Source organism: Mesorhizobium sp. Root552 (genome assembly GCF_001427285.1).
Classification (GTDB): domain Bacteria; phylum Pseudomonadota; class Alphaproteobacteria; order Rhizobiales; family Rhizobiaceae; genus Mesorhizobium.
Genome location: NZ_LMFV01000023.1, coordinates 1 through 57234, shown reverse-complemented (window position 1 = coordinate 57234; position 57234 = coordinate 1). Strand labels below are relative to the sequence as shown.

Sequence of the window (57234 nt, the reverse complement as noted above, 5' to 3'; positions counted from 1 at the left end):
GCTTCCTCATGCGGCTCGTCACGCGCCAGAAGATGGGCAAAGACCAGGCCGGAAGCAGGCGTCGCCTTGAAACCGCCATAGCACCAGCCGGCATTGAGGTAGAGCCCATCCACCGGCGTCTTGTCGATGATCGGCGTGCCATCCATCGACATGTCCATGATGCCGCCCCACTGGCGCAGCAGCCGGACGCGCCCGATCATCGGCATGATCGCCATGCCGCCTTCGCAGACGTCTTCCATCACCGGCATGTTGCCGCGTTGGGCATAGGAATTGTAGCCGTCGAGGTCACCGCCGAAAACGAGACCGCCCTTGTCGGACTGGCTGACGTAGAAGTGGCCGGCGCCGAAGGTGACGACGCCCGGGATCAGCGGCTTGATGGCCTCGGACACGAACGCCTGCAGGACATGGCTTTCGATCGGCAGGCGCAGTCCAGCCATTGCAGCGACGCGCGAGGAACTGCCAGCAACCGCCATGCCGACCTTGCCGGCGCCGATGGTGCCGCGGGTGGTCTCCACGCCGGTGATGCGCCCATTGGTGCGCTGGAAGCCAGTCACTTCGCAATTCTGGATAATGTCCACGCCGAACTCATCGGCGGCGCGGGCATAGCCCCAAACCACGGCATCATGACGAGCGGTGCCGCCGCGACGCTGCATCAAACCGCCCTGGATGGGGAAGCGCGCATTGTCGTAGTTCAGGAAGGGCAAGATCTGGCGGATCTGGTTGGCGTCGAGAAGCTCGGCGTCGATGCCGTTGATGCGCATCGCGTTGCCGCGCCGCGCGAAGGCGTCGCGCTGGGCATCCGAATGATAGAGGTTGATGATGCCGCGCTGGCTGACCATCGTATTGTAGTTGAGGTCCTGCTCCATGCGTTCCCAGAGCTTCATCGAAAGCTCGTAGAAGCTGGTGTTGCCCGGCAGCATATAGTTGGAGCGGATGATGGTGGTGTTGCGGCCGGCGTTGCCGGAACCGATCCAGCCCTTTTCCAGCACCGCGACATTGCGGATGCCGTACTCCTTGGCAAGGAAGTATGCGGTCGCGAGGCCGTGGCCGCCACCGCCGATGATCACTACGTCATAGTGGCTCTTGGGTGCCGGATCGCGCCAGGCGCGGCCCCAGTTCTTGTGGCTCGACAAAGCCGCCCGCGCCAAAGAAAAGATCGAATACTTCATGACATCCATATTCCGCTGCGCGGGATTCATGTTTGGGTCAATGGAACACCGCGGCACCGGAGCGCCGCGGTGTTTGATATGATGCCGATCAACAATCGAGCGTGTTGTCGACTTCCCACTGGGTGAAGTGAGTGGCGTACGAATTCCACTCCAGCATCTTCAGCTTGATGAAGCCATTGGACAGGTCATCGCCAAGTGCTGCCTTCAATTCCTTGTCCTTGTCGAACATGCGGATGGCATCGAGCAGGTTCAGCGGCAGCTTCGGACCCGACTTCACCGTGTGGCCGTCCTGGTACATGTTGATGTCGCTGCGCTTGCCCGGATCAGCCTTGCTGCGCAGTCCGCTGAGACCGGCTGCAACGATGACAGCCTGCATCAGGTACGGATTGGCTGCGCCGTCGGGCAGGCGGAGTTCGAAGCGGCCGGGGCCGGGAACACGAACCATGTGGGTGCGGTTGTTGCCGGTCCAGGTCACCGTGTTCGGCGCCCAGGTTGCACCCGAGGTCGTACGCGGAGCGTTGATGCGCTTGTAGGAATTGACCGTCGGGTTGGTGATGGCGGCCATGCCGGAAGCGTGCTTCATGATGCCGCCGAGGAAGTGCATGCCGCGCTCGGACAGGCCGTCCTTGGCGTTCTTGTCGGCAAACACGTTCTTCTTGCCCGACAGATCCCATGCGGAGATGTGCGCATGGCAGCCATTGCCGGTCAGACCCGGGAACGGCTTCGGCATGAAGGTCGCCCGCAAGCCGTGCTTTTCGGCAATCGTCTTGATCATGAACTTGAAGAACGAATACTTGTCGGCGGTGGCCAGGACGTCATCGTAAGCCCAGTTCATTTCGAACTGGCCGTTGGCGTCCTCGTGGTCGTTCTGGTAAGGCTCCCAACCGAGTTCGAGCATCGCGTCGGCAGCTTCGGCAATGATGTCGTAACGGCGCATCACGGCCTGCTGGTCGTAGCAAGGCTTGTTCGAACGGTCGAGCTCGTCGGCGATCAGCTTGCCATCCGGCGTCGTCAGGAAGAATTCCGGCTCGACACCGGTCTTGACGCGGATGCCTTCCTTGGCAGCTTCGGCAACGAGGCGCTTCAGCGTGTTGCGCGGAGCCTGGTCAACGCTCTTGCCTTCCATGACGCAGTCGGAAGCGAGCCAGGCGACTTCCGGCTTCCACGGAAGCTGGATGACCGAAGACGGATCCGGAACGGCCAGCATGTCAGGATGGGCTGGCGTCAAATCCATCCAGGTGGCGAAGCCGGCAAAGCCAGCTCCGTCCTTCTGCATGTCACCGATCGCGCGGGCCGGAACGAGCTTCGCCCGCTGCATGCCGAAGATATCGGTGAAGGTTACCATGAAGTACTTGATATTACGGGCCTTGGCATAGTCGGTAAGGTCGCTCACAGCGGATCCCTCCAGTTTCGCCTCGAATGTTCCCATTGCAGTTCCCCTGTTCTGTAGCTTTCGGAGGTATGGCTTAGAGACCGCCCTGCCCGGGGATCCAACCGGTGCCGGCAAGCGGGACGCGCGCCATGGCGGCGGCCTCGATCGTCAGCGCACACAAGTCTTCCGGCTCAAGGTTATGAACGTGGTTCTTGCCGCAGGCACGCGCGATGGTTTGCGCTTCCAGCGTCATGACCTTCAGGTAGTTTGCCAAGCGCCGGCCGGCGGCGATCGGATCGACGCGTTTCATCAGTTCCGCGTCCTGAGTGGTAATGCCAGCCGGGTCCTTGCCTTCATGCCAGTCGTCGTAGCAGCCGGCAGTGGTCCCGAGCTTCTGGTACTCGGCTTCCCAACGCGGGTCGTTGTCGCCGAGCGCGATGAGCGCAGCGGTACCGACAGAGACGACGTCCGCACCGAGTGCAAGCGCCTTGGCGACATCGGCGCCGTTGCGGATACCGCCGGAGACGATGAGTTGGACCTTGCGGTGCATGCCGAGATCCTGCAGCGCCTTCACGGCAGGACGAATGCAAGCGAGCGTCGGCTGGCCGACATGCTCGATGAACACTTCCTGCGTGGCGGCGGTGCCCCCCTGCATGCCGTCCAGAACGACGACGTCCGCGCCCGCCTTAACTGCAAGTGCCGTATCGTAGTAAGGACGCGCGCCGCCAATCTTGACGTAGATCGGCTTTTCCCAGTCGGTGATTTCACGCAGTTCGAGAATCTTGATCTCGAGATCGTCCGGGCCCGTCCAGTCGGGGTGACGGCAAGCCGAGCGCTGGTCGATGCCCTTTGGCAGCGTGCGCATTTCGGCAACGCGATCGGAAATCTTCTGGCCGAGCAGCATGCCGCCACCGCCTGGCTTCGCACCCTGGCCGACAACCACTTCAATGGCGTCGGCGCGACGCAGGTCACGTGGGTTCATGCCGTAGCGGGAAGGCAGGTACTGGTAGACCAGGGTCTGCGAATGGCCGCGCTCTTCCTCGGTCATGCCGCCGTCGCCGGTGGTGGTCGAAGTGCCGGCAATGGTCGCGCCGCGGCCGAGGGCCTCCTTGGCCGGACCGGACAGCGAGCCGAAGCTCATGCCGGCAACGGTGATCGGGATCTTCAGCTCAATCGGCTTCTTGGCGAAGCGAGTGCCGAGCGTAACCTTGGTTTCGCATTTTTCGCGATAGCCCTCGAGCGGGTAGCGCGAAATCGAAGCTCCGAGGAACAGGAGGTCGTCGAAATGCGGAACCTTGCGCTTGGCGCCCGAGCCGCGGATGTCGTAGATGCCGGTTGCCGCCGCACGGCGGATTTCCGACATGCTGTATTGATCGAAAGTCGCCGATCCACGCGGTGTAGTCGGAGGATTGTGATAGGACATGTTCTACCTCAGTACGCGTCGGCGTTGTCGATATTGAAGTTGTAGAGGGTGCGCGCGGAACCGTAGCGCTTGAACTCCTCCGGCTTGACATCGGTGATGCCCGCTTTGGCCAGCAGATCCTTGAGGATCTCGATGTGCTCGGGGCGCATTTCCTTCTCGATGCAGTCGGCGCCAAGGCTCTTCACCTTGCCGCGAACGAACAGGCGGGCCTCATAGATGGAGTCGCCGAAGGCGTCGCCGGCGTCGCCGAGAACAACGAGGTTGCCCGACTGGGCCATGAAGGCCGACATGTGGCCGATGTTGCCGCGCACCACGATGTTGATGCCCTTCATCGAGATGCCGCAACGCGAGGAGGCGTTGCCTTCGATGACGAGCAGGCCGCCACGGCCGGTCGCACCGGCGTACTGGCTGGCATCGCCCTTCACGACGATGGTGCCGGACATCATGTTTTCGCCGACGCCCGGGCCCGCCGAACCATGCACGGTGATCGTGCTCTTCTGGTTCATGCCGCCGCAGTAGTAGCCGACGCTGCCCTTCACATCGATGGAGATCGGGTGCTCTGCGCCGGCAGCCACGGCATGGCTGCCCTTGGGATTGATAACTTCCCAGCTGGTCGCGTTGGTGCCGTCCTGGATCGAATGAAGAGCCTGGTTGAACTCACGCAAGGTGATCTTGCTGAGGTCGAACACCTTCGGTTCGTAGTTAACTTTGCTCGCTGGAGCTGTGGCCAGATTGGTCGCGTGCATGCTCTCAGTGCTCCCAGAAATAAACGGTTGAGGGTTCCGGCTCCCAGACCCGGGCATTTTCGATGCCGGGCAGGTTGGCCAGCGCGCGGTATTCCGAGCCGAAAGCAACGTACTGGTCGGTTTCGGCCATGACGGCGGGCTTGCAGGCAATCGGGTCGCGAACGACGCCGAAGCCATTCTTGGTGCCAACGACGAAAGTGAAGAAGCCGTCGAGGTCGTTGAGGCTCGATTCCAGCGCCTCGCCGAGGTTCTGCCCATGGGCAATCTTGGAGGAGAGATAGGCAGCCGCGACTTCGGTGTCGTTCTCGGTCTCGAAGCGCATGCCGTCGCGGATCATCTCACGACGCAGGTTGTTGTGGTTCGACAGCGAGCCATTGTGCACCAGGCACTGGTCGGGACCGGTCGAGAAGGGGTGCGCACCCAAGGTGGTGACAGCCGACTCGGTCGCCATGCGGGTGTGGCCGATGCCGTGGCTGCCGCTCATCTTGGTAACGTCGAAGCGCTTCACCACTTCCGCGGGAAGTCCAACTTCCTTATAGATTTCAATGGCTTCACCGGAACCCATGACGCGGGCGTTCGGGCGCAGTTCGGCGATAGCGGCGCGCGCCTCTTCGAGCTTCGCAACCGGCACGTCGAAAACAGCGTGGGTCGACTTGACGATCGACGACACCTTGGTGCCGATCTTCTTGCTGAGCTCGGCATCGAGACCCTGGAAATCAGCTTCCGGGTTCGGCGACTGGATGGTGATCTTGCCGTGGCCCTTGGCGCCATTGCCGTAGATGGCAATGCCGGCGCTGTCCGGGCCGCGATCGGTCATAGTTACGAGCATTTCGGACAGCAGGGCGCCCAACTGGGGCTCCAATTTCTTGTCCTTCAAAAAAAGTCCCACAATTCCACACATCGCCGTTACCTCAGCCAGTTTGATGTCTGAAAAAGAAGCTAACAGGTTCCAATAGCAAATTCAACTGTCATGAATTTTTTATTCCCGTAAGAAAAATCGGGGCGTACTACCGGAGAAATTGCTGCATCGCCTTTGCACACCCAAACGGGCACGAAATGGCGCGGCATTGCTAAGCCTTTGCAGAATCAGCAGTGAATCGGAATTCGGCTCACAAAAAGCGAAGGCCCCGGACTGAAAAGTCCGGGGCCTGAACAGTGAAACTTCCGATGCCCGCGTTTACGCTACCTTATCTGGTAGGGGTTTTCCGGCGAAGAAAGCCGTGAGGTTTTCAAACGCCTTCATGCCCATGGCGACGCGCGTTTCCTCGGTGGCGCTGCCCAGATGCGGCAACAGCACGACATTTTCCATTTTTACCAGCGCGGCCGGCACTTCTGGCTCGTTGGCGAACACGTCAAGGCCGGCGCCGGCGATGCCACCGCTCTCCAATGCCGCCACCAGCGCGTCCTGGTCGACCACGTCGCCACGCGCCGTATTGATAAGGAACGCGCCCTTCTTCATTGCGGCAAGCCGGGCGGCATTGATCAGATGGCGGTTCTCGGCACCGCCAGGGCAATGCAGGGACACGAAATCGGATTGCGCCAACACTTCTTCTATGGAGTCGAGTTGCCTTGCGCCCATGGCGCGGGTCTCCTCGTCATCGACCTTGGAACGATTGTAGAAGACGATATCCATGTCGAAGCCGAAATGGGCGCGCTTGGCGGCTGCCTTGCCGATGCGGCCCATGCCGATGATGCCAAGCGTCTTGCCGGTCACCTTGGTGCCGATCATGTGGGTCGGGCACCAGCCATGCCATTCGCCGGCGCGCAACTGGCGCTCGCCCTCGCCTGCCCGCCGCGCAACCGCAAGCAACAGGCTGAGCGCAATGTCGGCGGTGCAGTCGGTCAACACGCCAGGAGTATTGGTGACGGCGATCTTGTGGTCGCGCGCAGCATCGATGTCGATATGGCTGAAGCCGACGCCATAGTTGGCGATGAGCTTGGTGCGGATATCGGCGTCCGGGAAGACCGACCTCGGCAGCTTGTCGCTGACGGTCGGCAGGATCGCGTCGAAATTCAAAAACGCAGCCTTGAGCTGCGTTGCGGTGAGCGGAACGTCGCCCCGGTTGAAGGTCGCATCGAAATTCTCGGCCAGCAATTGCTCGACCGCTGCCGGCCAGCGACGGGTAACGATTACACGAGGCTTCATATCCACTCTCTGCTTGTATGGGATCGGGGCCGGCTTGCGCCGGCCCCTTTGCACCTTGGTCGGGTCAGGCGGCCTTCTGGTGCTGTTCGAGGACGCTTGCAACTGTCGGTCCGAATGCGGCTGGCGTCGGCACGATGGTCACGCCGGCGTCGCGCAGGATTTCCACCTTCTCCTGGGCCGACTCGCCGAAGGCCGAGATGATGGCGCCCGCATGGCCCATGCGCTTGCCTTTCGGCGCGGATAGGCCGGCGATGTACGCGATCAGCGGCTTGCGCATATTGTGCCTGGCCCATTCGGCCGCCTCTGCCTCCTGCGGTCCGCCGATCTCGCCGATCATGACGACAGCGTCGGTATCCGGATCCTGTTCGAACAGCTTTAGGATATCGAGGAATGACGAACCGTTAATGGGGTCGCCACCGATGCCGACACTGGTCGAAACGCCAATGCCGAGTTCCTTCATCTGCGAAGCAGCTTCATAGCCCAGAGTTCCGGACCGGCCAACAATGCCGACACGTCCCGGCAGATAAATATGGCCGGGCATGATGCCCATCATGGCCTGGCCGGGCGTGATCATGCCGGCGCAATTGGGGCCGATCAGCCGCATGCGGTCTTCATAACGGAAGCGGCGCATGTAGCGCTTCACCCGCATCATGTCCTGCGAAGGGATGCCGTCGGTGATGCAGACGCAAAACTTGATGCCCGCATCAGCCGCTTCCATGATCGAATCCGCGGCGAAGGGCGGCGGGACGAACACGATGCTGGCCTCGGCCCCGGTCTCACGCACCGCGCCCTTGACGGTGTTGAACACCGGAATGCCGTTGTGATCCATGCCGCCTTTGCCCGGCGTAATGCCACCCACGACATTGGTGCCGTAGCGCTTCATGTCGGCTGCGTGGAAGCTGCCGATCTTGCCGGTCAGGCCCTGAACGACGACGCGCGTCCTGTGATTGAGAAGAATGCTCATTTCGTCCTCCCTTCAGTGCTTTTTCGACTTGGAAAAGCTCTTCATCGCTTCGACGGCCTTTTCGGCAGCCTCCGCGAGCGTTTCGGCAACGATGACCTTTTCGCCGGACTCGGCAAGGATCTTGCGGCCTTCCTCGACGTTGGTGCCGGCCAGACGAACCACCAGAGGCACGTTGACGCCAACCTCGCGCATGGCCTTGACCACGCCTTCTGCCACCCAGTCGCAACGATTGATGCCGGCAAAGATGTTGACCAGTATCGTCTCGATGTTCTTGTCGGCGAGAACGGCGCGGAATGCCTTGGCCACGCGCTCAGGCGAAGCACCGCCGCCGATGTCGAGGAAGTTCGCCGGCTCACCGCCTGCGATCTTGATCATGTCCATGGTCGCCATGGCGAGGCCGGCGCCGTTGATGATGCAGCCGATATTGCCGTCAAGGCCGACATAGGAGAGGCCACGGTCGCTGGCGAAGGTTTCGCGCGGGTCTTCCTGCGACTTGTCCCGCAGCTCCGAAATCTCGGGGCGGCGGAACAGCGCGTTTTCGTCGAACGACATCTTGGCGTCGAGCGCGATCAGGTTGCCGTCACGCGTCACCACCAGCGGATTGATCTCCAGCATCGAGGCGTCGTAGTCGCGGAAGACGCGATAGCAGCCGAGCAGCGTGTCCACGGCCTTGCCGATCAGGCTGTTTTCCAGGCCGAGACCGAAGGCGATCTCGCGGGCCTGGAACTGCTGCATGCCGGCACCCGGATCGACGGTGGCGCGGATGATGGAGTCGGGCTGCTTTTCGGCGATCTCCTCGATCTCCATGCCGCCGGAAGCCGAGGCCACGATCATCACGCGCTCGGATTTGCGGTCGAGCACCATGCCAAGATAGATTTCCTGGCGGATATCAACCGTTTCCTCGATGTAGAGGCGCGAGACGAGCTTGCCCTTGGGACCGGTCTGCTTGGTTGCGAGCTTGCGACCAAGCATGGCTTCCGCCGCTTCCGAAACCTCGGTGTCCGAGGCGCAAACGCGGATGCCGCCGGCCTTGCCGCGCGCACCGGAATGGATCTGCGCCTTCACCACCCACTTGCCACCGCCGATCTCGCTGGCGCGATAGGCAGCCTGTTCGGGGCTGTAGGCTAGGCCGCCACGCGGGATATGCACCGAGTAGCGCGAAAGAAGTTCCTTGGCCTGGTATTCATGAATATCCATGTCAGTTCCTCCTGAAGCATCTTGCAGCGAGGTGCATTCGCCTCGCGTCGCCAAATGCGGCAAATCAAATAGTTAGACCGTGATCGCCCGGAAACCGGGTCCCGCTTTCCGGGATCAAGGCCTAGTTTGCGGGCACCTTGCGGGCGCGCGCCGACTGCTCGATAGCGTCATGCGTGACCAGCACGTTGCGGGCCATGCGCTCGGACGCGGCGTCGATCATCTTGCCGTCGAGAGCTGCAGCGCCCTTGCCCTGCTCCTCCGCTTCCTTCAGCACTTCGATGATGCGGCGTGCGCGGGTGACTTCCTTTTCCGGTGGCGAGAACACCGAATTGGCAAGATCGACCTGCGAGGGGTGGATCGCCCACTTGCCTTCGATGCCCAAAGCCGCGGCGCGCTTGGCCCCTGCGATGTAGCCTTCCGGATCGGAGAAATCGCCGAACGGTCCGTCGATGGCGCGCAAGCCGTAGGCACGGCAGGCAACCGTCATGCGCGAGATAGCGAAATGCCACTGGTCGCCCGGATAATCGGGATTGAGGCCGCCGATGTTGACGGTGCGCGCTTTGCAGCTCGCGGAATAGTCGGCGACGCCGAAATGCAGCGCTTCAAGGCGTCCGCCGAAGGCAGCGATTGCCTCGACATTGGCCATGCCAAGCGCCGTCTCGATCAGCGCTTCGAGGCCGACCCTGGTCTTGAAGCCCTTGGCCGTCTCGATCTGGCTGACCATGGCCTCGACCATATAGAGGTCGGACGGTACGCCGACCTTCGGCACCAGGATGGTGTCGAGGCGGTCGCCGGCCTGCTCCATCACGTCGACGACATCGCGGTACATGTAGTGCGTGTCGAGGCCGTTGATGCGAACCGAGATGGTCTTGCCGCGGGCGCGCCAGTCAATCTCGTTCAGCGCCTGAATGATGTTGGCGCGGGCGCGTTCCTTGTCCGGCGGCGCGACCGCATCCTCGATGTCGAGGAAGATGTAGTCGGCAGCGCCGTCGGCGGCCTTGCGGATCATTTCCGGATTGGAACCCGGCACCGCGAGTTCGCTGCGCTGGAGGCGCAGCTTGCGAAGATGGTGGATGGTGTAGCTCATCTTTTCCTACCTCTCCGATCAGGCTGCTTTGGCAACGGTCTTCTGGGCCGCCAGGCGGTAGTGCTCGAGCGCAGCACCGACACCGGAGCCGGGGGTTACCTTGACGCCGCAATCGCGCAGCGACATCTCGACCACGGACAGCGCGCCGCAAACCATCGGCTCGTTGATCCAGCCGAGATGGCCGATGCGGAACACCTTGCCGGCAACCTTGCTCAGGCCGACGCCGAGCGAGACATTGTAGGCCTCATAGGCGCGCTTGACGATCTCGTTGCTGTCGATACCTTCGGGTGCCAGAACGGCGCTGACGGTGTCCGAATTCCACTTCGGTTCCTTGGCGCAGAGGCGCAGGCCCCAGGCGGAAACCGCCTTGCGCACGCCTTCAGCCAGCCGGTTGTGACGTTCGAAGATGTTGTCCAGGCCTTCTTCCTCAATGAGGTCGAGAGCGGCGCGCAGGCCGCGTAGCAGCTGCACCGCCGGCGTGTAGGGGAAGTAGCCGGTGTCGTTGGCGCGGATCATGTCCTCGAACGAGAAGTAGCAGCGGTTCGAGCGGTTGTTCTTGGTCGTGTCCTTGGCGACGTCGAGCGCCTTCTGGCTGACCGAGAGGAAGCCGAGGCCCGGCGGCAGCATGAAGCCCTTCTGCGAACCGGAAACGGCGAGGTCCACGCCCCAATCGGTCTGGCGGAAATCGATCGAGCCGACCGAAGAAACGCCGTCGACGAACAGCAGTGCCGGGTGCTTGGCCGCATCGAGGCCCGCGCGGACGGCAGCGATGTCGCTGGTCACGCCGGTTGCGGTTTCATTGTGGGTACAGAACACGGCCTTGATGCGGTGCTCCTTGTCGGCCGCAAGACGCTCGGCATAGATCTCGACCGGAACGCCCGTGCCCCATTCGACATCGATCACATCGACATCGAGGCCCATGCGCTGGGCCATGTCGACCCAGAGGTGCGAGAACTGGCCGAAGCGGGACATGAGAACGCGGTCGCCGGGGGCCAAGGTGTTGGTGATCGCCGATTCCCAGGCGCCGGTGCCGGAAGACGGGAAGATGAAGACGCGGCCGCTGTCGTTGCGGAACACCTTGGCGATGTCGCGGAAAAGTCCGCGCGTGAACGTCGGATAGTCCGAGGCGCGCATGTCTTCCATCGGCATGTTCATTGCCTGCCGGACAACTTCGGGGACGTTCGTCGGTCCTGGAACGAAAAGCTGATTGTAACCGGCCATGTAAATTTCCTCCGAGGATTGTCGGGTGCGTGGACCCTTTGTGTAGCTCTGGGGAAATGATCCTTTTCAGCCCCTCTTCTCACAACACCTGTCCAGATAGATTCATGACGCTACGGGCATTGGTTGCGGCCTACTCAATCAGATGCACCGGCGCACATTCGGATAGGTTTTGCCCTACCCGTTGGCGATTCCGCCGACATGCTTCACAAACGAAAAGAGCGCCGGACCGGTCCGGCGCTCTCGCATCTAAAAATGATCCTATCGTCGGCCGCCGCGCTACTTTCGCGCGACCGCCTGGCCGTTCGGCAGATTGGCTCCACCCCGGTTGCGCAAGGCGTCGCGCGCCTTGATGACCAGGCTTTCCAAGCCGTTGGGCAGGAACAGGATGGCGAGGATGAGGATCAGGCCGTAGAGCAGCGGACGGACCTGATCGACGCCGATGGAACGCAGGATGACCTCGTCGACGATGGTAAGCGCCACCACGCCGAGGATCGGCCCATACCAGCGGCTGGTGCCGCCGACGATGGTCCAGATCAGCACGTAGACCATGGTGTTGACGTCGAACTGGTTCGGATTGACCGTGCTGAGGTAGTGCGCATAAAGCGCACCCGCCAGACCGGCAAAGAACGAGGCGATGACGAAAGCCAGCATGCGGTAGCGGAAGGCATCGACGCCGACCGATTCCGACAGCTTGTCCTGCCAGTGGATGGCGTGGAAGGTCAGTCCGATGCGCGACTTCTCAACCCGGTAGAGCACCCACAGCGACACCAGCACGACGACCAGCACGAGGTAGTAGTAGTTGGCCGGGTCGTAGAAATCGATGTGGATGAAGCCGAGGTCGATCTCCGGGAAACCCGGAATGCGCTGGATGCCCTTCGGTCCGCCGAACGGGTCGGTGAAGCGCTTCCAGATCAGGCGAAGGATTTCGCCGGCGGCAAACGAGCCGATCAGGAAGTAGAAGCCCTTCATGCGAAACAGCGGAAAGCTCAGCACCGTCGCGATCACGCCGGCGGTGATGGCGCCTGCAATCATCGCCAGCGGCACCGGAAAGCCGAAGCTCTTGGCAAACAGCGCGCTGCCGTAAGCGCCTGCGCCCATCATGACGACGTGCGCCAGCGACCACTCGCCGGTCAGCGTCTGCAAGCGGTAGCTGACGACGACCAAGACGTTGATGGTCAGCAGCACCAAGAGTTCCTGCTGCGAGAAACTGACCAGGTGAGGCACCGCGATCAGCACGACCGCGAGGATGAGAATGCCGATCAGGCCGGCTCCGCCGATTGAGGTTTTCTCAGGCACGTTCGCGCACTCCAAACAGGCCCTGGGGCTTGACGACAAGGACAGCCAGCATCAGCAGCAGGCCGACAATGTTGGCGATCACGCCATCGTAGAAGGTGGTCACGAAGGTATGGACGAAGGCATAGAGCACAGCCGCCACCACTGCGCCTTCGAGACTGCCGATGCCGCCCACGATGATGATGATGAAGGCGGTAACGATGACGCTGTGGCCCATATAGGGTGACGGCGCCACCAGCGGAGCCGTCATTGCGCCGGCCACGCCGGCAAGGGCCGCGCCGATGAACATCGCATAGCGCGCCGTCTGGTTGATGGAGATGCCCTGCAAGGCAGCAGCTTCGCGATCCTGCGCGCAGGCTCTCAGCGCCCAGCCGAACTTGCTTTTGCGCAGGAAGAAGTAGAGCGCGGTCAAAAGCCCAATGGTCGCGATGATCACATAGAGCCGTTCATAGGTCAGGAATGCGCCACCGACGGTGATGCGCCCTTGCGAGACAGGCGGTACGTTCTGGTTGCGCAGGCCGAAGCCGAGCACCGCAAGCGTCTGCAGGATCAGCAGGAAGCCGATCGAGGCGATCAGACCGCCCAGCGGATTCGTTCGCAGCGGTCGAAACAGCGTCAGCTCCATGAGGATGCCGAGGCATCCGACAAAGACAAGCCCCAGCGCCACCGCCACGAAGAACGGAAGCCCCGACCATACATAGAAGAACACGATCGCGTAGGCGCCAGCCATATAGAGCTCGCCATGCGCGAAATTGATCACACCCATGACGCCGAAGATAAGCACCAGTCCGACGGCGATCAGCGCCATGTAACTGGCAGCATAGGATGCATTGAAAACGGTCTGCAGGAGGAAATCCGGCATCGGTCACCCCGTTTGGTGGCGTCAAGTTTCAGGTGGTGGAGCTGCCGGGCCAGCCTTGGCCCGGCAGCGCGCAGATCAGGTGCGCTGGTTCCACATCTGGCCGAGATCGGTCATATGCTTGACCAGCAACTGGCCGTTCTTGTCCCACCATTCAGGGATCGAACGGAACTCGGCGATCGTCGCCTTGCCGTCGCGGATGACCACCACCGGCCAGTCGCCGACAAGTGCGTTGTCGATGCCGAACAGGTCCTTGCCCCACCAGCGGGCGTCGCCAAAGGCGTGCTTGCCCTTGCCGCCTTCCTTCATCGCAACCAGCACGTCCGCTGGCTCGACGCTCCCGGCGCGCTGGGCCGCATCCGCCCAAAGATCGAGGATCGAGGAGTATTCCCACGACACCGCAGACCATTCCGTCGCGCCATAGCGTTTCACATATTCGGCAAAGAACTCGTTCGGCTTCTTGAAGTTGATGCGCGGATCGTTGAGCGCCTTGTCGTCGAAGTCCGGGAACTGGAAGATGACGCCTTCCATGAACTCCTTCGAGGTGCGCTCCACGATGCGCTGGTAGAAGTCCAGCGTGCACGAGATGATCTTGCCCTTGTAACCCTGCTGGAAAGCCTGTTCGCACAGCGGCTGCACATAGTCGGCATAGCAGGTATCGAGGCACAGGATATCGGGATTGTTGGCCAGAAGCTGCGTCATCACCGGGGCGAAGTCGGTGGTGGCCGGATCGAAGAACAGCGGCGGGCTGGCCATCGTGATGCCGGCTGCTTCGAACGCCGCGAGATAGGTGGCGACAGACGGCTTGCCCAGCGCATCGTCCTGCGCGCAGACAACGGCGGTCTTGAGGTCCGGATGGTTGGCCGCCAGCCAGTCTACGCCCGTCACGTTGTAGATCGGATGCACTTCGCATGGCGCGATCAAGGTGGTCGTGTCAGGCGTCAGGTCGCTTGGCAGCAGCGTCGAGACCATCATGCCCTGGCGCGCGGCGATTTCCTCCACGCCCGGCCAAGAGTTGCCACCCAGCATCATGATGAACTTGACGTCGTTTTCGCGGATGAGCTGGGTTGCACCGGTGCGCGCCTTGCCGGCATCGTCCTCGTCGTCATAGGACGCGAGCTCGACCTTGTAGGGCTTGCCGCCGATCTCGATGCCGCCGGCCTCATTAACCCAGTCAGCCCAGATCTTGCAGCCGTCGAGGCCCGGCTTGCCCCAGGCCGCGACAGGGCCGGTCAAGGGAGCCAGGAAGCCGATCTTGACGACGTTTTCCTGCGCAAAGCTCGCCTTCGGCATGCCGACCAAGGGCAGCAGCGCGGCACTTGCCGCACCGGTCAAAAGGGATCGTCTGGTAAGCGAGATACTTGATGCTGACTTCATTGCAGTTCCTCCGCTTTGCGAATGGCCAACGGTGCCCCGCCCGACCAGTTCCCATGTCGATCCTGTCTGTTTCGAAGCGCGCCGGATCGACTGTAGCGCACCCGTTTCCCTCATTTTTCTACGATCGTCTGACGCGACCCGTTTCTTGTGGCGTCGCATCGCCATTGTTCGTTCCGGGCCTCTTTTCGCGGGCGGCGAGCATGATAACCGCCGCCATCAACTTCCTCGGATCGCTCAGCGTCACCGGACGCTCCCGTTGCCAGCGTGCAAGGCGCACTCTTGCTTCTTCGCGGTCAATGAGTTCCAGCGCGTCGCCGACGCAAACTTCCTCACGAACATCGGCGAGCAATTCGCGTCCCTTGACGCGCCAGCGCTCTTCATAGGCAGGCCGATGCAGCCGCTCCATGCGCAAATGAAACATCGACGAGCGAGCGGTTCGCGGCGCCGTCATCTTTTCGACCCAGCTCTCGCACGCAGCCCAGGCCTGTTTCGCAGCGGCTCTCGTCTGGCCGGCACTTTGATCGCTGTCCAGGGCCGCCACCGCCGCCGCCTGGTTGCTCAGGCTTGCAGCCAGCCTCGGATCGTTGGCGGTAAATTCGGCACGGGCCAAGCGAAGCGAGGTAGCAAAGACGTTGCCCGCCTCGTCGATGCGGCCATAGGCCAGAGCGGTCAGCGCATCTTCATTAAGCCGTTCCCATTCGAGATCGGCTTCGCCCCAACCTGCGGATACGAGATCGTTGAAGGTCCAGTTCTCATGCACCAAGATACGCCCTCCTCACATGATCGTTGGTCTGAAGGTCGGAAGCCTTGCCTTCCACGGCAACCGTCCCGATTTCCAGGACGTAAGCATAGGAAGCCAATTTCAGGGCAAGGCCGGCATTCTGTTCCACCAGCACAACCGGCACGCCGCGCTCGGCGATGTCGGAGACGATCCTCGCCATTTCCTGCACCATAACCGGCGACAGGCCCATGGACGGTTCGTCCAGCAAAAGGAGCTTGGGACCGGACATCAGCGCACGGCCGATGGCGACCATCTGCTGCTCGCCGCCGGACAGCGTGCGCGCCCACTGGGTGCGACGCTCCTTCAGGCGCGGGAAGCGCTGGAAAATGTCCTCGATGTCGCTCTCGATCTTTGCCTTGTCGGTGCGCAGGAACGCGCCGATGCGCAGGTTTTCCTCCACCGTCAGGTCGGGGAATATGCGCCGCCCTTCCGGAACATGGGCGATGCCGCGCGCAACGATCTTTTCCGCCGGCAGATTGTCGATACGCTGGCCGTCGAAATGGATTTCGCCCTTGGACGGCTTGGTCAGACCCGAGATCGAGCGCAGGGTCGTGCTCTTGCCGGCGCCATTGGCGCCGATAATGGTGACGATGCCGCCCGAGGGCACCTGCAGGCTGACGCCCTTAAGGGCAGCGACCTTGTTGTAGTGAACGTGCAGGTTGCGGACTTCAAGCAGCATCGTCTGTACGCCCCAGATAAGCTTCGATGACGCGCGGATCGTTGGCGATTTCCTGCGGCGAACCTTCCATGAGGAACTGGCCGAAGTTCATCACCGTGATGCGTTCGCAAAGGCCCATCACCGCTTGCATGTCGTGCTCGACCAGCATGATGGTGATGTCGCGCTCGTCGCGGATGCGCCGCACATGGTCCATCATGCGCCGCGTTTCTTCCGGGTTCATGCCGGTAAACGGCTCATCGAGCAGGATCAGCGCCGGATCGGCAGCCAACGCCACGGCCATGCCGAGCGCCCTTTGGTGTCCATGCGGCAGGCTGGAAGCCGGCTCGTCCGCAAGCTGGCCAAGGTCGAACAATTCCAGCGCTGCGAGCGCCTTCTTGTCGGCCTCCCGCTCGATCGGCGCATCGCCGCCCGTAATGCGCGAAATGAAACCTGATCCGGCGGAGCGGTGGCACCCGACCCTGACATTGTCGATGACGCTGAACTCCTGGAACAGCGTCGTGCCCTGGAAGGTACGGATCAGCCCGCGCTGGGCCAATTTGCTGGTCTTCAAGCCCGAGACGTCCCGACCTTCGTAGAAGATCTTGCCGCTCGACGGCTTGTAGTAGCCGCTGACCAGGCTGAACGTCGTCGTCTTGCCGGCGCCGTTGGGGCCGATGAGACCGTGGATGCTGTTGCGCCTGACGGAGAAGGAAAGATCGTTGACGGCTGTCAGCCCGCCGAACTTCCTCGTGACGTTGCGCAGTTCGAGAATCGGTGCGTCGGACAGTGTATGCCTCCCAATTGGCTACTGTCTTGAAAAGCAAGCTGGCGCGGGTATTCCCGTTCACCAGCCCACGGCTTTTATTCCGCTGCGGCGGTCGTCTCTGCTGCGCCGAGATAGGATTCCAGCGAATCGTCGAGCGCGTCCTTCCACGGCGTGTGGTGCGGCGGCGCCATCGTACCGGTGATGACCGACCGGTAGGAATGGTTGCGGAACTCCATGATGCCCTTCTTCTTGTGCTTCTTCCACTCGAAAAAGGCTTCGTTGGCTCCGTCCACGTCGAAGCTCGGATAGTCGGTCTCGGCAATCAGTTCCTTCACGTAGTCGCCTTGGTAGCGGATCGCGTCGTAGCTGTCCTTGCCGGCATCCTCGCCGGCGACACGGGCCTCGACGTCGGCGACCAGCGCCTTCTTGTCTGCCGGGACCTTGATCCGGCCAAGGATCACGTCACGCGCCCACCACGCCTGGGCGTCGAACATGTTGAAGGTAAACCACTGGTCCTGCATGCCGATGTAGAACAGGTTCGGATTGTGGACGTAGGCCACGCCCTTGTAGAGATCGGCGGTCGCAAGGCGATTGGCCGTGCGCAGGCGCAGGTCATCGGGCAGGAACGGGAAGTGGTGCTTGTAGCCGGTGCACAGGATGATCGCATCGATGCGCTTGGTCGAGCCGTCCTTGAACGTGGCGGTGTTGATCTCGACCTTTTCGAGCAGCGGCTTTTCTTCCCAGTTTGCCGGCCAGTCGAAGCCCATCGGCGCGGTGCGGTAGCTGTTGGTGACGGACTTCGCACCGTACTTCCAGCACTGCGAACCGATATCCTCGGCCGAATAGCTGGTGCCGATGAGCAGGATGTCCTTGCCGATGAACTCACGTGCATCGCGGAAGTCGTGGGCGTGGAGGATGCGGCCGTTGAACCGGTCGAAGCCGGGGAATTCAGGAACGTTCGGGGTCGAGAAATGGCCCGAGGCGACGATGACGTGGTCGAATTCCTCGGAATAGCAATGGTCTTTCGGCAGATCCTGCACGGTGACGGTGAACTTGCGGGTATTCTTGTCCCAGGTCACCATGCGCACGGCGGTCTCGAAACGGATCCAGTCGCGGACACCGGCCTTGTTCACGCGGCCTTCGATGTAGTCAAAGAGGACTGCCCGCGGCGGATAGGAAGCGATCTGCTTGCCGAAATGCTCCTCGAAGGAATAGTCGGCGAATTCAAGGCCCTCCTTCGGTCCGTTCGACCAAAGGTACCGGTACATCGAGCCGTGAACCGGCTCGCCATACTGGTCTAGACCGGTACGCCAGGTGTAATTCCACAAGCCACCCCAGTTCGCCTGCTTCTCAAAGCATACGATTTCCGGGATTTTTGCGCCTTTAGCTGCGGCTGACTGGAATGCTCTCAGTTGAGCGAGGCCGGATGGTCCGGCGCCGATGACTGCGATCCTTTTATCCATACGGTAGCCCTCTAGAAGATTTTTTGTTATTGGTTCTTTTGGTTCAACGAATGGTGCCTTTGATTGTACCAATCTGTCAACCGATTTCCTGCGGTGAAGAAAATTTTACTGCAGGAAGATGAAATGTTGTAGGTTTTGGTGATACTTACCGACATGCAGAATTCCAGCTTCGCCCATCAACTCGCGGTCTCAAGCGCCCTGCCTCGGCTGTCTGTCGGCATGCCGAACGCGGTGAACATCGGGTTTCTGGCCCCGCTTAGCGGTCAGGTCGAGTCATGGGGCCTGCCCGGACTGCGCGGTTGCCGGATCTGGGAAGACTGGCTGAACAAGAATGGCGGGCTGTTGATCAACGGACGGCGCTATCCGATCAAGATCGTCGAATTCGACTGCGGCTACGACCCGGGAAAAGCCAGGCAAGGCGCACGCCATCTGGTCGAGCAGCATGACGTCAAGCTGTTGATGATGCTGGGCGGGGATACGATTGCGCAGATACGTGACTATCTGACCCGCCGCAAACTGCTGACTTCGACCTTGCTGCCGAGCGACCTGTCGCCGGATACGCCCTATCTGATCGCGCCAAGCGAACTGCATCCGATCTACAACGTGACCGGCGTGGAATGGCTTGCCCAGACCAGGCCGCAGCTTGGGAGCGTTGCGATCTGCAGCCAGGTCGATGAGCTCGGCCTGCCCTCGCTCGCGACCTATCGCGCGGCATTCAAGGCCGCGAACATCGATATTACCAAGGAAATTCAGTATGATCCCGGCACCACCACGGCTGCCGGGATCGTCCAGCCGATGCTGGACTCGGGCGCCGATATCCTGTGCTGGTGCACCAGCTATACGCCTATGGTTCACGCCATGACGGAGTATGCGCACGCCAAGGGCTTCAAGGGCCAGATCATATCCTGCACGCTGGACTACTACGATCAGCTGGTTGCCAGGACATCCGTCGAATTCATGGAAGGTTTCGTGTTCCAGTTCCCGGACTTCGACGATGAAAAGCTGACGGAAAAGACGTTTTTCTTCAATCGCCCCAAAGGCTTCTTCGACGAGTACAACACCCGCTTCCCCGGCACCTGGACCGCGGTGAGCTGGGAATATGTAGCCATTCTCGACATCTGGCATGCAGCCGTCGAAAAATGCAACAGCGTCAACTCTTTATCCGTTTTGGCGGCGATGAAGCAGCTTGGCCACGTCACCCACGCTTTCGGTCCGGCCCACTGGTGGGGCGAAAGCATGTTCGGGATCGACAACGCGCTGGTCGGCGACTGGCCCGTGGTCACGCTGAAGAACGGCAAGGCGAAAATTGCCACCTTCGGCTCGATCCCCCGCTGGCTGAAACGCCACGGCGATCTTCTCAAAAAGGAAATGTCTAACCTGGGCCAGCTTTGGGAACAACGCCTGCGCTCGAGCGGCAATGGAGCCGCCCTTAAGACGCGCACGCCGGAATCAGTCCTGCTGCAAAAGTAATTTCTGCTCCTCGATCAGGTGCAGCTTGATGAACTCGACGGCGCGCTCGACGTCGCGCGAGGCGATGGCGTTGAACAGCGTGTTGTAGCGCTGTTGATATTCAAGGATGCGCTTCGGCGTCAGGTGCCGGCGAAGCAGCGCGGTACGAAAGCTCAGCCTGCAAGCCTCGATCGTCAGTTCGTAACAGGATGCCAGCAGGGGGTTGCGCGTGCCTTCGGCAATCTTGCGGTAGATTTCCTCTTCGCATTTGACGAAGGCGGCGACATCGGTGTGGACGCCCTCGATCTTCGACATCAACTGTTCCAGTTCACGCACTTCGCGAGGGGTCATGTTGATGACGGCGAGGCGCACCATCTCGGGTTCAAGGATGCCGCGCACCACAAGGTGGTCCAGCGGACTGGTTTCCAGCGCCACCGAATTGTCTTCCCGCCCGTACTCGTCTTCCGAGCGATAAGTCACGAAACTGCCGCTGCCGGGCCGTCTTTTGATGACGTTGCGGGCCTCCAGCACGTCCAGCGCCTCGCGCACGGTGTTTCGGGCCACCCCGATCTCCGAGGCCAGCGCACGTTCCGAGGGAAGGCGCGTATCCGGCGGATATTCCTCGGATTTTATTTTCGCAAACAGCCGATCCAGAACAATCTGCACCGTCGCCCCCACCGAGTGGGTGGTGATGATCTGAGACGTTATCTGGTCGATTTCAGCCTTCATTTCCTAACTCTATACTCGGTCCTGTCCTATCGAAACAGGCACCGGACGACGCGCTTGCGGGGGATCTCAGTCGTTACCGCGCGCCGGATAGGAGATGATCGACAGGTAGCGGATCGGGAACTTCGTCATCTCCTCGGGGCCGTGCGGCGCATCGGCGTCGAAGAACAGGCTGTCGCCCGGTTCCATGTGGAAAAGGTTGCTGCCGTGCCGGTAGGTCACCTCGCCTTCGAGCATGTAGAGGAATTCCATCCCGTCGTGCTGGAAGGTCGGGAATACGTCGGAATCCTCGGTCAGCGTGATGAGGTAGGGTTCCACGACCACGCCGCTGGTATTCGAGCCGATATGGCCAAGCAGGTTGTACTGGTGGCCGGCGCGTGTTCCGCGGCGTTCCACGTCAACGCCTTGGCCCGCTTTGACAAAGACCGCGCTGCGCTCTTCCTCGAAGCGGCGAAACAGCGAGGTCAACGGCACGCCAAGCGCATGCGACAATGCCTGCAATGTGGTCAGCGACGGAGAGGTAATGCCGTTTTCGATCTTGGAAAGCATGCCGAGCGAGATGTTCGTCGCGCTGGCAAGATCGGCTACGGTGATGCCCAGTTTCTTGCGAAACGCCCGCACCTCATGACCAATGGCGACCTCGAGGACCTTTTCCTTGGTGTCCTTTACGGCGTGCGGGTTCTGCGAAAGGGTTGGCGACGGACGGGACGCTGCCTTACGTTGAAGCGAGGATGCGTTGGATACGGATGGAGCGAGCGGCGCGGCCGTCATGTTCCTTGCTCCCGCCATATTATCCTATCTCCCGATCACCGTTGCCTCTTTATCGAGAGTAAACATTTCACCACCTGAATTCAAGCGCCGACGCACCATCAGGCAAATGGCCGCAATCACTCCAATGTGAAGCCGGAAGTGCTTCAATCGAAATCCTGGTTCCTCGAGGTTTCGGCGGCGCGGGTGAAATGAACCATCACCTGCTCCTTCAACTCGCCCTCGATGCCGACCGTGGCCATGGCCTTTTCCATGCAGCGCAGCCAGAGGTCGCGCATGGCGGGGCCAATCGGAACATGCTCATGGATTTCGGTCAGGCGTGAATGACCGTGCTTTTGCACATATCGGCTCGGGCCGCCAAAAAAACCCGACAGGTAGTTGAACTGTTCTTCCCGGGAGTGCGCCACGCCGTGGCCCCTGAGGTGCAACAGGTGAAGCTCGTGGGCGCTCGGGTCCTGCTCGATGACGTCGTAGAATGTCTCGACGAGGTTCCGCACACCTTCTTCTTCGCCCAGTTCCTTATAGAGCGTGCGGGTTTTCACGGTTACATCCATCGTGATGTAACTCCTTTCTGCACTGCGGGAAAAGCGGCATACCATCAGGGACGCCGCCCTTCTTTGTCCTAGCGCAACAAACCCTTCCGGGGTTCGCTTGGCGCGGGATCAGGCCGGTATCAATCCGGACCAAGACCAGCTGACGTCGGTGCACCGTCGTCGTATTTCGACAGCCACTCGACCACCGTCGGTCGATAGCGGACAAGGCCCTTATATTCGGCCAGCTCGTTCGGCAGGTCGCGCAGCACCCGGTGGAAACGGCGTGCCCACTTGGGCGATGTTACCAGTTCGTCCATCTTGAGCAGGTAGCAGCGGATCGGGAACAGAAGCGCGTTGGAACGCGGCAGACGGAAGAACATCTGCACTTCGACGCGCAGGTGGACCTTCTGGCCGACGTTTTCCGGCGTCACGGTCGCCCGGTCGGTTCCCCACTTGTGGAAGTTTTCCGGGCTGGTGTCGAGGCGCGAATTGATGGTCATCGTCCAGTTGTGCCGGCGCGAAGGCTGGCCCTGCTGCAATGCCATCAGGAACTTCAGCGCCCGCGTGAACACGCCCATCTGGTGCGCAAGCGGAACCGGTGCATGCCACTCGAAGAAATTCATGCCGATGTCGAAATCGAGCGACCAGTCAGCCTGGGTCGTGACGATGCCGGCATCCATCCACAAATTGTTGTCGCGCTGGTCAAGCACCGCGAAGTCGCCCTGGCTCTGGCGGGTGATGTATTCGAGCGGACCGTACGGCAGCGTCGAGCTGTCACCGAAGGTGAAGTGATCGTCGATGCCCAGGGGGCGGTTGATCCAGTGCCACTTGTCGCCATCGCGGGTCAGGGTGAACAGGTCGGGATAGCTCTTTGCCTTCTCGGTCATGAGAAGCTCGAGCGTGTCCCAACCGGCCAGCTCCATGTGGGGCAGCGACTGGCAGCGCAGCGGATCTTCCGCCAGCACCAGCGCCCGGTCCTGCATCTCCGAGATATAGTGCTCGTCGACGTCGAACAGATGTTCGAAAACCGTGTCTTTCAAACCGGGCACGTGCGGCTCGATATTCACCGAATACATGTACTTGTCTTCGGGAAACGGAAACGGGAAACGCCGGATCTGTTCCGGACTGTTCTTGAACGAATAATCGTCGCGGAACGTTTCCTGCCTGAAATTGATTCCCATGATCTCCTCCTTCTCCCGCCTAGCGCTCAAGTACCAGCGACTTGCCCTCAAAACGCGATACGCAAGGCATGATCTTGCAACCTGACTGGCGATCCTCCTCGCTCAGCCAATGATCGTTGTGCAGGAACTTGCCATCGTGCGAAATCACATTGGTCTCGCACTGGCCGCACACGCCGCCACGGCACAGATAGGGCGGATCGAGACCGGCAGCCTCGATCGCTTCGAGCAAGCTCTCATGTTCGCCGACCTGGATCTCGACGCCGCTGACGGCCAGCCGCACGTCGAAGGGCCTGCCGGGCTGCGGCGCCGCGAAATGCTCGAAATGAACCCGCTCGGCGGGCCATCCCGCAGCGGCTGCGGTATTCCTCACCCAGGTGATCATGCCTGCCGGGCCGCACACATAAAGATGCGTTCCTAGCGGCTGCGTGGCCAGAACCCGCGCAAGGTCGAGCGTCTCGCCGTGATCGTCGCGATAAAGATGGATGCGGGAGCCGTGGCGCTCCCTCAGGACATCGGCATAGGTCGCGAGAGCGTCGTTGCGAACTGCATAGTGCAATTCGAAATTGCCGGTTCCTGCCGCCAACTGGGATGTCTGGGCAACGAAGGGCGTGATGCCGATGCCGCCCGCAATCATCAAATGCTTCTTCGCCCTGAGATCGAGCGAGAACAGATTGACCGGGTTGGAAATGACCATTCGGTCGCCGAGCTTGACCTTGCGATGCATGAAAAGCGACCCACCGCGCCCGACATCGTCGCGCCGAATGCTGACGCGATAATCCCTGGTGTCGAGCGGCGTGCTCATCAACGAATAGGGATTGAGCCTGGTCTTTTCATCGTCGCGCATCTCGACGACGATATGGGCGCCGCCCGAGAATGTCGGCAAAAGTCCGCCGTCGGCCCGTTCGAAGTGGAATCGCTTCACCAATTCGTTGACCGCAACCACGTTGGTTACGACCGCTTCGATCCTGTTCGATCCTGCCTTCAACGGAATATCTCCTCTGTCGGTGGAATCTCGGTCGGGTCCTCCGCGTTGATGCATACGCCCTGGTAAGCTGCGTAACGGCGCGAATAGTGGTCGCGTACGAGAAGAAGCAGGCCACAATGAGAACATGTGCAAGGCTGGGTGGTCACGTTCTCTGTAATGCCCTTGCAGTGCACGCACTGGACGCGGCGGGCCAGCGATCCCCGATGCTCCGTCTGCACCGCCGTGTATTCGATGCCGGCTTCGTTTGCGATCTGCACGATCTGGCCGATCAGGCCTTCGGTTCCGGCCACATAGAGGCGCAAGCCCATGTGGGATTCCCCGAGAAGCTGGCGCAGTCGCGGCAGCGCGGCGGCGAGAGACGGCCCCAGGTAGAAGCGGGCCGGCGAAAGCGCCTTCAGCGCATCGACGTTCTTTGCGCCATCCGGCCCGGCAACGTACATGATCTCGGCCGAGGCAAAAAAGCCGGGTGGCGCCTTCTTGGCGAAGTCCGTGATCGCGGACGCCCCATCGGCGTCCGCGATCAGGAGGTGGTTCTTTCCGGTCTGAGGCGTCAGAACTCCATAGACCGGGCGACTAAGTATCGTCATGACCGGTACACCGTCCAAAGCCTCAGCCCTTTGCCGTCCGCTTCAACTTCTTCGGATCGTCGAACGGCAGCGGGTGAGCCTTTGCCTTGACCTTGCCAGAGGCGTTGTGAACTTCTAGTTCGGTACCCTGAACCGCGCAATCAACATCGAGGCGTACGATCGCCATCGATTTCTTGACCAGCGGCGAATACATCGCGCAAGTCACCACCCCGACCTTCTTGCCATTGCGGTGAACTTCGGCACCCTCGTCGGCCGGCTTGTCGCTGGCAACTTCGATACCGTAGATCTTGAAACGCTCCTTGCCCTTGAGCCGGTAATGCTCTTCGGCGCCGCGGAAGCCGGTCTTGCCAGGGCTAACGGTGAAGTCGAGGCCCAGTTCCCACAACGTATCGCCAGGGCCTTCCTTTTCGAACGGGAAGCGCTGCGAATTGTCGTAGGGGTAGAACAGGAGGTAGCTTTCGACGCGCAACATGTCGAGCGTGGTGAAGCGGCACGGGATGATCCCGACGTCCTTGCCTTCCTCGACGATGCGATCCCAGATCGTGCCTGCATCCTGGCCACGGCAGAAGATTTCATAGCCGCGCTCGCCGGTGTAGCCGGTGCGCGAGATCATCACCGGGAAGCCGAACAGCTGCGTCTGCATGTGGTGGAAGTAGTTGAGGTCGCGGATGCCGGGCACGTACTTGGCCAGATAGTCGACGGCGGTCGGGCCCTGCAGCGACAGGTCGTGCAGATTGTCGTCGAACTGGACGGAGACGTCGCGACCGATGGAGGCACGGGTCAGTTCCTCATGGCCGGAACCGGAGCCGTGCACGACCATCCAGGAGTTGGTGCTGATGCGATAGATAACGCAGTCGTCGGTGAACTTGCCGGCCTCGTTAAGCATGCAGGCATAGACGGACTTGCCAGGATAGATCTTCTCGACGTCGCGGGTCGTCGCCAGATCGATGACGTGGGCAGCCGCAGGTCCGGTGATGTGGACCTTCTTCAGGCCCGAAACATCCATGATGCCGGCCTTGGTGCGGATCGCGACATATTCTTCGTTCGCATCCTTGTCGTAGCTCCAGGCGGTTCCCATGCCGCTCCAGTCTTCCAATTTGGAACCGAGCGCGCGGTGCCTGTCTGCCAAAGTCGAGAAACGCCAGGAAGCGGTCATGCGGTATTCTCCTCCAATCTGTTTTGCTTCAAAGGGCGCATCCTCTTGGCCCGGTATGAAGCTGTCGCGGATATTTGAACGTAAATTTGCTCGAAGGGCAATATCTAAATGCAAGAAATTTTACTGATAGGCAACAGGTTGAAATAGCAGCGATAGTCAAGGTCGAGCGCAGCGCTTGCAACCGCGGCGGTCATTCTTCCTGCTGATTTGCGCTATCGCGGCTCAAGCCCCGCCGTAGGAAATGGTCGTACATTCCAAATCCCGGGCCAAGTCCCGGGAAGCTTGAATGGCCGGCCAGATGCGAAGCGAGTTAAGCCGCTCCTGACATATCGGCATGGCCAGATGCGCGCCATCTGCGAACGTAGCCCCATCTGCAATCGCTGCGGGCGTGCCTGTGATCGATTCAAGGATCGAGCGGCTGCGCCGAGGCAACAGATCCGTGCAACGGGTCATGGCATTCAACACCAGAACCAGCGGAATTTCAAACCCGTTCAGGAAAATACCCGGCTCCGGTTCGCCCGGCAGCCAACCTTCAAGAGCTTCCAGCGCATCATGAAACGCATTCTGCAGCGTGATCGGTGCGTGGCCTTCGTAAAGTTCGGGTAGGGCATTTTCCATCGACGGACCTCCTTAACCTCAGGCGCGAAACACTGCGACATCGGGTTGGCCCGACGCCGTCCTCAGTGGTTTGCGCTTTTCTCCATAGGCAAGATACTTGCACAAAGGTTAAGTTGCGTCCAGATGAATCGAGCACCCCGACATGGTGCTGTCGGCTACCCCCTTCCCTACCTGTCAAGGCTCGGGAATCTGCTCTGCAAGTGCCCAAAACGCTATCGAACGGTCAGTACCCGCACCACCCGAACGAATGGGAAATCTACCCGTCCGGGCGTTTCCGAGACGACGGAAAAGCGTTCTTCTGACTCACTGGCGATATCGGGTGATGCGCCGACCTGCACCACCCGGCAACCGTGGCAAGAGGAGGCCGGGATCGATGCAGGCCGGCAGTGGGAGCAACGAGCCGATGCATGGACGTCTGTTGGAGGAAAGCAAGCCGCTGAGCTTCCGCGAGGATGTGCGCAGCCTGTTGTTCAGGCTGCTGGTCTCGGTGGTGTCCGAACGCGAACCCGAAATGGCCGGCATCCTGACCGGCAAGGTCAGTCTCGACGAGGTCGCCAGCGAACGCCGCATTGCCGCCCTTCAAGCCACCGGCATCTGGTTCCAGCTTGCGGCCATCGCCAATGAATTGCTGGCCATGCGTTCGCGGCGCGAACTGGAACAGGCCGGCGGCGCCGACGAAGTCATCGGCTCGTTCGCAAACGTCATCGGCGAGATCGCCGCGGCCGGCTATTCGGCCGAGGATGTGCAGTCGGTTCTGGGCACGCTTAGCGTCGGCCCCACCATGACCGCCCATCCGACCGAGGCCAAGCGCGTCACGGTCCTGGAAATCCACCGCCGCATCTACCGCAAGCTCACCGAACTGGAGCAGCAGCGCTGGGCGCCGCGCGAGCGCGACCAGTTGATCGACGACCTCAAGAGCGAGATCGAGCTTTTGTGGATGTCGGGCGAACTCCGACTCGAACGCCCTTCGGTCGAGCGCGAGATCGCCTGGGGCCTGCACTTCTTTCGCGAAGTCATTTTCGAGGCGACGCCGAAGCTCTACGACGCCGTCGAGGAAGGGCTTTCGCGCCACTACGCAGAATACGCGATCAAGGTTCCGTCCTTCATGCGCTATGCGTCATGGATCGGCGGCGACCGGGACGGCAACCCGAACGTCACCGCAAAGCTGACCGCCTACGCGCTGAACGAATGCCAGCAGGCGGTGATCGGGTGGTACATCGGTCAGGTTCGCCGCCTTGTGACCGTGCTCAGCGTCAGCGCCAACGTCATCGACATTCCCGAGAGCTTCACCAAGGCGCTGGGGCGCGCGCTGCACCGCAGCCGCGTCGCATCCGAAATCGTGGCGCGCAATCCGGACGAGCCGCTTCGCCAGTTCGCGGCGTCCATGCTCGACCGGCTCCAGGCGATCCTCGGCGAAGGTTCCGCCAAGCCCTACCCGCGCCCCGAGGCGTTCAAGGCCGATCTCGTCGATCTTGAAACCGTCCTTGGCCAGATCGGCGGCAAGCTGGTCGCGCAGCGCTTCGTGCGCCCGCTGCGCCAGCAGGTTGAGAGCTTCGGCTTTCATACTGTCGCGCTCGACATTCGCCAGAACTCCACCGTCGTCAACAAGGTGCTCGAGGAGATCTTCCAGCAACAGAGCCCGGACGATGCTCCGGCTGCCGACACGCCGCAATGGAGCGCCCGCATCCGCGCCGGCCTTCACAATGGCGAGAAACTCAAGCTGAAGCGCTCCAAGCTCTCCGACGATGCGCGCGAACTGCTCGATCTTTTCGACGTCATCCGTGACGCCTCAGGCGGCGGCAACCGCGGCGCTGTCGGCGCCTTCGTGCTGTCGATGACGCGCTCTTGCGACGATCTGCTGTCGGTCTATCTGCTTGCCCAGTACAGCGGGCTTGCCACGGCAGACGACGGCAGCGGCACAATCGGCCTGCAAGTCGTGCCCCTGTTCGAAACCATCGCCGACCTGCGCGCCGCGCCCGACATCCTCGACAAGCTGCTCGATGTCTCGATCGTGCGCCGCACCGTGCGCGATTTCGGCAATCGGCAGGAAGTCATGCTGGGCTATTCGGACTCCAACAAGGACGGCGGCTTCCTTGCCTCCAACTGGGAGCTCAACAAGGCGCAGCGGCGCATCACGGCGCTTGCCACCAAGCGCAAGATCAAGATCAGCTTCTTCCACGGGCGCGGCGGATCGGTGAGCCGCGGCGGCGCACCGACTGGACGCGCCATCGCAGCCCAGCCGGCCGGCACCGTCGGCGGCATCATGCGGGTGACCGAACAGGGCGAGGTCGTCTCGTCCAAGTTCGCCAACCGCGGCACCGGCCTCTACCAACTCGAAATCCTGGCCGCGAGCGTGTTCGCCCACAGCGTCAAGTCGGGCGACGAAGCCGAACTGAAGGACAATCCGGAGTTCAACGAGGCGCTCGAAGCGCTGACCGGCATGTCGCAGGCTTCCTATTTCGGATTGATCAACGAGCCGGGCTTCATCGACTATTTCAACCAGGCCAGCCCGGTCGAAGAGCTTTCCCTGCTCAAGATCGGCTCGCGCCCGGCGCGCCGCTTCGGCGCCAAGACCATTTCGGATCTGCGCGCCATTCCGTGGGTGTTCGCGTGGAGCCAGAACCGCCACCTTTTGACCGGCTGGTACGGCATCGGCAGCGCGCTGAACGCCTTCGTCAACGTCCGCGGCGAAAACGGCCTCTATTTGCTGCAGCAGATGTTCGAGCGCTCGCGCCTGTTCCGGCTGATTGTCGATGAGGTCGACAAGACGCTCTACCAGGCGGACATGGACATTGGCCGGCTCTATGCCGAACTGGTCGACGACAGCGCCACCAGCGAACGCATCTACCAGAAGATCGCCAACGAATATGCGTTGACCCGGCGCATGATCACCGAAGTCAACGGCGGCCTGAAACTGTCGCAGCGCTTTCCTGCCTTCAAGCGCCACTTCGACCGCATCCGGCCGCAGATGGACTCGATCCATCGCCTCCAGGTCCAGCTTCTTCGCGAAGTCCGCGCCAAGGAGCCTGCGCCGGAAAAGCCGAAGCGGGCAGTCAACGCGCTGCTGCTTTCCATCAACTGCATCTCGTCCGGCCTCGGCTGGACTGGCTGACATCACCCAAAAACGCTGAACACCACGCTCGCGCAAAAAAGCGCCACAAGGGAGGAGCCCGATGAATATTCCCGCAAGACCCGGCACAGGTAATGCCCGCTCGTTCTTCCACACCGGCGTCGCCGCCTCTGACCCGGCCGTCAGCGATTCCATCCAGCGCGAACTGAAGCGCCAGCAGGACGAGATCGAACTGATCGCTTCGGAAAACATCGTCTCCAAGGCGGTGCTGGAAGCGCAAGGCTCCGTGCTCACCAACAAATACGCCGAAGGCTATCCCGGACGCCGCTACTATGGCGGCTGCCAGTTCGTGGACGAGGTCGAGGATCTTGCCCGCAACCGCGCCAAGGAAATCTTCAACTGCACCTTCGCCAACGTCCAGCCCAACTCGGGCAGCCAGGCCAACCAGTCGGTGTTCATGGCGCTGATGCAGCCGGGCGACACCTATCTCGGCCTCAACCTCGCCGCCGGCGGCCATCTCACCCACGGCGCTCCGGTCAACCAGTCGGGCAAGTGGTTCAACGTCGTGTCGTATGGCGTCAAGCCCGACACCCATCGCATCGACATGGACGAGGTGCGCGACCTTGCCCGCAAGCACCAGCCGAAGGTGATCCTGGCCGGCGGCTCGGCCTATCCGCGCATCATCGATTTCAAGGCGTTCCGCGAAATTGCCGATGAAGTGGGAGCCAAGCTGTTCGTCGACATGGCGCATTTTGCCGGTCTCGTTGCCGGCGGCGTGCATCCGAACCCCCTCGACCACGCCCATGTCGTCACCACGACGACCCACAAGACGCTGCGCGGCCCGCGCGGCGGCATGGTCCTTTCCAACGACGAAGACATCGGCAAGAAGATCAATTCCGCCGTGTTCCCCGGCCTGCAGGGCGGACCGCTCATGCACGTCATCGCGGCCAAGGCGGTAGCCTTCGGCGAAGCGCTTACGCCCGAATTCAAGACCTATGCGGCCAATGTCGTCACCAACGCCAAGCGGCTTGCCGAAACGCTCGCCAATGGCGGCGTCGACATCGTCTCCGGCGGCACCGACACGCACCTGATGCTGGTCGACCTGCGCCGCAAGGGATTGACAGGCAAAGGCGTCGAAGCCGCATTGGGCCGCGCGCACATCACCTGCAACAAGAACGGCATCCCGTTCGATCCGGCGAGCCCCACCGTCACGTCCGGCGTGCGGCTCGGCACGCCGGCCTGCACCACCCGCGGCTTCACCGCGGACGACTTCGCCCAGGTCGGCCAGATGACGCTGAAGGTCATCGACGGGCTGGCGAAGAACGGAGAAGACGGAAACGGCGCCGTCGAAGCCGCGGTTATGGAAGAAGCGCGCGGCCTGACCCGCCGATACAAAATCTACGACTGATTTCCGTCGCGGCAAGACTGTCATAGACTGCCGAAACCCGGATTGATATCCACCAGCAGGTGGTTCGGGTTTCATTGGCGGGTCCATGACGCAGACGAGCAGACTGAATGTCCTGATCGCGGAGCGAAACCCGCTCGTCATCGCGGCGGTGCGCGACCTTATCGGCCGCGACGAGCGGTTCAGCTTTGCCGGTTCGGTGCAGAGCGGCGATGCCTTCATCGAGGCCGCCGCGAAGCAGCCGGCCGAGTTCGACGTCGCCATTGTCGGATGGCGGCTGTCGGACATGAACGGCGGCGAAGTGCTGATGGAACTGCGGAACCGCCAACTTTCGCCGCGCGTCATCATCTTTTCCAATGACCACGATGTCGGCATCCTCAAGCAATGCGTGCGGCTTGGCGCACAAGGCTTCTGCTATCAGTTCGAGGACCCGCTCATCCTGTTCCAGACGCTGGTGGCGGTCGCCAACGGGCGCATCTGCATTCCTTACACCGACGTCACCAAGATCGGCGAAACCAGGCTGTCCGGCTTGACCACGCGCGAGCTGGAGCTTCTGGGCGTGCTGGCCGACGGCTGGACGAACCTGCAAATCGCCAGCCGAACGGGCATCTCGGAAAATACGGTCAAATACCACCTGAAGAATCTTTACGACAAACTGGGCGTGCGCAGCCGCGCCATGGCGGTCGCGCTTTACGCCAGCGAGAAGAGATCGGGGTCGTAGAGCATTTCCAATAAAAGCGTGAAGCGGTTTTGCGTCCGGAAATGCGGCCAGACAAAAAGACAGAGCCGTAGCTACTAGAGCACTTCCTTCGAGGCAACGGTCGAATCCGCGTTCAGCCGATAGACGATCGGCACGCCGGTGCCGAGTTCCAGCTTGACGATTTCCTCGCCCGACAAGCCGTCCAGCGCCATGATCAGCGCACGCAACGAGTTGCCGTGCGCCGCAACGAGAACCGTCTCCCCGCGCAGCACATGCGGCTGCATGTCGTGCAGGTAGTAAGGCCATACCCGGGCGCCGGTATCCTTCAGGCTTTCGCCGCCCGGAGGGGGCACATCATAGGAACGGCGCCAGACATGGACCTGTTCGTCGCCCCACTTCTTGCGAGCGTCATCCTTGTTGAGTCCGTTGAGGTCGCCATAGTTGCGCTCGTTGAGCGCCTGGTCGGCAACCGTCTTGAGGTCGCCCTGCCCGGTCGCATCGAGGATATGCTGGCAGGTCTTCTGGGCGCGCATCAGCGCCGACGTGAAGGCGATGTCGAACTTCAGGCCCTTGGCCTTCAGCTTCTGACCGGCTGCCTTTGCCTCGGCGTGACCCTGCTCGGTCAGGTCGACGTCGCGCCAGCCGGTGAACAGGTTTTTCAAGTTCCATTCGCTCTGGCCATGGCGCACGAGCACAAGGGTTCCCGACATCATTTCTTCCTTCGCATCAAAAAAGTCGTTCAATTCAGGCCAAGCACGTCGCGCATGGAGTAAAGCCCGGGCTTCTTGCCGCGCGCCCAAAGCGCTGCCTTGACCGCGCCGCGTGCAAAAATCGCGCGGTCGTCGGCGTGGTGCGCAAGGACGATGCGTTCGCCCTGGCCTGCCAGCACCACGGAATGTTCGCCTACCACCGAGCCGCCGCGCAGCGTTGCAAAGCCGATGGTGCCCGCCTTGCGCGCGCCGGTATGGCCGTCGCGCACGCGCACATCGTTGCCGGCAAGCGCAATCTCGCGCCCTGCCGCGGCGGCTTCCCCCAACAGCAAGGCCGTCCCGGAAGGGGCATCCACCTTGTGCTTGTGGTGCATTTCCAGAATCTCGATGTCGAAATCCTCGGCATCGAGCGCGCGCGCCGCCTGTTCCACCAGCGCGGCAAGCAGGTTGACGCCGAGGCTCATATTGCCGGACTTGACGATGGTGGCATGGCGGGCGGCAGCGGCGATCTTCGCATCGTCTGCCGTCGAGCAACCGGTCGTGCCGATCACATGGGCAATGCGCGCCTGGGCGGCATAGCCGGCGAACTCGACCGATGCCGCCGGCGCCGTGAAATCAAGCACTCCGTCCGCCTTGGCAAAGGCAGGCAGCGGGTCGTCACCGACCGTCACGCCAATTGCACCGAGACCGGCCAGTTCGCCGACATCCTTGCCAAGCGCCGGAGAACCCGCCCGCTCAATCGCGCCGACAATCTGCGCGCCTGCGGTTTCGCGGATGGCACGCACCAGCGCTTGCCCCATGCGGCCGCCGGCGCCCACCACAACAAGCCCCATGTCGCCCATCAGTTTCTCCCAGCCACCTTCTTGGCGCGCCGCTTGACCGGCTGCTTTTCATCCGCCTTGTCGTCGATCAGGCCGAGGCCCTTGCCTCCCTGCAGCCGATGGAAGCGCGCATAGGCGCTGTGCGGGTCCGCCATCAATGATGCGTGCGTGCCTTCCTCGATGACCCGCCCCTGCTCCAGCACCACGATGCGGTCGGCGTTGACGACGGTGGAGAGGCGGTGCGCGATGACGATGGTGGTGCGCCCCTGCATCACTTCGCCCAAGGCCTGCTGGACCCGTGCCTCGGACTCGTTGTCGAGCGCCGAAGTCGCTTCGTCGAGAAGCAGGATCGGCGCCCGCCGCACAATGGCGCGGGCAATGGAAACGCGCTGGCGCTGTCCGCCGGAAAGGTTTGCGCCGTTCTCGCCGATCTGGGTGTCGTAGCCTTCAGGCTGCTGGCGAATGAATTCGTCGGCTGCTGCCCGGTCCGCAGCCTGCTCGACCTCCGCATCGCTCGCATCAGGCCGGCCATAGCGGATATTGTCGCGGATGGAGCCTTCGAACAGATAGGGCTGTTGCGAAACGTAGGCGATCGACTGGCGCAGCGATCTCTTGGTAACCTTGGAAATATCCTGGCCATCGATCTCGATCTTGCCGCCATCGAGGTCGTAAAAGCGCTGCAGCAAGGCCACCAGCGTCGTCTTGCCGGCCCCCGAAGCTCCAACGATTGCCGTTGTCTTGCCGGCGGCTGCGGTAAAGTTCACCTTGTGCAGGACAGGATTATTCTCAGTGTAGGCGAACGAAACGTCCTTGAAGCGAACCTCTCCTTGCTCGATCTTCGCTGCAACCGCGCCCGGCACATCTCTTTGCCTGGGCTCGAGGTCGAGCAATTCGTAGATCATGCGCGCATTGACCAGGGCCCGCTCGAGGCCGACCTGCGTGCGCGCCAGACGTCGCGCCGGATCATATGCAAGCAAAAGCGCTGTGATAAATGCCAGCACATCGCCCGGCGGATGGTTGGTGGTCGCGGCCTGATAGGCGGCAAATCCGATGACGCCGGCCACCGCAAAGCCGGCCAGCATTTCGGTGAACGGCCCCAGCCGCTCCGAGACACGGGCAATCTTGTTGTAGCGGGCTTCCGCCAGATCAACCAACTCCCCGACCCGGACAGAGAGTTGGTCCTCCATGGTGAACGCCTTGACCACGGCAATGCCCTGCACCGTCTCCTGCATGGCTCCGATGAGATGCGAATTGATGGTGACCGACTCGCGGGTCACGCGACGCACCCTGCGCATGATGTAGTTGACGGCCCAGACCAGCGGCGGCCCAACCACCAGTACGGACGCGGCAAGATAAGGCTGTTGCCAGACCATCACGCCGATCAGGCCGATCAGGCTGACGATATCGCCGGCGACCGAGCGCAACGTCAGGCCCATCAGGTCGCGGACGCCGCCCACATTCTCGTTGATACGCGCCGCCAACCGGCCGGAGCGCGTCTCGTTGAAGAAATCGACGCCCAGCCGCATCAGATGCTGGAACACCCGCTTCTGGTAGCGTGCGACGACATTGTTGCCGATCTTGGCCAGCGTGACGGCCTGACCGTAGTTGGCGATGCCGCGAACAAAGAAAATCAAGATCACGCTGCCGCAGATGATGGGCGCGCGCTCATACATGCGATGGACGAAGATGTCGTCGACCAGCGGCTTCATGATCCATGCGGCAAGGCCAGTCGTCGCTGCCATGACGGCGAGGCAGATGATGGTGACGATATACAGACCGAGATATTCGCGCCCGTTTTCGCCAAAGATGCGCTTAAGCACCGCGAAGACTTCGCCGGGCGCAGGCTTGCTGTTGTTGTTTGCGACGGTCAAAATTCGGTCCGCTGCGTCTGTCTCACCAAGGAGCGCCGGGCGGCGTCCGGCCCTCTCTTAGAGCATCGGGCCTGAAAGTGGAAACCGCTTTTCAGGCAATCCGCGCGCCATCTTCGTCATGTTGCCGTCCGGTTACGCCTGCCAACGCCGTCCCGACGTCTCGACGCCGAATTTACGCGGTGCGCGCGCAAAGGCTGCAAGCCCGGCAAGTGCCGCCAACGGGTGCGTGATGACATAGACCGGAATGGTGCGCAGCAACTCGCTGTGCGGGGCCTTGTCTTCAAAGGCGGCGCGGAAGTTGCCGGCCTTGAGCGCCGGCACGATCTTCTGGGCGATGCCGCCGGTCAGGAATACGCCACCACGGCTCATGAACACCAGGGCCAGGTCGCCGGCAGTGCGTCCGAGGCAAGTCGCGAACATGGAAAGCGTTTCGACGGCAATTTCATCGGTGCCGGCCAATGCAGCGGCGGTGATATCGGCGGGCACGCTCAGCCTGGCGGCTTTGCCGTCGGTCTTGGCGATTGCCCGATAAGTGTTGACCAGGCCGCGCCCGCACAGGATCTGCTCTCCCGAAACGCGCCCCTCGATCGTCTCGATGTTGGGAAAAACCGCATAGTCGCGAGGTGTGCGCGGCCCGATATCCATATGGCCGCCCTCACCCGGGATCGGCACCCAGCCGCCAAAGGCGTGGACAAGCCCGGCAACGCCAAGACCCGTTCCGGGACCAAGCACGACGCGCCCGGCATTCGGCTCCGGTGCGCCGCCGCCGATCTGTTCCATATGCTCTTCGCCAAGCGCGACGACGGCCAGCGCCTGCGCCTCGAAGTCGTTCAGCACCACGACATCGCCCAGCCCGAGGGACGACAGCATCTGCCGCGGCTTGACGATCCACGGGCAGTTCGTCAGCGGGATTTCGTCAGCCTCGACAGGTCCCGCAACGGCAAGCACGGCCGACTTGGGACGTATGCTCGAGCGATCCAGCACTGCGGCGCGGATGGCGTCGTCGATGGTGGCGTAATCGGCCGTCTTGACGATCCGCGGTTCGCCAGCCTCCGACTTCTCATCGGCAATCACCGAAAAGCGCGCATTGGTGCCGCCGATATCCCCGATGAGGACCGGAAAGCGCAGCGTTTTTGTAGCACCTTCTTCCGCCATAGCCGTTCTCAGTTCGTCACCGTCCGCCCGACGGCCTCCGGTTGACTAAAGCGCGAGGCACTTCGACTCGTTCGTTTTGCGCATGCCGTGATCCCGAAACCGTTTCCCGCTTTCGGGCGACATGCTTTAGCGCATCGACTCGAAAAGGGAAATCGCTTTTCGCTCGGCCTTCTTAAATCGATTGAAGGAAGCAGGCCCGCCCGTTAATTGCCGGGCCGGGGCCGCGGCAACGGCACGCCGATATCAGGCGTCGGGGCAAAGGCGCTGATCGAGGAAGGCAGCGCCGCGCCACCGGCTGCGGAGGCGGTCACGGGTTGCGCGGTCGATATGGTCGCAGCCCCGCCATTGACCGGATAGGTTACCGCCGCAATCGATACCGGGTCCGGCGCGTTCAGCACCGCCCGGCAAGCCTTGGGCAGGGACGCCATGGTCATGATGTCACGCGCCTTGGGCGCATCCGGGTTCTTGTTCGGCCGCCACGGCTCCTCGGTGAACCACCACGCCAGCGACTTGTCGCAGCCGTCGCTTGCCGGCGTCGCTTCCTGCCGCTTGCAATCGGGCGAGCCCGGCTGGCAACCGATACGGACATGGAAATGATAGTCGTGGCCCCAGAACGGCCGCACCTTGCGCAGCCATGAACGATCGCCGGTCACCGTGTCGCACAGTTTCTTCTTGATGCCCGGATTGACGAGGATGCGCTCGACCTCCGGATAGCTCGCCGCGCGCTTCAACAAGCGCTCGTGCGCCGGCGTCCACAGCTTGTCGATGACCCGATGCGTCTTTTCATTGACAAGCGAGGTCGCGCTCATGTTCTCGCGCTCGCTTGCGCTCAGCCGCCGGTCCGGCATCGGCGTGAACCAGATGTCGGCATCGAGGCCAATCTGGTGCGAGGCATGCCCGGTCATCATCGGGCCGCCGCGCGGCTGCGAGATGTCGCCCAGCAACAGGCCCGGCCAGCCGTCGGCAACGGCAGCGCGCGACAGCTTCTCGATCAGGGCAATCATCGTCGGATGCCCCCAGCGGCGGTTGCGCGAAAGGCGCATCGCCTGCCAGGTCGGGCCATCGGTGGCGATCGCAACGCCGCCGGAAAAACAGCCCTTGGAATAGAAGCCTATCGATTGCGGCGCAGTCGCCGCCGGCAGATCCTTGGCGCCAAACAAGTTCTTCGCCAGTTGCTCGGCCTGCGCCTGGGGCGCGCCCGAAACCGAAGCGGCAAGCAGCGCTGCACCTGCAAAGACGGCCTGCGCAAACCGGCCAGCCATTGATCGCATCGTCCGCTTCATCAAGGTCGAAGTCCCCGCAATCCCATTTCCCCCGCCTGTCTCCAAAAGGCAGAAGCAGTGCGAATCACATCATGAAGCCAACTGCGACCGGATCAAGGCCGTTTCATCGGGCTGCGCGCTTCGCCGTCGGCCCAGTTGCCCTTCGACCACATGTCGTCCAGCGCGCTGCGGTAGTTCGGAAAGCCGAACGAGAAGCCGCCAGCCTTGATCGCGGCGTTGGAAACGCGCTTGTTCTCGCCATAGAACGAGCGCGCCATCGGCGTCAGTTCCGCATCTTCGAAGGCGATTTCCGGCGGCGGCTCGACGCCCATCAGGTGAGCCGCATAGGTCACCACATCCTGCGGCGGCGAGGGCTCGTTGTCGGTCACGTTGAAGATGCCGCCACGGTCCTGCCCGGCAAGATGCAGCAAGGCCCCTGCAATATCCTCGACATGGATGCGGTTGAACACCTGCCCAGCCCTCACCAGCCGCCGCGCGGTGCCTTCCTTGAGGTTTACCAGCGCGTTGCGGCCCGGACCGTAGATGCCGGACAGCCGCAAGATCGCCACCGGCAGCCCTGTCTCCTCGCCAAGCGCGAGCCATTTTTTCTCGGCCTCCACCCGCATCATGGAACGGCGCGAGACCGGCCTGCACTCCGCCGTCTCATCGACCCAGCCGCCGCCATAGTCGCCATAGACGCCCACCGTCGACAGATAGCCGATCCATTTCAGCCCTGGCATCGCCTGCCTGATCGCGGTGCCGGCTGCATTCAGCACCGGGTCGCCGGCCTCATCGGGCGCGACGGAAACGACCAGATGAGACGTGCCGGCAAGCGCATCCGAAATCTGCGGCGTCAGCGCACCCTTGAACTCCAGCGGCCTGATGCCCGCCGCCTCCAGCGCGGCAAACTTTTGCGGCGCGCGCGTCGTGCCGTAGACCGGCGTCCCCTCCGGACATATCCGGGCAAACGCCTTGCCGGAATAACCGGCACCAAAAATGAAGACCTGCTCCACTGTCACAACCCGATCTCCTTTTGGGAAATGCCGTCCAAGGCTTGCTGCCATTCTTCGCACACGCCGTCGTCGCCTTCCAATGCCAATGCGACATCGGCGCACGCATTGAATTCGGCTTCCGGCAACAGTCTGGACAAGGCCCAGACGGCAGCGCCGCGCACCAGCGGCGAAGCGTCCGAGAGCAGGCCCGTCACCTGGCCCGCCAGAGCCGGATCGGCGCAATTGCCCGCCGCGATCAGCACATTGCGGATGAAGCGGTCGCGGCCGATACGCTTGACCGGCGAACCGGAAAAGAAGGTACGAAAGGCGGCATCGTCCAGTTCCAGGAGATCGCTCAGCTTCGGCTCGCGCAAATCCTCGCGCGCCGCCAGCTTGGCCTCCGAAGCCATCTGGGCGAACTTGTTCCACGGACAGGCTGCGAGGCAGTCGTCGCAGCCGTAAATCCGGTTGCCGATCGCCTCGCGGAACTCCAGCGGAATCGGCCCCTTGTTCTCGATGGTGAGATAGGAGATGCACCGGCGGGCATCGAGCCGGTAGGGTGCCGGGAAGGCATCGGTCGGACAGGCGTCGAGGCAGGCATGACATGAGCCGCAATGATCGGCCTCACGCGTATCCGCCACCAGCTCGGCGGTGGTGAAAATCGAGCCAAGAAACAGCCATGAGCCATGTTCCCGGCTGACCAGATTGGTGTGCTTGCCCTGCCAGCCGACGCCCGCCGCCTCGGCCAGCGGCTTTTCCATCACCGGCGCGGTATCGACGAACACCTTCACGTCGCCGCCCGCCTTGGCCACGATCTTGCCGGCGATTTCCTTCAGCCGTCCTTTCATCACATCGTGATAGTCGCGGTTGCGCGCATAGACCGAGACCGCGCCCCGGTCGCGGCGCTCCAGCAATTCGCGCGGATCGTGCTCGGGCCCGTAATTCATGGCGAGCACGATGACCGAGCGCACCTCCGGCCACAGCGCCGACGGGTCGCCGCGCCGGTCCAGCGTCTCCTCCATCCACCCCATCGAGCCGTGGAAACCCTCGGCGACAAATTGCGCCAGCCTTGACGGCGCAAGCGGGATTGAATCGGGGGACGTCACCGCCACGACGGCAAAGCCAGCGCGCTCAGCCTCGCGGTCGATCAGCCCACGCAGTTTCTGGGTGTCAGAAGTCAAGGTCCGCATAATGCGACACCGGCGACAGGCCGCGCACGCGGTCAGACAAAAGCGAACGGAACGAAGGGCGCGACTTCACCCGTGTGTACCATTCGCGCGCAGCGCCATGGTCGCGCCATTCGATCTCGCCAAGATAGTCGAGCACCGACAAGGTGGCCGCGGCGGCGAGATCAGCGTAGGTAATGCGGGGACCCGCCAGCCAGGGCCGCGTGCCGGCCAGCCAGTTTGTATATTTCATATGCTGCTTGATGTTGGCGCGCGCCGCGCGAATGGCGGTGGAATCCGGCGATCCGCCACCGACCTCCTGTGGCATCAGCGGCTTCAGCACGCGCTCACGCACCAGATGCCTGGTAACTTCGCTCTCGGTCTTGGTGAGATACCAGTCGGTCAGCCGGCGGATTTCGGCGCGCTCCATCGGCCCTTCGACGAACAGGCGCTTGTCGCGCTTCAGAACGCCGCGCGTCTCGTCCAGATATTCCGCAATCACCGCAGCGCCGATAATCGGCACGTCGCCTTCAGCCAGCAGGATCGGCAAGGTTCCCGCCGGATTAAGAGCCAGGAATTCCTTGCGCCGTGTCCACGGCTTTTCCTCGATAAGGGCCAATTCTTCGCCATATTCGCCGAACGCGAGCCGGACGAATCGACAGGAGGCGGACATCGGATGGTGAAAAAGTGTCAGCATGGTCTCTTGGATCAGAAGCGTACTGGCGAATCGCCTAACGCGCCGGTAAGTCTTGGCAGCCTGAATGAGCAGGCTGTCAAGCTGCTGCGAGCTATAGGATCAGTTCGGCGACATGACAAGCAAACCGGGACGAACTGAGCATGCAAAGCCAGACAATCATCGAAGCCTTGCTGCTCGGACTGCTGGAAGGCCTGACTGAGTTCATTCCTGTTTCCTCGACCGGGCATATCCTGCTGGCGGGCCACTTCCTTGGTTTCAAATCGACCGGCAAAGCCTTCGAAGTGCTGATCCAGCTCGGCGCCATCCTCGCCATTCTAAGCGTCTATGCCGGCCGTTTCTGGACCTTCCTGAAGCGGCCCGACAGGTTCCGGCTGATCGGCGAAACCATCATCGGCGTGCTGGCCTCCCTCGTCTGGATGGGCGGCTGCGCATTCGAGCTGGCAGCCTCGGCAGTACGGCGCAGGAAGCCCAACCTGTTCCTGCCACCGGAACTGCCCAACGATCCTGCCGTCAAGATGATGGTCGGGCTCGCCATCGGCTTTTTGCCGGCTGCCATCATCGGCGTGCTGGCGCATGATTTCATCAAGACGGTACTGTTCGAAACTCCGAAGCTGATCTGCATCATGCTGATCCTCGGCGGCATCGTCCTGCTCTGGATCGACCGGCTCGACCTGAAGCCGAAATATGCCAGCGTCGCCGAGTTTCCGCTTTCGCTCTACCTCAAGATCGGCCTGTTCCAGTGCCTTGCGATGATCCCCGGCACGTCGCGCTCGGGCGCCACCATCGTCGGCGGCCTGCTCATGGGCGCCGACAAGCGCGCCGCGGCGGAATTCTCGTTCTTCCTCGCCATCCCGACGATGCTCGGCGCCTTCACGCTCGATCTTCTCAAGAACTGGAGCGTGCTGTCGTCGGCGGATTTCCCGATCATCGCGACCGGGTTTGTCGCCGCCCTCGTCATGGCCGTCATCGTCGTGCGCAGCCTGCTCGGCTACGTTTCACGCCACGGCTATGCGCTGTTCGGCTGGTGGCGGCTGATCGTCGGCGGCCTCGGCCTCACAGCCCTTCTCATCTGGGGTTGAACAAGAGGCCGCCTAGGTTGCTTAGCCGGCCGGCTTGCGCTGGAACTGGCCGGCAGCGCGGAAACGCCACAGATAACTGGGCAGGATAGTGCCGAGCGACTGCGGCTGGATACCAAGCCCCGTCAGCGTCCTGCCCGACTTGAGCGCCTCGTCGGAGACGACGTTGTTCGAGCGCAGTTGCGTGACCTGGTCGCGGGTCAGCAGCGGATTGGGCAGCAGGCCGAGAATGGAAGCCTGCATCTCGGCAACCCACCACGGCACGGGAACCAGCAAGCGCTTGCGGTCGATGACGGTTAGCAGTTCCTGCATGCATTCCTTGAAGGTCAGGACGTTTGGCCCGCCAAGCTCGTAGACCCGGCCGCCCGCGACCGCACCATCCACCGAACGCGCAATGGCCTCAGCGACATCGGCAACGTAGACGGGCTGGAATTGCGTCGCGCCGCCGCCGATGAGCGGCAATGCCGGCGAATAGCGGGCCATGGCCGCGAAGCGGTTGAAGAAGCCATCCTCAGGGCCGAAATTGATCGAAGGCCGGAAGATCACCGCGTCCTTGATCGTCTCGAAAACCGCCTTTTCGCCTAGCGCCTTGGTGCGGGCGTAGGCGGATTCGGAATTCACGTCAGCGCCGATGGCCGACACATGGGTCAGGCCCGCGCCGACGGAACGGGCGGCCTCGGCAATGGCGCGCGCGCCGAATTCATGGACGGTGCGGAATTTCTGGCGGCCGCTTTCGTGCAGGATGCCAACAAGGTTGATGACATGGTCCGCGCCGATCACCGCCTGATCGACCGACCAGCGCACGCGCAAATTCGCCTGCACCGGCTGGATCTGGCCGACATTGCCTAGCGGCTGGAGATGGCCGGCCAGGTCGGGCCGGCGGCATGCGGCGCGGATGCGGTAGCCACGCTTGGCGAGTGCCCGCACGACATGGCGTCCGACAAAACCCGAGCCGCCGAAAATGACCACGAGCTTTGGGGTTTGCAGGATTTCGGTCATGTCTGGCTCCGGCTATGCGCCCCGGTCTTGCCGGTGCTTGGCTGAAGCCGCTTCATAATCCGTTTCGCGCCGAAGGCAAAGTGCGTTCGGTGGTCGCTGGACACCCATTCCCGCCCGAGGTGTGTGGAGATTCAGGTCAGGGTGAGCCGAACAGGGCGGCTTTCGAGAACCGGAGCGGCGTGCACATGAAGCTACATGAGCACCGGAAGCACAGAAAGACGCCATTTGCAGGCCATCTTCACCTGAATCTCACGAAGATCAGAACTCCCTGCCGATCCTTGCATCAACCGAATGCCGGTTGGCGCCACGGATGACGAAGAAGAACAGCATCGCCGACCAGAGGATCGACTTTTCCGCGCCGGAAATGCCCTGGTCCATGGTCACCCAGTGGAACCAGACCGTGACCAGAAGCACGACCAGGCCGGCCAGCGCCGACGGGCGCGTCAGGAAGCCGAGCGCAATGAAGATGCCGCCGAAGAACTCAGTGCAGGCCAAGAGCAGCGACCAGAACGCACCGGGATAAAAGCCCATCCCCTCGACCATTTCGGCAGCGCCGAACGGATTGACGATCTTCTGCGAGCCATGCAGCGCGAGAAAACCGCCGGTTACGAGGCGCAAGACCGTTTCGGCGCTGTCGTGAAGAGCCGAATAGATCCCGCGCAAGGCAGGGACGATGAGGCGCGGCGACTTGGTTTCGGTGGTAACTGACATACATGATCCTTCGTTGTGTGCTGTAGCGCACACATCCGACCGTAAGGCTCACGGTCAAATAAAATAAAGTTGAACTATGTAGTCAACTTTATTTGCCGGCGAAAGAGCTTCATTCCGAGTAACGCGAGGCGAACTCGGAAATGCGCTGGACCACCTCCCTGGAAACGGTAACGCCGCGCGCCACCGCCTGCTCCGAAGCTTCCGAGCGCGAGCGGCCGGGAATATGCACGCCATATTGCCGCCGCAGGCGGTCCAGTTGGTCCTTCATCCGGCTTTCGAAATCCGGATCGAGCAGCTTCGGCTCGATGGCGACGATGAAAAGCCCCGTTCCCGGACTTTGCGCTCCCTCGGTGAAGGAGGGAGCATCAAGCGACCAGTTCGCGCCGGTCAGTCCCGCCGCCAGCACCTCGACCATCAGCGCGATATTGGCCCCGCGATCGCCGCCAAAGGCCAGAAGCGCGCCTTTCATCGCGGCTTGCGGGTTGGTGGTCGGATTTCCGCTTGCATCGATCGCCCAGCCCTGCGGGATGCTGCGATCCTCCTCGGCCGCCTGGCGAATGCTGACGAAGGCCGTTGCACTCGACGCCTGGTCGATCACCAGCGCCGGGCCATTTGCCGACGGTGCGGCGAAGGACAAAGGGTTGGTGCAATAGACCGGCTTCACCGACCCCGACCCGGTAAGCAGCGCCGGACCGTTGGTTGCCGCCAGCGCCACCAGCCCTTCGGCAGCCAGTCGCCCGGTGAAATAGCCGAGCGCGCCGCAGGTATAGGCGTTCTTCTGCGCGAATAACGAAATGCCGAACAGCCGCGCCGCCTTGGCGAGGTCGGCAAAAGTCCTGTCGAAACCGGTGTGTGCGACGCCGCCCTTGGCATCCGAGCGGAACACCGCCAATGCAGGCCGCGTCACGACCGCTTCCGCCTTGCCGTTGATGCGGCCGGCTTCAAGCGCTTCGAGATAATCGACGAAGTGCGACAGGCCGACGGTGCGGTAGCCTTCCGCTTCGGCCGCCACAGCAGCAGCGGCTATTGAGCGGGCAACCTCGTCGCTGGCGCCTGCGCCAAGTGCTGCCATGCGGCAAAGACCTGTCGCCTGTTCGAGACTAAGCTGCATCACCTGCTCTTGCGCTGCTTCCTCAGGACCCTGCATATCCCGGGTCAGCCGACCCGGGTCGGGATACGCGCCTCAAGCCGGCGGAAGGCAAGCACGATGATACCCGTGATGGCCATATAGACCACCGCCAGCAGGAGCAAGGGTTCATAGGTGACGAAGGTATCCTGCCGCACCCGCGAGGCCACGGCATAGATATCGACCATGGTGATCGTCGCCACCAGCGGCGTCGCCTTCAGTTGCAGCACCGATTCTCCCGCCAGCGTGGGCAAGGCGCGCTGCAGCGCCTGCGGCAGCCAGATGCGGCGGAACGCCGTCCAGCGGCGCATGCCGAAAGCGCGGGCGGCTTCCAGTTGTCCCCTCGGCACGCCGGCAAACGCGCCGCGCATCACCTCGCCTTCATAACCGGCAAAGGACAGCGTCAGGGCCAGCACGCCGTAGGGCCATGCCTGCCTCAGATACGGCCACAGGAACGAGTCGCGTATCCACGGTATCTGCGGAAACAGCGAACCGAGGCCGTAATAGAGCAGCCACAACTGCAAAAGCAGCGGCGTGCCGCGAATGATGGTGCAGAACGTCCTCGCCGGCACGGACAGGAACCACGGGCCGGCCGCCTGCGCGAGCCCCAGCGGTATCGCCAGCGCTATGCCGAGGATCGACGTCACGACCAGAAGCCAGATCGTGCGCCAGATGCCTTGCATGGCCAGCGGCAGATAGGCCGGCAGCCAGTCCCAGCGCAGGTAGAAGATCGACGCCAGCACGATCGCTAGCGCGATGATGAGAAGCACGACGCGGTGCGGCTGCAGCCAACCCGCAGCGCCCTTTCCCGTCGTTCCCGCCGTCGCCTCGCTCGCCATCAGCGCGTCTCCGACAGTTTCGGCGTGCCGCACCGCGCCCATCGCTCCACGCGGGCGATGATGACGTTGGAGAACAGCGTCAGCGCGAGATAGAGCGCACCGGCGGCGAGGAAGAAGGTGAAATAGGCCTTGGTCGCGCCAGCCGCCAGCCGCGTCGTCTGCGTCAGTTCGTTGAAGCCGACGATGGCCAGAAGCGCGGTGTCCTTGGTGGCGATCAGCCACAGATTGGCAAGGCCCGGAATGGCGAAGGGCAGCATGGCCGGCAAGGTGATGCGTCGCAACAACAGGCCGGGCGGCATGCCATAGGCGCGCGCCGCCTCGATCTGCCCTTGCGGAATGGACAGGATCGCGCCACGCAGCACTTCGGTCGAATAAGCGCCCTGCACGATGCCCAGAACGCCGATGCCGGCGACCAACCCGTTGATGTCGACCGGCTGGTGCCCGAAGGCGATGAGAATGCGGTTCACCAGGTCGGTGCCGGCGAAGTAAAGCATCAGGATCAGCACCAGTTCGGGCACCGCGCGCACGACCGTCGTGTAGAGCCCCAACAGGTCGCGCACCACCGGCCCGCCATAGAGCCTGCCGTAAGCCCCGCCGATGCCGATCAACAGGCCGAGCCCGTAGGCGCCCAATGCGATCTGCACGGAACTGAGCAAGCCGCGCAGCAGGTTGCCTCCCCAACCCGGAGGCTCAAGCGCCAGAAGGTCGAAGATACCGGATGCAGCGGCGGGTATGATTGCGCCGATCAGCTTCGCCTCCAATCACTGGCGATGGCCGAGAACAAGAAATTGCGCCAAGAGTGCCCGGCGCCGTCACGGGCGCCGGGCATAAGGCAGCACTCAGGCTGTCTCAATTCGACTGGGTTTCGTCACCATAGATGTCGAAGTCGAAGTACTTCTTGGTGATCTCGGCATATTTGCCGTTGGCGCGGATGCCCTTGATCGCTTCGTTGATCTTGCCGGCAAGCTCTGTGTCGCCCTTGCGCACGCCGGCGCCGACGCCCGGTCCGAGCACTTCGAGGTCAGGCGCGACATAGCCCTTGAGATCGCAGCAGGCCTTGCCCTGGTCCGATTTCAGGAAGGCGTCGAGCGCAATCGAATCGGCCTGCGTCGCGTCGATGCGGCCGGCAACGAGATCCTGGTTGGCCTCGTCCTGCGTCTGGTATTCCTTGATCTCGGAAGCGCTGCCGCCAAAATGCTTCTTGGCATAGGCGGCATGGACGGTAGAAACCTGAACGCCGAGGATCTTGCCCTTCAGGCCTTCCGGCGTCGCGTCGAAGGTCTGGTCCTTCGGCCCGATCACGGCGGTCGGCGTGTTGTAGTACTTGACGGAGAAGTCGATCTCCTTCTGGCGTTCGGCGGTGATCGACATCGAATTCATGATCGCGTCGATCTTGTTGGTCTTGAGCGCCGGGATGAGGCCGTCCCACGGGATCGGCGTCAAGACGCAGTCGAGCTTGGCTTCGCCGCAGATCGCCTGCACGATCTCCACTTCCCAGCCGCCCCAGTTGCCGGAGGCATCCTGCGAATAGAAGGGCGGATAGGCTTCCGGCGAAAAGCCGACCTTGACCTGCTGGGCGCTCGCCGAAACCGTTCCGGCAAGGGCAATGACGGCGGCGGCTATCGCTGCCTTCAAAAATGTCTTCATGCTCCATTCTCCCATTTTGACTTGGACTTTCTGTCCGGTTTTTCTTGATGCGGGCATTCACCCGACATTGCGTAGAAACTGCTTCAGCCGGTCGGATTTCGGCGAACCGAAAAGTGCGGCCGGCGGGCCCTCCTCCTCCACAACTCCATTGTAAAGATAGACGATATGGGTCGCGACCTCGCGCGCGAACTTCATCTCGTGCGTCACCAGGACCATGGTGCGCCCCTCGCGCGCCAGATCGCCGATCACCTTCAAGACCTCGCCCACCAGTTCCGGGTCGAGCGCCGAGGTCGGCTCGTCGAACAGCATCACGCGCGGCTGGATGGCAAGCGCGCGCGCAATCGCCGCCCGTTGCTGCTGGCCGCCCGAAAGGAAAGCCGGGTATACGTCGCGCTTTTCCGCCAGCCCGACGCGCGCCAGAAGCTTCTCGGCCTCGGCTACCGCCTGCTCCTTCTTCACGCCCAGCACGTGAACCGGCACCTCGATGACGTTTTCCAGAAGCGTCATGTGGCTCCACAGGTTGAAGCTCTGGAACACCATGCCAAGCCGCGAGCGTATGCGCTCGATCTGGCGCCGGTCAGCCGGCTGCGTGTTGCCGTGGCTGTCGGCTTTGAGGCGGATTTCCTCGCCATTGACGCGGATGATGCCGCTGGTCGGGTTCTCGAGGCAGTTGATGCAGCGCAAGAGCGTCGACTTGCCCGAACCGCTGCCGCCGATGATAGCGATCACGTCGCCGTCGCGCGCCGACAGCGACACACCCTTCAGGACGTGCAGTTCGCCGAACTTCTTGTGCAGGTTTTCGACATGGATGGCTTCGGCTGCGCCCTGTGCGGACGAAGGCTGCGAAAGGGAAACGGTTTCCCCATGACTCATGCCGGCACCGCCCTGCGGGGCCGAAACTTCGTCAGGCGCTGGACTTTTTTACCCATTACCCGCCACTAACGATTACTCCCACCGCAAGATGGACCGTTCCGCTCGCACTCGTCAACCCGCAGCCGCAGAAGCCAAACGACGTATGCGCACGTCCCGGCTACGGGTCCACCGCAGTCAAGCCGATTGACACCGCTCGAAAGAAGGCGCAACGGGCATGGTGGCGGTCATCGGACCGTCACAGGACCGAAGGAAACATGATGGACCCGGACAGTCGAAGTCCCGCTTCAGACCCGTCCGCCGCGCGCAGCCTCTAGTTCAAGGCTCCTCCGGCGGTGCGAAACCTTGCCGGAAGGAGCTAGAAATGCTGCGTATCTATGCAGGCCAGAACGGCCGCCTCGCGACCATCGACACCCTCGACCAGCCCGAAGCCCCCGGCATCCTTTGGCTCGACCTCCTCAATGCTTCCAATGACGACGTGAAGCGCATAGAATCCCATCTCGGCATTAGCATCCCGACGCGCGACGAGATGGCGGAAATCGAGCTTTCCGACCGCCTCTACCATGAGGACGGCGCCGAGTTCATGACCATGACGACCGTCACGGAAATCGACAGCGACCATCCCGTCAAGGCGCCGATCACCTTCATCTTGAAGGGTCAGTCGCTGGTCACAGTGCGCCACATGGAATCGAAGCCGTTCCTACAGTATGTGGCCAAGGTGCAGCGCGGCATCGCCGAGCCCTGCGTGTCCGGCGAAAGCGTCATGCTGGGCGTGATCGAATCCATCATCGACCGGATAGCAGACACGCTGGAGCGCATCGGCGACGAAACCGACGCGGTTTCGCGCGAAGTTTTTCGCAACAAGGCCGGCAACGCGACCAAGATGACGCGCGACCTGCAATCGCTTATCGAGCACATCGGCCGCAAGGGCGATTTGCTGGCAAAGCTTCGCGAAAGTCTTGTCAGCATCCTGAGGCTCACCGCCTATCACAGCGCGATTGCCACCAACGGGCTGTCATCGGAAACGCCTCGCCGCAAATCGAAGAAGGATGCGAGGGAGCGCCTCAAGCTGGTGCAGCGGGATGCCTCCTCGCTGGCTGACCACGCGGTGTTCCTGTCGGGAAAGATCAACTTCCTTCTCGACGCCACGCTTGGCCTGATCAACCTGCAGCAGAACCAGATCATCAAGATTTTTTCCGTTGCCGCCGTCGTGTTCCTGCCACCGACCCTCGTCGCCTCGATCTACGGCATGAACTTCGACATGATGCCGGAACTGAAATGGATGCTCGGCTATCCATTTGCGCTCGGCCTGATGGCGCTCTCGGCCATCCTGCCTTACCTGTTCTTCAAACGGCGCGGCTGGATTTAGGTCGTGGACCATTGATCTTGCGCCACCCCGAATGCTTACTTGCAGGCAACAAGCTGGGGAGCGCGCAAAGTGACCAAGGCATACGGATCGCAGTCGATGGCAGGCCCGCTCAAGCGGGTGCTCATGCGCAGGGCTTCCAGTGCCATGCGCCGCGCCAAGGCGAACGAATGGCACTACGGCCCCGGTTTCGATCCGCACAAGGCCGCCAGGCAGCATGACGAGCTTGCGGCGCTCGTCGGGGCTTCAGGCGCCGAAATCGAGTGGCTGACGGACGAGGACGACGGCCTTGCCGATTCCGTTTTCACCCATGACCCATCCCTGATGAGCGACCAGGGCGCCATCCTGCTCTCGATGGGCAAGGTGCTGCGCGAACCGGAACCCGCCTTGCACGGCGTGGCCTTCACCCGCATGGGCATCCCTGTCCTCGGAAGCATTACCGCGCCCGGAACCGTGGAAGGCGGCGATTGCGTGTGGGTCGATGCCGGGACGCTTGCGGTCGGGCGCGGCGTGCGCACCAACGAGGCCGGCATCCGCCAGCTTGCAGACATGCTTGCTCCGCACGGCATTTCCGTTCTCGGCTTCGACCTGCCGCTGTGGCAAGGCGAGGAGGCCTGCCTGCACCTCCAGTCAGTGATCTCGCCGCTCGCCAGCGATCTGGCCCTCGTCTATGCGCCGCTTCTGCCGGCCGCGTTCTACCAGTTGCTGCGCGCGCGGGGCTACACGCTCGTTCATGGCGATGCCGACGAGTTCCACGCTTCCAATGGCCTCAGCCTCAACGTATTGGCGACAGCGCCAAGGCAGGTGATCGCAGTTGCCGGCTTTCCGAAGACCGCGGCCGCCATGCGGGCCGCCGGTTGCAGCGTGCAGACCTTCGAGGCGGACGCACTTTGCATTGCCTGCGAAGGTGGCCCGACCTGCCTGACGCGGCCGATCCTCAGGCAGTGAGGGCGGCGATGGAATTCACCCCCCTCTGGCCTGCCGGCCATCTCCCCCTCAAGGGGGGAGATCAGTTGAACCCAGGGGTATCGCAAATCACCGGCCTCGCAAGACAGGAACGACGCCGTATAGACGTGATCTCCCCCTTGAGGGGGAGATGGCCGGCAGGCCAGAGGGGGGTGAGAACGCCTACAGTATCGAGAGCCTCGCCGCATGACCCTCGGTGAAGCCCTTATCCGCCTTTTGGAAGCGTACGGCGTCGATACCGTCTTCGGCATTCCGGGCGTGCATACGGTCGAACTCTATCGGGGGTTGGCGGGCTCGGAAATCCGCCATGTCACGCCGCGCCACGAACAGGGCGCAGCCTTCATGGCCGACGGCTATGCGCGCGCCAGCGGGCGTCCGGGCGTGGCCTTCGTCATCACCGGGCCGGGACTCACCAACGCCGTCACGGCGATGGCGCAGGCGCGTGCGGATTCCGTGCCGATGCTGGTCGTCTCCGGCGTCAATGCCACCGCGACGCTGGGCAAGGGGCTCGGCTACCTGCACGAGCTTCCAGACCAGCGCGGCATGATGGAAAAGGTCGCCCTCAGTTCCGAGCGCATTGCCAACCCCGATGAGTTGCCGGGCGCGCTTGCCCGCGCCTTTGCACTTTTTGCCTCTTCGCGGCCCGGTCCCGTCCATATCGAAGTCCCGATTGACGTCATGGCCTTGCCTGCCGATGACCTTGCCTTCGACGTCGCCGGAACAGCGCGCCCCACCCCGGAGCGGGCGTTGATCGCAAGGGCGGCGGAATTGATTGCTTCTGCCCGCAGCCCATTGATCCTCGCCGGCGGTGGAGCAAAAACCTCGAATGCCGAATTGAAGCGCCTTGCCGAACTGATCGATGCGCCGGTCGTGCAGACGGCCAATGCGCGCGGCCTGATGCACGGCCACAAGCTCGGCGTTCCCGCCAGTCCAAGCCTCAAAGCGGTACGCAAGCTCATGGCCGATGCCGATGTCGTCATCGCCGCCGGCACCGAATTCGGCCCCACCGACTACGACATGTATGCCGATGGCGGCTTTGTCGTGCCGCCTGTCCTGATCCGCATCGACATTGACGACGCCCAGTTGAAGCGCCGTCCTTCAACCATCGCCATCCAAGCCGATTGCCGCGCGGCCCTTGCAGAACTGTGCGACACGCTTGGCGCTGCCTCTACCCACGATCGCGGCGGCGCGGAGCGGGCGCGCTCGACCCGCGAAGCCGCATTCGCCGAAATCGGCCCGGCCATGCAGGCGCAGGTCCGCGCCGTCGAGCATATCCGCGACGCGCTGCCCAACTCGCTCATCGTCGGCGATTCCACCCAGCCGGTCTACGCCGCCAACCTCTACTACGACCATGACCGCCCCGGCGGCTGGTTCAATGCCGCGACCGGTTTCGGCGCGCTGGGTTTTGGCCCGCCCGCCGCCATCGGCGCTGCCATCGCCCTGCCCGGCGTGCCCGTCGTCTGCCTTGCCGGTGACGGCGGCTTCCAGTTCACCTTGCCCGAAATCGCGGTTGCGACGGATGCCGGCGCGCGCGTCATCTTCGTCATCTGGAACAATCGCGGCTATCGCGAGATCGAGACCTCGATGCGCGATGTCGGCGTCGAGCCTGTCGGCGTTTCGCCGGCCCCGCCCGACTTCATCAAGCTCGCCGCAGCCTATGGCATCGACGCCGAACGGCTTTCGTCAGCCGGCGAACTGGGCGCCGCTCTCACCAGAGCCCATGCGAAAAGACAACCCTGCATTATCGAAATTGCAATTGAGTGATGACGCAAAAGGCGCGACGGTCACCAAATAGGCGTTTTGTGCGAGACCCATTGCTTATGACAGGTACATTGAACGGCAAGAATATCGTCGTAACCGGGGGAACAGGCGCATTAGGCAGCGCCGTGGTGGGAAAACTGCTCAGCGAAGGTGCAGTCTGCCACGTCCCCAACAGCCACGCAGCCGCGCCGCCCCATTTCCCGTTCGTGGACGACAACAACGTCAAGCTGACGCACAATGTGTATCTGGCCGACGCCGACGCGGTCGACACCTACTATGCGACCGTGCCCGAGCTTTGGGCGTCGATCCATCTCGCTGGCGGCTTTGCCGCCTCTGCCGTGGAAAAAACTGAGGCCGCCTCGTTCGACGAACTGATGGAAACCAACGTCCAGACCGCATTCCTGTGCTGCCGGGCCTCCGTGCGCGCCATGCTTGCCACCGGCGCCGGCGGGCGCATCGTCAATGTCTCGGCCCGGCCCGGCCTCGATCCGCGGCGCGGTTCGGGCATGGTCGCCTATGCCACCAGCAAGGCGGCGGTCGCCGCGATGACGGTGGCGCTGGCCGAAGAGATGAAAAGCAAGGGCATCCTCGTCAACGCCATCGCGCCCTCGACGCTCGACACGCCCGCCAACCGCTCCGGCATGCCGGATGCCGATTTTTCGAAATGGGTCAGTCTCGAAGCTGCCGCCGAGGCGATCGCCTATCTCGTCTCGCCGTCGAACCAGGCCATCAGCGGCACGCTCGTCCCGCTCTACGGCCGCGCCTGATCCCTGAGCCAAAGGCGCGACAGCCGCTCATCCAGCCCGTTCAAAAGAAAAACCCGCCGGATCGCTCCGGCGGGTTTTTTTATGTTGTCCGTCGCGCCGCCTGAAACGGCGCGACCGATCGACAAGGCTCTTAGTTGCCGCCCTGCTTCTTCAGCGCGGCGCCCAGGATGTCGCCCAGCGAAGCGCCGGAGTCGGTCGAACCGTACTGCGCGACAGCTTCCTTTTCCTCGGCGATTTCCAGCGCCTTGATCGAGACCTGCAGCTTGCGGGTCTTCTTGTCGTAGGCGATGACGCGGGCGTCCAGCTTCTGGCCGACGGTGAAGCGCTCGGGGCGCTGCTCGTCGCGGTCACGCGAAAGATCGGCGCGCTTGATGAAGGTCTCGAGGCCGCTTTCGACCAGTCGAACTTCCAGGCCGCCATCCTTGATGCCGGTGACTTCGCACGTCACAACCGCGTTCTTGCGCAGCTCGCCGCTGGTGGCGGCTTCGCCGGCCGCGTCGCGCTGCAACTGCTTGACGCCGAGCGAAATGCGTTCCTTCTCGATGTCGACGTCGAGCACCTGCGCCTTGACCATGTCGCCGCGATTGTACTCTTCGATGACCTGCTCGCCCGGACGGTTCCAGTCGAGGTCGGAGAGGTGCACCATGCCGTCCACGTCGCCGTCGAGACCGATGAACAGGCCGAACTCGGTCTTGTTCTTGACCTCGCCCTCGACCTGCGAACCAACAGGATGGTTGCGGGCGAAAGCTTCCCACGGGTTCTCGAGCGTCTGCTTCAAGCCCAGCGAGATACGGCGCTTGGCCGGATCGACTTCCAGCACGACCACGTCGACCTGCTGCGAGGTGGACAGGATCTTGCCGGGGTGCACGTTCTTCTTCGTCCACGACATTTCCGAAACGTGGATGAGGCCCTCGATGCCCGGCTCCAGCTCGACGAACGCGCCGTAGTCGGTGATGTTGGTGACCGTGCCGGTGATCTTCTTGCCGATCGGGAACTTGGTGCCGATATCGCTCCACGGATCGCTCTCGAGCTGCTTCATGCCGAGCGAGATGCGGTGGGTTTCCTGGTTGATGCGGATGATCTGCACCTTGACCGTCTGGCCGATATTGAGGATCTCGGTCGGATGGTTGACGCGGCGCCATGCCATGTCGGTGACATGCAGCAGGCCGTCTATGCCGCCGAGGTCGACGAACGCACCGTAGTCGGTGATGTTCTTGACCACGCCTTCGACCACCTGGCCCTCTTCGAGGTTCTGCACGATCTCGGAGCGCTGCTCGGCGCGGCTCTCTTCGAGAACGGTGCGGCGCGAGACGACGATGTTGCCGCGGCGGCGATCCATCTTGAGGATCTCGAACGGCTGCGGGTTGTGCATCAGCGGGGTGACGTCGCGGATCGGGCGGATATCGACCTGCGAACGCGGCAGGAAGGCAACTGCGCCGTCCAGATCGACGGTGAAGCCGCCCTTGACCTGGTTGAAGATGACGCCTTCGACGCGCTCGCCCTTCGAGAACTTCTCCTCGAGCTTGACCCAGCTTTCCTCGCGGCGTGCCTTGTCGCGCGACAGCATCGCTTCGCCAAGCGCGTTTTCGATGCGCTCGACATAAACCTCGACGGTATCGCCGACCTTGAGCGAGGTTTCCTTGCCCTTGGCGCCGAATTCCTTCAGCGGAACGCGGCCTTCGACCTTCAGGCCGACGTCAATGATGGCCATGTCCTTTTCGATCGCGGTGATGATGCCGCGAACGACCTGGCCTTCGCCAGAATGACCATCGGAAAATGATTCTTCGAGCATGCTCGCGAAATCGTCGCGAGAGGGATTTGCAACAGACATATGTTCTCCTGAAAAGCCTCTTTGAGAGGCGGCGCCGTGGGTTAGCGTTGCGTTGGCCTGCCGACATCCCGGACCCTTGGGTCCTGACCGCTTCAAGCGGCAAATCCGGCGCAAAAGAATGCTTGCAGGCTGGTTCAACCTGAAATGGGGATTTTTCGCGTCTCCGGCAAGCGCCGATCGACCAACCCGGATCAGGTCTTGTTTCCGCCGGCCACGGCGTCGTCTACGATTGCCTTGGCTGCCAGGAACGCGGCTTCTATATCCATTTCGCTGGTATCAAGCAAGTGCGCGTCGGCGGCAGGCTTCAACGGCGAGTCGGCCCTGCCGGTGTCGCGCTCGTCGCGGCGCCGGATATCGGCGAGAATACCGGCGAAATCGGCTGCGCCGCCATTGGCCTCGATCTCGGCAAGGCGGCGGCGCGCGCGCACCTCGGCGCTCGCCGTCACGTAAAGCTTCACGTCCGCGTCGGGACAGACCACAGTGCCGATGTCGCGCCCGTCCAGCACGGCACCGGAAGGCTGCGCGGCAAAGGCGCGCTGCTTTTCGACCAGGATTTTGCGCACCTCGGGGATCACCGCCACCTTGGAGGCGGCCTCGCCAACGGCATGGGCTGAAAGAACGGCGCGATCGAGATGGCCGAGATCGACCAGCCTTGCTGCCTCCACCGCGTGCGGTTCGTCACCGAGCGGCCAGCCCTTCATCAAGAGCATGTGCGCGACGGCGCGATAGGTCAGCCCGGTGTCGAGATGCGGCAAGTGGTAATAGTCCGCCAGACGCCTCGCCAGCGTGCCCTTGCCCGCGCCTGCCGGACCGTCAATGGCGATAATCATCGCTTGGCACCGTAGTGGCGCACCAGGTCGGCCATCGCCGTATTGTGCAACGGCTCGCCGGTCGTTCCAAGGCTCTCGGCGACCCTGTCCCTGTCGGCGACGGGCCGGTTCTGGCTCACCTTCCACTTGCCCGCGATCTCGGCGATCTCGATCTCAAGCCCGACAATGCCCTTGATCTGCGACTGGATATAACTTTCCGGCGCATCGCTCACGGCCCATGCCTCGGCGCGGCCCGCCTCGTGTTCATCCGTCAGGGCCGAGACATGCGCGCGCAGCCAGTCGGCCCCCTCCATGACGGTCACCTTGCCGCGCACCTGCACCATCGCATAGTTCCACGTCGGCACGACCTTGCCGGTTTCCTGCTTGGTCGCATACCAGGACGGCGTGATGTAGGATTCTGCGCCCTGGAACACCACGAGCGCCGGCGCGCCGTCCTTCAGTTCCTGCCACTGGCCGTTCGCCTTGGCCATGTGCGCCAGCAAGGTTCCCTTCTGGGATCGGCCCGCATCGAGGTGGAACGGATAGACATTGGCCGTCGGCCCACCGGCCGGCGCGGTGATCAAAAGCCCGAGCGGATGCGCCCTTATCAGCGCGTGCTGGACCTGAAGATCGTCTTCCTTGAAAAGCGGCGGCTGGTACATCGTTGCAGTCTTTCTTCCGCTGCCCAATTCCAGTTCAGGTCAGCGCCTTGGCGTCTTTGGCAGTTTTCCGGCCTCGCGCGCAAGTTCGGCGATCACCCGATCAGCCTCCTCCAGACGCTGTGCTTTTCGCGCCTGATCGAACTTCTCGTATTCCGCTTCCGCCAGTTGCCGCGCTGCCGAGGCCTTCATAGACCCTCCCGAACGCAATACGTTTCGTCCAAGACCCGTCAGTTGCTTGTCCAGCAGGATCTCGGCGTCGCGCATGACTACAAGACGTCCCAGATCGAGCTGGTCTTCGAAGACATCGAGCAGGATGGTTGTCAGCCGGTTCAGCTCCTTGATTTCAGCCTGCCCGAGATAGTTCTTCGATACCCTGACATCGGCCTTGCGAATGGCGTCGCCCGGCCAGTTCACCAGACCCATGTTTTCCGAGGTGTGGTTTGCCCTGGACGCGATGATCTCGGCTGGCGTGTGCGCGGCAACCGCATAAACCAGTTTCGCTTGAGTCTGTTTGTAGAATATCTGCGACAAGTCCGACGCCGGTTCGTAGTCCTGGCATAGGGAGCATATCCGTCGCAGTTCCCTATAGACATTGGCTTCGTCGGAGCGGATGTCGCGAATGATTTCGCGAAGCTCTGCGACACGATCCACAGCCTGCGGCTGCTTGAGCCTTGGCGCATCGACGACGAACCCTTTTCTCGCGAACTGAACCAGAATGCCCGTCGCCCAGCGACGGAAAGTGGTTGCTTGCGCCGAGGATACCCGATAGCCGACCGATATCACCATATCGAGGCTATAGTGTTCGATCTGTCGCGCGACCCGCCGGTCGCCTTCGGTTCGAACTATTTCAATTTTTGAAACAGTTGACTCCGCGTCGAGCTCGCCATCTTCGATAATATTTGAAACATGTCGCGAGACGCTCGGGATATTCACCCCGAAAAGCTGCGCGATCTGCGCCTGCGTCATCCAAAGCGTTTCGCCCTCGTAGCGGATATCGAGGTGCAGCTCCTTCTGCGTGCCGTAAACAAGGAAACGATCCCCGGTTCCCGCATCCTCCACGAGATGAACCGGTTCTTCGCTGCTGTCGTTCATAATCCCACCCGGCACTGCAACGAGAACATAATAGCAACATCTGCAATTGAATGTCAGCAGGAAATCGTCGGCTGGTTCTTCGTATGTGGATAAAATTGCTCGCCCATCAGCAGAGGAAGGACATTTGCCCCGCCAAATCAGGGCCTTGTATTTCCTTGCGCGAATATCCCTTCCGATCTTATCCCCGGCCTGTCGCTCCGGCCTATGATTTGCCTGTCCCTTCCGCCGGGAACACCGGTCATGACGGTGATTGCGTGGGAAGGGGCCGGTGCCCCGGAGGCGAGGCTAACGTGGTCTTGTTCCGGGGAGGTTTGGCTGCTCCCCCACGAAGGGGCCGG

At 62.3% G+C, this 57234-nt stretch carries 52 protein-coding genes and 2 pseudogenes (1 of these 54 only partly in view); 9 read left to right on the top strand and 45 right to left on the bottom strand.

Annotation, left to right across the window (positions count from 1 at the left end; genetic code table 11):
* The 18 genes and pseudogenes from ASD50_RS11080 to ASD50_RS11000 form a co-directional block, all read right to left on the bottom strand.
* A protein-coding gene (locus ASD50_RS11080) for a sarcosine oxidase subunit beta family protein (protein ID WP_056241466.1) crosses the window boundary here: on the bottom strand, positions 1-1169 show its 5' portion. The gene continues 82 nt to the left of window position 1, outside the view; the window shows 1169 of its 1251 coding nt (coding positions 1-1169); its start codon is at positions 1167-1169; the stop codon falls past the left edge of the window.
* Between the two features lie 88 nt (positions 1170-1257).
* Entirely contained in the window at positions 1258-2598 is a 1341-nt protein-coding gene (glnT, locus tag ASD50_RS11075) for a type III glutamate--ammonia ligase (RefSeq protein WP_056240598.1), read from the bottom strand.
* Positions 2599-2635: 37 nt separating this feature from the next.
* On the bottom strand, positions 2636-3964 hold the full coding sequence (locus ASD50_RS11070; protein WP_056240594.1) for an FMN-binding glutamate synthase family protein: 1329 nt from the start codon (positions 3962-3964) through the stop codon (positions 2636-2638).
* A gap of 8 nt (positions 3965-3972) precedes the next feature.
* On the bottom strand, positions 3973-4710 hold the full coding sequence (locus ASD50_RS11065; RefSeq protein WP_056240591.1) for a GXGXG domain-containing protein: 738 nt from the start codon (positions 4708-4710) through the stop codon (positions 3973-3975).
* 4 nt (positions 4711-4714) lie between these two features.
* A complete protein-coding gene (locus ASD50_RS11060) occupies positions 4715-5611 on the bottom strand; it encodes a class II glutamine amidotransferase (protein ID WP_056240589.1) in 897 nt (298 codons plus the stop codon).
* A gap of 276 nt (positions 5612-5887) precedes the next feature.
* Positions 5888-6856 (bottom strand): 2-hydroxyacid dehydrogenase, encoded by a 969-nt coding sequence (locus ASD50_RS11055; protein ID WP_056240586.1) that lies wholly within the window; start codon positions 6854-6856, stop codon positions 5888-5890.
* 64 nt (positions 6857-6920) lie between these two features.
* Positions 6921-7820, bottom strand: a complete 900-nt coding sequence (sucD, locus tag ASD50_RS11050; RefSeq protein WP_056240583.1) for a succinate--CoA ligase subunit alpha — start codon at positions 7818-7820, stop codon at positions 6921-6923.
* 12 nt (positions 7821-7832) lie between these two features.
* Positions 7833-9017, bottom strand: a complete 1185-nt coding sequence (locus ASD50_RS11045; protein ID WP_056240579.1) for a malate--CoA ligase subunit beta — start codon at positions 9015-9017, stop codon at positions 7833-7835.
* A 121-nt stretch (positions 9018-9138) separates the two neighbouring features.
* The gene (locus ASD50_RS11040; protein WP_056240576.1) at positions 9139-10104 is read right to left on the bottom strand and encodes an HpcH/HpaI aldolase/citrate lyase family protein; all 966 of its coding nucleotides are present in this window, start codon (positions 10102-10104) and stop codon (positions 9139-9141) included.
* 18 nt (positions 10105-10122) lie between these two features.
* The gene (locus tag ASD50_RS11035; protein WP_056240574.1) at positions 10123-11325 is read right to left on the bottom strand and encodes an aminotransferase class V-fold PLP-dependent enzyme; all 1203 of its coding nucleotides are present in this window, start codon (positions 11323-11325) and stop codon (positions 10123-10125) included.
* A gap of 276 nt (positions 11326-11601) precedes the next feature.
* Positions 11602-12621 carry a branched-chain amino acid ABC transporter permease gene (locus ASD50_RS11030; RefSeq protein ID WP_200952395.1) on the bottom strand — a complete coding sequence of 340 codons (1020 nt, stop codon included), beginning with the start codon at positions 12619-12621 and terminating at the stop codon, positions 11602-11604.
* On the bottom strand, positions 12614-13480 hold the full coding sequence (locus ASD50_RS11025) for a branched-chain amino acid ABC transporter permease (RefSeq protein WP_056240571.1): 867 nt from the start codon (positions 13478-13480) through the stop codon (positions 12614-12616). The genes ASD50_RS11030 and ASD50_RS11025 overlap by 8 nt, the downstream gene beginning before the upstream one ends.
* Before the next feature lie 75 nt (positions 13481-13555).
* A complete protein-coding gene (locus ASD50_RS11020) occupies positions 13556-14854 on the bottom strand; it encodes an ABC transporter substrate-binding protein (protein WP_056240568.1) in 1299 nt (432 codons plus the stop codon).
* Between the two features lie 118 nt (positions 14855-14972).
* On the bottom strand, positions 14973-15614 hold the full coding sequence (locus ASD50_RS11015; RefSeq protein WP_210168930.1) for a hypothetical protein: 642 nt from the start codon (positions 15612-15614) through the stop codon (positions 14973-14975).
* Positions 15607-16314 (bottom strand): ABC transporter ATP-binding protein, encoded by a 708-nt coding sequence (locus ASD50_RS11010; protein WP_056240563.1) that lies wholly within the window; start codon positions 16312-16314, stop codon positions 15607-15609. Before ASD50_RS11010 ends, ASD50_RS11015 begins: the two co-directional genes overlap by 8 nt.
* Positions 16304-17026, bottom strand: coding sequence for an ABC transporter ATP-binding protein (locus ASD50_RS11005; protein ID WP_274533319.1), 723 nt, complete (start codon positions 17024-17026; stop codon positions 16304-16306). Before ASD50_RS11005 ends, ASD50_RS11010 begins: the two co-directional genes overlap by 11 nt.
* Positions 17027-17154: 128 nt before the next feature.
* Positions 17155-17415 (bottom strand): annotated as a pseudogene (locus ASD50_RS24260) (NAD(P)/FAD-dependent oxidoreductase); the annotation flags it as partial.
* A 30-nt stretch (positions 17416-17445) separates the two neighbouring features.
* A pseudogene (locus ASD50_RS11000) lies at positions 17446-18522 on the bottom strand (NAD(P)-binding domain-containing protein); the annotation flags it as partial.
* Between the two features lie 153 nt (positions 18523-18675).
* Here ASD50_RS11000 and ASD50_RS10995 point away from each other — a divergent pair.
* On the top strand, positions 18676-19992 hold the full coding sequence (locus tag ASD50_RS10995; protein WP_056240552.1) for an ABC transporter substrate-binding protein: 1317 nt from the start codon (positions 18676-18678) through the stop codon (positions 19990-19992).
* Here the strand turns inward: ASD50_RS10995 and ASD50_RS10990 are convergent.
* From ASD50_RS10990 to ASD50_RS10955, 8 genes are all read right to left on the bottom strand, one after another.
* On the bottom strand, positions 19972-20700 hold the full coding sequence (locus ASD50_RS10990; RefSeq protein ID WP_056240547.1) for a FadR/GntR family transcriptional regulator: 729 nt from the start codon (positions 20698-20700) through the stop codon (positions 19972-19974). The two genes, ASD50_RS10995 and ASD50_RS10990, sit on opposite strands and share 21 nt — an antisense overlap.
* Positions 20701-20766: 66 nt before the next feature.
* Positions 20767-21468, bottom strand: coding sequence for a helix-turn-helix domain-containing protein (locus ASD50_RS10985; protein WP_244484491.1), 702 nt, complete (start codon positions 21466-21468; stop codon positions 20767-20769).
* 143 nt (positions 21469-21611) lie between these two features.
* Positions 21612-22019, bottom strand: a complete 408-nt coding sequence (locus ASD50_RS10980) for a group II truncated hemoglobin (protein WP_056240541.1) — start codon at positions 22017-22019, stop codon at positions 21612-21614.
* A 119-nt stretch (positions 22020-22138) separates the two neighbouring features.
* The gene (locus tag ASD50_RS10975; RefSeq protein WP_056240537.1) at positions 22139-23179 is read right to left on the bottom strand and encodes a heme-dependent oxidative N-demethylase family protein; all 1041 of its coding nucleotides are present in this window, start codon (positions 23177-23179) and stop codon (positions 22139-22141) included.
* 19 nt (positions 23180-23198) lie between these two features.
* Positions 23199-24218 (bottom strand): PDR/VanB family oxidoreductase, encoded by a 1020-nt coding sequence (locus ASD50_RS10970; protein WP_082549593.1) that lies wholly within the window; start codon positions 24216-24218, stop codon positions 23199-23201.
* On the bottom strand, positions 24161-24751 hold the full coding sequence (locus tag ASD50_RS10965; RefSeq protein WP_056240529.1) for a dimethylamine monooxygenase subunit DmmA family protein: 591 nt from the start codon (positions 24749-24751) through the stop codon (positions 24161-24163). Before ASD50_RS10965 ends, ASD50_RS10970 begins: the two co-directional genes overlap by 58 nt.
* 22 nt (positions 24752-24773) lie before the next feature.
* Positions 24774-25907 carry an aminomethyltransferase family protein gene (locus ASD50_RS10960; protein WP_056240524.1) on the bottom strand — a complete coding sequence of 378 codons (1134 nt, stop codon included), beginning with the start codon at positions 25905-25907 and terminating at the stop codon, positions 24774-24776.
* A 222-nt stretch (positions 25908-26129) separates the two neighbouring features.
* Positions 26130-26525 carry a hypothetical protein gene (locus tag ASD50_RS10955; protein ID WP_056240521.1) on the bottom strand — a complete coding sequence of 132 codons (396 nt, stop codon included), beginning with the start codon at positions 26523-26525 and terminating at the stop codon, positions 26130-26132.
* Positions 26526-26928: 403 nt separating this feature from the next.
* Between ASD50_RS10955 and ASD50_RS10950 the strand changes: the two genes are divergently transcribed.
* From ASD50_RS10950 to ASD50_RS10940, 3 genes are all read left to right on the top strand, one after another.
* The gene (locus tag ASD50_RS10950; RefSeq protein ID WP_244484490.1) at positions 26929-29637 is read left to right on the top strand and encodes a phosphoenolpyruvate carboxylase; all 2709 of its coding nucleotides are present in this window, start codon (positions 26929-26931) and stop codon (positions 29635-29637) included.
* 61 nt (positions 29638-29698) lie between these two features.
* Positions 29699-31003 (top strand): serine hydroxymethyltransferase, encoded by a 1305-nt coding sequence (gene glyA / locus ASD50_RS10945; protein ID WP_056240518.1) that lies wholly within the window; start codon positions 29699-29701, stop codon positions 31001-31003.
* Between the two features lie 85 nt (positions 31004-31088).
* Positions 31089-31721 (top strand): LuxR C-terminal-related transcriptional regulator, encoded by a 633-nt coding sequence (locus tag ASD50_RS10940; protein ID WP_156465030.1) that lies wholly within the window; start codon positions 31089-31091, stop codon positions 31719-31721.
* A gap of 74 nt (positions 31722-31795) precedes the next feature.
* Here ASD50_RS10940 and ASD50_RS10935 read toward each other — a convergent pair whose 3' ends face one another.
* The 8 genes from ASD50_RS10935 to ASD50_RS10900 all read right to left on the bottom strand — a co-directional run bounded on the left by ASD50_RS10935 (position 31796) and on the right by ASD50_RS10900 (position 40374).
* Entirely contained in the window at positions 31796-32410 is a 615-nt protein-coding gene (locus tag ASD50_RS10935) for a 2,3-bisphosphoglycerate-dependent phosphoglycerate mutase (protein WP_056241457.1), read from the bottom strand.
* Positions 32411-32439: 29 nt separating this feature from the next.
* Positions 32440-33252 carry a 4-hydroxy-tetrahydrodipicolinate reductase gene (dapB, locus tag ASD50_RS10930; RefSeq protein ID WP_056240515.1) on the bottom strand — a complete coding sequence of 271 codons (813 nt, stop codon included), beginning with the start codon at positions 33250-33252 and terminating at the stop codon, positions 32440-32442.
* The gene (locus ASD50_RS10925; protein ID WP_156465029.1) at positions 33252-35105 is read right to left on the bottom strand and encodes an ABC transporter ATP-binding protein; all 1854 of its coding nucleotides are present in this window, start codon (positions 35103-35105) and stop codon (positions 33252-33254) included. Before ASD50_RS10925 ends, dapB begins: the two co-directional genes overlap by 1 nt.
* Before the next feature lie 129 nt (positions 35106-35234).
* Entirely contained in the window at positions 35235-36257 is a 1023-nt protein-coding gene (locus ASD50_RS10920) for a glucokinase (protein WP_056240507.1), read from the bottom strand.
* Positions 36258-36460: 203 nt separating this feature from the next.
* Positions 36461-37528: a penicillin-insensitive murein endopeptidase gene (gene mepA / locus ASD50_RS10915; RefSeq protein WP_413813886.1), complete on the bottom strand. Its 1068-nt coding sequence runs from the start codon at positions 37526-37528 to the stop codon at positions 36461-36463.
* A gap of 104 nt (positions 37529-37632) precedes the next feature.
* The gene (locus ASD50_RS10910) at positions 37633-38538 is read right to left on the bottom strand and encodes an SDR family oxidoreductase (RefSeq protein WP_056240501.1); all 906 of its coding nucleotides are present in this window, start codon (positions 38536-38538) and stop codon (positions 37633-37635) included.
* Positions 38535-39701: a tRNA epoxyqueuosine(34) reductase QueG gene (gene queG, locus ASD50_RS10905; protein ID WP_056240500.1), complete on the bottom strand. Its 1167-nt coding sequence runs from the start codon at positions 39699-39701 to the stop codon at positions 38535-38537. Before queG ends, ASD50_RS10910 begins: the two co-directional genes overlap by 4 nt.
* Positions 39682-40374, bottom strand: a complete 693-nt coding sequence (locus ASD50_RS10900; protein WP_056240497.1) for a glutathione S-transferase family protein — start codon at positions 40372-40374, stop codon at positions 39682-39684. The genes queG and ASD50_RS10900 overlap by 20 nt, the downstream gene beginning before the upstream one ends.
* A gap of 140 nt (positions 40375-40514) precedes the next feature.
* On the opposite strand from ASD50_RS10900, the gene ASD50_RS10895 reads away from it, so the two are divergent.
* Positions 40515-41453, top strand: a complete 939-nt coding sequence (locus ASD50_RS10895) for an undecaprenyl-diphosphate phosphatase (RefSeq protein ID WP_056240494.1) — start codon at positions 40515-40517, stop codon at positions 41451-41453.
* 21 nt (positions 41454-41474) lie between these two features.
* Here ASD50_RS10895 and ASD50_RS10890 read toward each other — a convergent pair whose 3' ends face one another.
* From ASD50_RS10890 to ASD50_RS10860, 7 genes are all read right to left on the bottom strand, one after another.
* Positions 41475-42449, bottom strand: coding sequence for a complex I NDUFA9 subunit family protein (locus ASD50_RS10890; protein ID WP_056240492.1), 975 nt, complete (start codon positions 42447-42449; stop codon positions 41475-41477).
* 258 nt (positions 42450-42707) lie between these two features.
* Positions 42708-43160 (bottom strand): DoxX family protein, encoded by a 453-nt coding sequence (locus ASD50_RS10885; RefSeq protein ID WP_056240490.1) that lies wholly within the window; start codon positions 43158-43160, stop codon positions 42708-42710.
* A gap of 109 nt (positions 43161-43269) precedes the next feature.
* The gene (locus ASD50_RS10880) at positions 43270-44271 is read right to left on the bottom strand and encodes an Ldh family oxidoreductase (protein ID WP_056241455.1); all 1002 of its coding nucleotides are present in this window, start codon (positions 44269-44271) and stop codon (positions 43270-43272) included.
* A gap of 44 nt (positions 44272-44315) precedes the next feature.
* A complete protein-coding gene (locus ASD50_RS10875; RefSeq protein WP_056241446.1) occupies positions 44316-45125 on the bottom strand; it encodes an ABC transporter permease in 810 nt (269 codons plus the stop codon).
* Complete coding sequence (locus ASD50_RS10870; protein ID WP_413813889.1) at positions 45125-45838, bottom strand: ABC transporter permease; 714 nt, start codon at positions 45836-45838, stop codon at positions 45125-45127. Before ASD50_RS10870 ends, ASD50_RS10875 begins: the two co-directional genes overlap by 1 nt.
* 136 nt (positions 45839-45974) lie before the next feature.
* The gene (locus ASD50_RS10865) at positions 45975-46772 is read right to left on the bottom strand and encodes a transporter substrate-binding domain-containing protein (RefSeq protein ID WP_056240484.1); all 798 of its coding nucleotides are present in this window, start codon (positions 46770-46772) and stop codon (positions 45975-45977) included.
* A 57-nt stretch (positions 46773-46829) separates the two neighbouring features.
* On the bottom strand, positions 46830-47645 hold the full coding sequence (locus ASD50_RS10860) for an ABC transporter ATP-binding protein (RefSeq protein WP_056240480.1): 816 nt from the start codon (positions 47643-47645) through the stop codon (positions 46830-46832).
* Positions 47646-48006: 361 nt separating this feature from the next.
* On the opposite strand from ASD50_RS10860, the gene ASD50_RS10855 reads away from it, so the two are divergent.
* The 4 genes from ASD50_RS10855 (at position 48007) to ASD50_RS10840 (ending at position 52502) form a co-directional block, all read left to right on the top strand.
* Positions 48007-49011: a magnesium transporter CorA family protein gene (locus ASD50_RS10855; RefSeq protein ID WP_056240477.1), complete on the top strand. Its 1005-nt coding sequence runs from the start codon at positions 48007-48009 to the stop codon at positions 49009-49011.
* A gap of 96 nt (positions 49012-49107) precedes the next feature.
* On the top strand, positions 49108-49956 hold the full coding sequence (locus ASD50_RS10850; RefSeq protein ID WP_056241443.1) for a dimethylarginine dimethylaminohydrolase family protein: 849 nt from the start codon (positions 49108-49110) through the stop codon (positions 49954-49956).
* A 204-nt stretch (positions 49957-50160) separates the two neighbouring features.
* On the top strand, positions 50161-51738 hold the full coding sequence (locus ASD50_RS10845) for a 5-guanidino-2-oxopentanoate decarboxylase (protein WP_056240474.1): 1578 nt from the start codon (positions 50161-50163) through the stop codon (positions 51736-51738).
* A 56-nt stretch (positions 51739-51794) separates the two neighbouring features.
* Positions 51795-52502, top strand: a complete 708-nt coding sequence (locus ASD50_RS10840; protein WP_056240469.1) for an SDR family NAD(P)-dependent oxidoreductase — start codon at positions 51795-51797, stop codon at positions 52500-52502.
* A gap of 130 nt (positions 52503-52632) precedes the next feature.
* Here ASD50_RS10840 and rpsA read toward each other — a convergent pair whose 3' ends face one another.
* From rpsA to rhuM, 4 genes are all read right to left on the bottom strand, one after another.
* The gene (gene rpsA / locus ASD50_RS10835) at positions 52633-54333 is read right to left on the bottom strand and encodes a 30S ribosomal protein S1 (RefSeq protein WP_056240466.1); all 1701 of its coding nucleotides are present in this window, start codon (positions 54331-54333) and stop codon (positions 52633-52635) included.
* A gap of 191 nt (positions 54334-54524) precedes the next feature.
* Complete coding sequence (gene cmk / locus ASD50_RS10830) at positions 54525-55163, bottom strand: (d)CMP kinase (RefSeq protein ID WP_056240463.1); 639 nt, start codon at positions 55161-55163, stop codon at positions 54525-54527.
* Positions 55160-55804: an FMN-binding negative transcriptional regulator gene (locus ASD50_RS10825; protein WP_056240460.1), complete on the bottom strand. Its 645-nt coding sequence runs from the start codon at positions 55802-55804 to the stop codon at positions 55160-55162. The genes cmk and ASD50_RS10825 overlap by 4 nt, the downstream gene beginning before the upstream one ends.
* A 39-nt stretch (positions 55805-55843) precedes the next feature.
* On the bottom strand, positions 55844-56896 hold the full coding sequence (gene rhuM / locus ASD50_RS10820; RefSeq protein WP_056240458.1) for a RhuM family protein: 1053 nt from the start codon (positions 56894-56896) through the stop codon (positions 55844-55846).
* Between the last annotated feature and the right edge of the window lie 338 nt (positions 56897-57234).

Coding starts and splice junctions, on each gene's coding strand:
- ASD50_RS11020 (WP_056240568.1), bottom strand. CDS start 14,854: ATGAAGTCAGCATCAAGTATCTCGCTTACCAGACGATCCCTTTTGACC.
- glnT (WP_056240598.1), bottom strand. CDS start 2,598: ATGGGAACATTCGAGGCGAAACTGGAGGGATCCGCTGTGAGCGACCTT.
- ASD50_RS10845 (WP_056240474.1), top strand. CDS start 50,161: ATGACCCTCGGTGAAGCCCTTATCCGCCTTTTGGAAGCGTACGGCGTC.
- ASD50_RS11010 (WP_056240563.1), bottom strand. CDS start 16,314: ATGCTGCTTGAAGTCCGCAACCTGCACGTTCACTACAACAAGGTCGCT.
- glyA (WP_056240518.1), top strand. CDS start 29,699: ATGAATATTCCCGCAAGACCCGGCACAGGTAATGCCCGCTCGTTCTTC.
- rhuM (WP_056240458.1), bottom strand. CDS start 56,896: ATGAACGACAGCAGCGAAGAACCGGTTCATCTCGTGGAGGATGCGGGA.
- ASD50_RS10880 (WP_056241455.1), bottom strand. CDS start 44,271: ATGCAGCTTAGTCTCGAACAGGCGACAGGTCTTTGCCGCATGGCAGCA.
- cmk (WP_056240463.1), bottom strand. CDS start 55,163: ATGATTATCGCCATTGACGGTCCGGCAGGCGCGGGCAAGGGCACGCTG.
- ASD50_RS10900 (WP_056240497.1), bottom strand. CDS start 40,374: ATGCTGACACTTTTTCACCATCCGATGTCCGCCTCCTGTCGATTCGTC.
- ASD50_RS10850 (WP_056241443.1), top strand. CDS start 49,108: ATGGCAGGCCCGCTCAAGCGGGTGCTCATGCGCAGGGCTTCCAGTGCC.
- ASD50_RS10980 (WP_056240541.1), bottom strand. CDS start 22,019: ATGGATGTAACCGTGAAAACCCGCACGCTCTATAAGGAACTGGGCGAA.
- dapB (WP_056240515.1), bottom strand. CDS start 33,252: ATGGGCGACATGGGGCTTGTTGTGGTGGGCGCCGGCGGCCGCATGGGG.
- ASD50_RS11035 (WP_056240574.1), bottom strand. CDS start 11,325: ATGGCCGGTTACAATCAGCTTTTCGTTCCAGGACCGACGAACGTCCCC.
- ASD50_RS10935 (WP_056241457.1), bottom strand. CDS start 32,410: ATGTCGGGAACCCTTGTGCTCGTGCGCCATGGCCAGAGCGAATGGAAC.
- ASD50_RS11055 (WP_056240586.1), bottom strand. CDS start 6,856: ATGAAGCCTCGTGTAATCGTTACCCGTCGCTGGCCGGCAGCGGTCGAG.
- ASD50_RS10985 (WP_244484491.1), bottom strand. CDS start 21,468: ATGACGGCCGCGCCGCTCGCTCCATCCGTATCCAACGCATCCTCGCTT.
- ASD50_RS11070 (WP_056240594.1), bottom strand. CDS start 3,964: ATGTCCTATCACAATCCTCCGACTACACCGCGTGGATCGGCGACTTTC.
- ASD50_RS10960 (WP_056240524.1), bottom strand. CDS start 25,907: ATGACCGCTTCCTGGCGTTTCTCGACTTTGGCAGACAGGCACCGCGCG.
- ASD50_RS11045 (WP_056240579.1), bottom strand. CDS start 9,017: ATGGATATTCATGAATACCAGGCCAAGGAACTTCTTTCGCGCTACTCG.
- ASD50_RS10885 (WP_056240490.1), bottom strand. CDS start 43,160: ATGTCAGTTACCACCGAAACCAAGTCGCCGCGCCTCATCGTCCCTGCC.
- rpsA (WP_056240466.1), bottom strand. CDS start 54,333: ATGTCTGTTGCAAATCCCTCTCGCGACGATTTCGCGAGCATGCTCGAA.
- ASD50_RS10860 (WP_056240480.1), bottom strand. CDS start 47,645: ATGAGTCATGGGGAAACCGTTTCCCTTTCGCAGCCTTCGTCCGCACAG.
- ASD50_RS11060 (WP_056240589.1), bottom strand. CDS start 5,611: ATGTGTGGAATTGTGGGACTTTTTTTGAAGGACAAGAAATTGGAGCCC.
- ASD50_RS10940 (WP_156465030.1), top strand. CDS start 31,089: ATGACGCAGACGAGCAGACTGAATGTCCTGATCGCGGAGCGAAACCCG.
- ASD50_RS10955 (WP_056240521.1), bottom strand. CDS start 26,525: ATGGAAAATGCCCTACCCGAACTTTACGAAGGCCACGCACCGATCACG.
- ASD50_RS10965 (WP_056240529.1), bottom strand. CDS start 24,751: ATGACGATACTTAGTCGCCCGGTCTATGGAGTTCTGACGCCTCAGACC.
- ASD50_RS10890 (WP_056240492.1), bottom strand. CDS start 42,449: ATGACCGAAATCCTGCAAACCCCAAAGCTCGTGGTCATTTTCGGCGGC.
- mepA (WP_413813886.1), bottom strand. CDS start 37,528: ATGCGATCAATGGCTGGCCGGTTTGCGCAGGCCGTCTTTGCAGGTGCA.
- ASD50_RS11040 (WP_056240576.1), bottom strand. CDS start 10,104: ATGAGCTACACCATCCACCATCTTCGCAAGCTGCGCCTCCAGCGCAGC.
- queG (WP_056240500.1), bottom strand. CDS start 39,701: ATGCGGACCTTGACTTCTGACACCCAGAAACTGCGTGGGCTGATCGAC.
- ASD50_RS10825 (WP_056240460.1), bottom strand. CDS start 55,804: ATGTACCAGCCGCCGCTTTTCAAGGAAGACGATCTTCAGGTCCAGCAC.
- ASD50_RS10975 (WP_056240537.1), bottom strand. CDS start 23,179: ATGGGAATCAATTTCAGGCAGGAAACGTTCCGCGACGATTATTCGTTC.
- ASD50_RS10950 (WP_244484490.1), top strand. CDS start 26,929: ATGCATGGACGTCTGTTGGAGGAAAGCAAGCCGCTGAGCTTCCGCGAG.
- ASD50_RS10970 (WP_082549593.1), bottom strand. CDS start 24,218: ATGCATCAACGCGGAGGACCCGACCGAGATTCCACCGACAGAGGAGAT.
- sucD (WP_056240583.1), bottom strand. CDS start 7,820: ATGAGCATTCTTCTCAATCACAGGACGCGCGTCGTCGTTCAGGGCCTG.
- ASD50_RS10995 (WP_056240552.1), top strand. CDS start 18,676: ATGCAGAATTCCAGCTTCGCCCATCAACTCGCGGTCTCAAGCGCCCTG.
- ASD50_RS10875 (WP_056241446.1), bottom strand. CDS start 45,125: ATGGCGAGCGAGGCGACGGCGGGAACGACGGGAAAGGGCGCTGCGGGT.
- ASD50_RS10920 (WP_056240507.1), bottom strand. CDS start 36,257: ATGGCGGAAGAAGGTGCTACAAAAACGCTGCGCTTTCCGGTCCTCATC.
- ASD50_RS10990 (WP_056240547.1), bottom strand. CDS start 20,700: ATGAAGGCTGAAATCGACCAGATAACGTCTCAGATCATCACCACCCAC.
- ASD50_RS10895 (WP_056240494.1), top strand. CDS start 40,515: ATGCAAAGCCAGACAATCATCGAAGCCTTGCTGCTCGGACTGCTGGAA.
- ASD50_RS11025 (WP_056240571.1), bottom strand. CDS start 13,480: ATGCCGGATTTCCTCCTGCAGACCGTTTTCAATGCATCCTATGCTGCC.
- ASD50_RS10865 (WP_056240484.1), bottom strand. CDS start 46,772: ATGAAGACATTTTTGAAGGCAGCGATAGCCGCCGCCGTCATTGCCCTT.
- ASD50_RS10855 (WP_056240477.1), top strand. CDS start 48,007: ATGCTGCGTATCTATGCAGGCCAGAACGGCCGCCTCGCGACCATCGAC.
- ASD50_RS11065 (WP_056240591.1), bottom strand. CDS start 4,710: ATGCACGCGACCAATCTGGCCACAGCTCCAGCGAGCAAAGTTAACTAC.
- ASD50_RS10840 (WP_056240469.1), top strand. CDS start 51,795: ATGACAGGTACATTGAACGGCAAGAATATCGTCGTAACCGGGGGAACA.